The organism is Citrobacter amalonaticus, assembly GCF_001559075.2.
Taxonomy (GTDB): Bacteria; Pseudomonadota; Gammaproteobacteria; order Enterobacterales; family Enterobacteriaceae; genus Citrobacter_A; species Citrobacter_A amalonaticus_F.
The window spans coordinates 1,552,765-1,610,435 of sequence record NZ_CP014015.2 but is presented as its reverse complement, the minus strand read 5'-3'; the positions used below and the strand labels follow the sequence as shown (position 1 = coordinate 1,610,435).

General features: G+C 53.9%; 44 protein-coding genes, 6 tRNA genes, 3 rRNA genes, 1 pseudogene and 1 riboswitch (2 of these 55 only partly in view). Of the genes and pseudogenes, 41 read left to right on the top strand and 13 right to left on the bottom strand.

Annotation, left to right across the window (positions count from 1 at the left end; all coding sequences use genetic code 11):
- Both AL479_RS07705 and AL479_RS07700 read left to right on the top strand, forming a co-directional pair.
- A protein-coding gene (locus AL479_RS07705) for an oligogalacturonate-specific porin KdgM family protein (RefSeq protein ID WP_061075664.1) crosses the window boundary here: on the top strand, window positions 1–337 show its final stretch. 344 nt of this gene lie to the left of the window's left edge; only the last 337 of its 681 coding nucleotides appear in the window; the start codon falls outside the window, past its left edge; its stop codon occupies window positions 335–337.
- A gap of 89 nt (window positions 338–426) precedes the next feature.
- On the top strand, window positions 427–1,959 hold the full coding sequence (locus AL479_RS07700; RefSeq protein WP_061075663.1) for an MFS transporter: 1,533 nt from the start codon (window positions 427–429) through the stop codon (window positions 1,957–1,959).
- A gap of 67 nt (window positions 1,960–2,026) precedes the next feature.
- Here AL479_RS07700 and metJ read toward each other — a convergent pair whose 3' ends face one another.
- Entirely contained in the window at window positions 2,027–2,344 is a 318-nt protein-coding gene (gene metJ, locus AL479_RS07695) for a met regulon transcriptional regulator MetJ (RefSeq protein ID WP_042325599.1), read from the bottom strand.
- Window positions 2,345–2,621: 277 nt separating this feature from the next.
- On the opposite strand from metJ, the gene metB reads away from it, so the two are divergent.
- Both metB and metL read left to right on the top strand, forming a co-directional pair.
- The gene (metB, locus tag AL479_RS07690; protein ID WP_061075662.1) at window positions 2,622–3,782 is read left to right on the top strand and encodes a cystathionine gamma-synthase; all 1,161 of its coding nucleotides are present in this window, start codon (window positions 2,622–2,624) and stop codon (window positions 3,780–3,782) included.
- Between the two features lie 2 nt (window positions 3,783–3,784).
- A complete protein-coding gene (gene metL, locus AL479_RS07685) occupies window positions 3,785–6,217 on the top strand; it encodes a bifunctional aspartate kinase/homoserine dehydrogenase II (protein WP_046493460.1) in 2,433 nt (810 codons plus the stop codon).
- A gap of 89 nt (window positions 6,218–6,306) precedes the next feature.
- Here the strand turns inward: metL and AL479_RS07680 are convergent, their stop codons facing one another.
- Complete coding sequence (locus AL479_RS07680) at window positions 6,307–6,678, bottom strand: carboxymuconolactone decarboxylase family protein (RefSeq protein WP_061075661.1); 372 nt, start codon at window positions 6,676–6,678, stop codon at window positions 6,307–6,309.
- Window positions 6,679–6,766: 88 nt separating this feature from the next.
- Between AL479_RS07680 and AL479_RS07675 the strand changes: the two genes are divergently transcribed.
- The 4 genes from AL479_RS07675 to AL479_RS07660 all read left to right on the top strand — a co-directional run bounded on the left by AL479_RS07675 (window position 6,767) and on the right by AL479_RS07660 (window position 12,081).
- Entirely contained in the window at window positions 6,767–7,672 is a 906-nt protein-coding gene (locus AL479_RS07675) for a LysR family transcriptional regulator (protein ID WP_061075660.1), read from the top strand.
- Between the two features lie 157 nt (window positions 7,673–7,829).
- A complete protein-coding gene (gene metF / locus AL479_RS07670) occupies window positions 7,830–8,720 on the top strand; it encodes a methylenetetrahydrofolate reductase (RefSeq protein ID WP_061075659.1) in 891 nt (296 codons plus the stop codon).
- A 166-nt stretch (window positions 8,721–8,886) separates the two neighbouring features.
- A complete protein-coding gene (gene katG, locus AL479_RS07665; protein WP_061075658.1) occupies window positions 8,887–11,067 on the top strand; it encodes a catalase/peroxidase HPI in 2,181 nt (726 codons plus the stop codon).
- A 108-nt stretch (window positions 11,068–11,175) separates the two neighbouring features.
- A complete protein-coding gene (locus AL479_RS07660; RefSeq protein ID WP_061075657.1) occupies window positions 11,176–12,081 on the top strand; it encodes a DMT family transporter in 906 nt (301 codons plus the stop codon).
- 44 nt (window positions 12,082–12,125) lie between these two features.
- On the opposite strand, the gene gldA is transcribed toward AL479_RS07660, so the two are convergent.
- The 3 genes from gldA to ptsP form a co-directional block, all read right to left on the bottom strand.
- On the bottom strand, window positions 12,126–13,229 hold the full coding sequence (gldA, locus tag AL479_RS07655; RefSeq protein ID WP_061069494.1) for a bifunctional L-1,2-propanediol dehydrogenase/glycerol dehydrogenase: 1,104 nt from the start codon (window positions 13,227–13,229) through the stop codon (window positions 12,126–12,128).
- 213 nt (window positions 13,230–13,442) lie between these two features.
- Window positions 13,443–14,105: a fructose-6-phosphate aldolase gene (gene fsa, locus AL479_RS07645; RefSeq protein ID WP_061075656.1), complete on the bottom strand. Its 663-nt coding sequence runs from the start codon at window positions 14,103–14,105 to the stop codon at window positions 13,443–13,445.
- 11 nt (window positions 14,106–14,116) lie between these two features.
- Entirely contained in the window at window positions 14,117–16,618 is a 2,502-nt protein-coding gene (gene ptsP, locus AL479_RS07640) for a phosphoenolpyruvate--protein phosphotransferase (protein ID WP_061075655.1), read from the bottom strand.
- A gap of 308 nt (window positions 16,619–16,926) precedes the next feature.
- Here ptsP and AL479_RS07635 point away from each other — a divergent pair, with 308 nt between their 5' ends.
- The 5 genes from AL479_RS07635 (at window position 16,927) to AL479_RS07615 (ending at window position 21,944) form a co-directional block, all read left to right on the top strand.
- A complete protein-coding gene (locus AL479_RS07635) occupies window positions 16,927–18,006 on the top strand; it encodes a PTS fructose transporter subunit EIIC (protein ID WP_061075654.1) in 1,080 nt (359 codons plus the stop codon).
- 15 nt (window positions 18,007–18,021) lie between these two features.
- On the top strand, window positions 18,022–18,342 hold the full coding sequence (locus AL479_RS07630) for a PTS fructose-like transporter subunit IIB (protein WP_061075653.1): 321 nt from the start codon (window positions 18,022–18,024) through the stop codon (window positions 18,340–18,342).
- A gap of 102 nt (window positions 18,343–18,444) precedes the next feature.
- Window positions 18,445–20,742: a formate C-acetyltransferase gene (locus tag AL479_RS07625; RefSeq protein WP_061075652.1), complete on the top strand. Its 2,298-nt coding sequence runs from the start codon at window positions 18,445–18,447 to the stop codon at window positions 20,740–20,742.
- Complete coding sequence (locus AL479_RS07620) at window positions 20,708–21,586, top strand: [formate-C-acetyltransferase]-activating enzyme (protein ID WP_061075651.1); 879 nt, start codon at window positions 20,708–20,710, stop codon at window positions 21,584–21,586. Before AL479_RS07625 ends, AL479_RS07620 begins: the two co-directional genes overlap by 35 nt.
- Window position 21,587: 1 nt before the next feature.
- Window positions 21,588–21,944, top strand: a complete 357-nt coding sequence (locus tag AL479_RS07615; RefSeq protein WP_061075650.1) for a PTS fructose-like transporter subunit IIB — start codon at window positions 21,588–21,590, stop codon at window positions 21,942–21,944.
- Here AL479_RS07615 and AL479_RS07610 read toward each other — a convergent pair.
- The 4 genes from AL479_RS07610 to argE form a co-directional block, all read right to left on the bottom strand.
- Complete coding sequence (locus tag AL479_RS07610) at window positions 21,931–22,782, bottom strand: helix-turn-helix transcriptional regulator (RefSeq protein WP_061075649.1); 852 nt, start codon at window positions 22,780–22,782, stop codon at window positions 21,931–21,933. The genes AL479_RS07615 and AL479_RS07610 overlap by 14 nt on opposite strands.
- Before the next feature lie 87 nt (window positions 22,783–22,869).
- Window positions 22,870–24,603 carry a phosphoethanolamine transferase CptA gene (locus AL479_RS07605; protein ID WP_061075648.1) on the bottom strand — a complete coding sequence of 578 codons (1,734 nt, stop codon included), beginning with the start codon at window positions 24,601–24,603 and terminating at the stop codon, window positions 22,870–22,872.
- A gap of 204 nt (window positions 24,604–24,807) precedes the next feature.
- Window positions 24,808–27,459: a phosphoenolpyruvate carboxylase gene (gene ppc / locus AL479_RS07600; RefSeq protein ID WP_061075647.1), complete on the bottom strand. Its 2,652-nt coding sequence runs from the start codon at window positions 27,457–27,459 to the stop codon at window positions 24,808–24,810.
- Between the two features lie 372 nt (window positions 27,460–27,831).
- A complete protein-coding gene (gene argE, locus AL479_RS07595) occupies window positions 27,832–28,983 on the bottom strand; it encodes an acetylornithine deacetylase (RefSeq protein WP_061075646.1) in 1,152 nt (383 codons plus the stop codon).
- Between the two features lie 88 nt (window positions 28,984–29,071).
- Here argE and argC point away from each other — a divergent pair, with 88 nt between their 5' ends.
- From argC to oxyR, 5 genes are all read left to right on the top strand, one after another.
- Window positions 29,072–30,076, top strand: coding sequence for an N-acetyl-gamma-glutamyl-phosphate reductase (gene argC, locus AL479_RS07590; protein WP_061075645.1), 1,005 nt, complete (start codon window positions 29,072–29,074; stop codon window positions 30,074–30,076).
- 7 nt (window positions 30,077–30,083) lie between these two features.
- On the top strand, window positions 30,084–30,860 hold the full coding sequence (argB, locus tag AL479_RS07585) for an acetylglutamate kinase (protein WP_086512777.1): 777 nt from the start codon (window positions 30,084–30,086) through the stop codon (window positions 30,858–30,860).
- A 111-nt stretch (window positions 30,861–30,971) separates the two neighbouring features.
- Window positions 30,972–32,345 (top strand): argininosuccinate lyase, encoded by a 1,374-nt coding sequence (gene argH, locus AL479_RS07580; RefSeq protein WP_061075644.1) that lies wholly within the window; start codon window positions 30,972–30,974, stop codon window positions 32,343–32,345.
- A 406-nt stretch (window positions 32,346–32,751) separates the two neighbouring features.
- Window positions 32,752–34,035, top strand: coding sequence for an MFS transporter (locus AL479_RS07575; RefSeq protein WP_061075643.1), 1,284 nt, complete (start codon window positions 32,752–32,754; stop codon window positions 34,033–34,035).
- Window positions 34,036–34,252: 217 nt separating this feature from the next.
- A complete protein-coding gene (gene oxyR / locus AL479_RS07570; RefSeq protein WP_061075642.1) occupies window positions 34,253–35,170 on the top strand; it encodes a DNA-binding transcriptional regulator OxyR in 918 nt (305 codons plus the stop codon).
- Here the strand turns inward: oxyR and sthA are convergent.
- Window positions 35,153–36,553, bottom strand: a complete 1,401-nt coding sequence (sthA, locus tag AL479_RS07565; protein ID WP_042325654.1) for a Si-specific NAD(P)(+) transhydrogenase — start codon at window positions 36,551–36,553, stop codon at window positions 35,153–35,155. The genes oxyR and sthA overlap by 18 nt on opposite strands.
- A 198-nt stretch (window positions 36,554–36,751) precedes the next feature.
- Here sthA and fabR point away from each other — a divergent pair, with 198 nt between their 5' ends.
- Together fabR and AL479_RS07555 are read left to right on the top strand one after the other, a co-directional pair.
- Complete coding sequence (gene fabR, locus AL479_RS07560; RefSeq protein ID WP_043001797.1) at window positions 36,752–37,402, top strand: HTH-type transcriptional repressor FabR; 651 nt, start codon at window positions 36,752–36,754, stop codon at window positions 37,400–37,402.
- On the top strand, window positions 37,402–37,761 hold the full coding sequence (locus tag AL479_RS07555) for a YijD family membrane protein (RefSeq protein WP_042325658.1): 360 nt from the start codon (window positions 37,402–37,404) through the stop codon (window positions 37,759–37,761). The genes fabR and AL479_RS07555 overlap by 1 nt, the downstream gene beginning before the upstream one ends.
- A gap of 92 nt (window positions 37,762–37,853) precedes the next feature.
- Here the strand turns inward: AL479_RS07555 and trmA are convergent, their stop codons facing one another.
- Complete coding sequence (gene trmA, locus AL479_RS07550) at window positions 37,854–38,954, bottom strand: tRNA (uridine(54)-C5)-methyltransferase TrmA (RefSeq protein WP_061075641.1); 1,101 nt, start codon at window positions 38,952–38,954, stop codon at window positions 37,854–37,856.
- Window positions 38,955–39,068: 114 nt separating this feature from the next.
- Window positions 39,069–39,263, top strand: a riboswitch (cobalamin riboswitch).
- 64 nt (window positions 39,264–39,327) lie between these two features.
- Between trmA and btuB the strand changes: the two genes are divergently transcribed.
- The 9 genes from btuB (at window position 39,328) to birA (ending at window position 49,696) form a co-directional block, all read left to right on the top strand.
- Window positions 39,328–41,166, top strand: coding sequence for a TonB-dependent vitamin B12 receptor BtuB (btuB, locus tag AL479_RS07545; RefSeq protein ID WP_061075640.1), 1,839 nt, complete (start codon window positions 39,328–39,330; stop codon window positions 41,164–41,166).
- Window positions 41,111–41,962, top strand: coding sequence for a glutamate racemase (gene murI, locus AL479_RS07540; RefSeq protein ID WP_061075639.1), 852 nt, complete (start codon window positions 41,111–41,113; stop codon window positions 41,960–41,962). The genes btuB and murI overlap by 56 nt, the downstream gene beginning before the upstream one ends.
- 395 nt (window positions 41,963–42,357) lie before the next feature.
- Window positions 42,358–43,899 (top strand): 16S ribosomal RNA (locus AL479_RS07535).
- A gap of 69 nt (window positions 43,900–43,968) precedes the next feature.
- Window positions 43,969–44,045, top strand: a tRNA-Ile gene (locus tag AL479_RS07530).
- A 108-nt stretch (window positions 44,046–44,153) separates the two neighbouring features.
- A tRNA-Ala gene (locus AL479_RS07525) sits at window positions 44,154–44,229 on the top strand.
- 171 nt (window positions 44,230–44,400) lie between these two features.
- A 23S ribosomal RNA gene (locus AL479_RS07520) occupies window positions 44,401–47,306 on the top strand.
- Between the two features lie 131 nt (window positions 47,307–47,437).
- Window positions 47,438–47,553 (top strand): 5S ribosomal RNA (gene rrf, locus AL479_RS07515).
- The 16S, 23S and 5S rRNA genes sit together here with 2 tRNA genes alongside, the layout of an rRNA operon.
- 155 nt (window positions 47,554–47,708) lie before the next feature.
- A complete protein-coding gene (murB, locus tag AL479_RS07510; protein WP_061075638.1) occupies window positions 47,709–48,737 on the top strand; it encodes a UDP-N-acetylmuramate dehydrogenase in 1,029 nt (342 codons plus the stop codon).
- Complete coding sequence (gene birA, locus AL479_RS07505; protein ID WP_061075637.1) at window positions 48,734–49,696, top strand: bifunctional biotin--[acetyl-CoA-carboxylase] ligase/biotin operon repressor BirA; 963 nt, start codon at window positions 48,734–48,736, stop codon at window positions 49,694–49,696. Before murB ends, birA begins: the two co-directional genes overlap by 4 nt.
- A gap of 30 nt (window positions 49,697–49,726) precedes the next feature.
- Here birA and coaA read toward each other — a convergent pair whose 3' ends face one another.
- Window positions 49,727–50,677 (bottom strand): type I pantothenate kinase, encoded by a 951-nt coding sequence (coaA, locus tag AL479_RS07500; protein ID WP_061069505.1) that lies wholly within the window; start codon window positions 50,675–50,677, stop codon window positions 49,727–49,729.
- A gap of 301 nt (window positions 50,678–50,978) precedes the next feature.
- Window positions 50,979–51,059: pseudogene (locus AL479_RS24015) on the bottom strand (hypothetical protein); the annotation flags it as partial.
- A 19-nt stretch (window positions 51,060–51,078) separates the two neighbouring features.
- Between AL479_RS24015 and AL479_RS07490 the strand changes: the two are divergent.
- From AL479_RS07490 to rpoB, 12 genes are all read left to right on the top strand, one after another.
- Window positions 51,079–51,154, top strand: a tRNA-Thr gene (locus tag AL479_RS07490).
- A gap of 8 nt (window positions 51,155–51,162) precedes the next feature.
- Window positions 51,163–51,247: transfer RNA gene (locus tag AL479_RS07485), tRNA-Tyr, on the top strand.
- A gap of 114 nt (window positions 51,248–51,361) precedes the next feature.
- Window positions 51,362–51,436, top strand: a tRNA-Gly gene (locus AL479_RS07480).
- A 5-nt stretch (window positions 51,437–51,441) separates the two neighbouring features.
- Window positions 51,442–51,517: transfer RNA gene (locus tag AL479_RS07475), tRNA-Thr, on the top strand.
- Between the two features lie 117 nt (window positions 51,518–51,634).
- Entirely contained in the window at window positions 51,635–52,819 is a 1,185-nt protein-coding gene (gene tuf / locus AL479_RS07470; RefSeq protein WP_042998968.1) for an elongation factor Tu, read from the top strand.
- Window positions 52,820–53,058: 239 nt separating this feature from the next.
- Window positions 53,059–53,442 (top strand): preprotein translocase subunit SecE, encoded by a 384-nt coding sequence (gene secE, locus AL479_RS07465; protein WP_012907759.1) that lies wholly within the window; start codon window positions 53,059–53,061, stop codon window positions 53,440–53,442.
- A gap of 1 nt (window position 53,443) precedes the next feature.
- Window positions 53,444–53,989, top strand: a complete 546-nt coding sequence (nusG, locus tag AL479_RS07460; protein ID WP_003862341.1) for a transcription termination/antitermination protein NusG — start codon at window positions 53,444–53,446, stop codon at window positions 53,987–53,989.
- A gap of 157 nt (window positions 53,990–54,146) precedes the next feature.
- On the top strand, window positions 54,147–54,575 hold the full coding sequence (gene rplK / locus AL479_RS07455; protein ID WP_012133815.1) for a 50S ribosomal protein L11: 429 nt from the start codon (window positions 54,147–54,149) through the stop codon (window positions 54,573–54,575).
- 3 nt (window positions 54,576–54,578) lie between these two features.
- Window positions 54,579–55,283: a 50S ribosomal protein L1 gene (gene rplA / locus AL479_RS07450; protein WP_042326238.1), complete on the top strand. Its 705-nt coding sequence runs from the start codon at window positions 54,579–54,581 to the stop codon at window positions 55,281–55,283.
- Window positions 55,284–55,619: 336 nt separating this feature from the next.
- The gene (gene rplJ / locus AL479_RS07440; protein ID WP_004097644.1) at window positions 55,620–56,117 is read left to right on the top strand and encodes a 50S ribosomal protein L10; all 498 of its coding nucleotides are present in this window, start codon (window positions 55,620–55,622) and stop codon (window positions 56,115–56,117) included.
- A 66-nt stretch (window positions 56,118–56,183) separates the two neighbouring features.
- Complete coding sequence (gene rplL, locus AL479_RS07435; RefSeq protein ID WP_012133812.1) at window positions 56,184–56,549, top strand: 50S ribosomal protein L7/L12; 366 nt, start codon at window positions 56,184–56,186, stop codon at window positions 56,547–56,549.
- Between the two features lie 319 nt (window positions 56,550–56,868).
- Window positions 56,869–57,671: the 5' portion of a DNA-directed RNA polymerase subunit beta gene (rpoB, locus tag AL479_RS07430; RefSeq protein ID WP_042998970.1), read on the top strand. 3,226 nt of this gene lie beyond the right edge of the window; the window shows 803 of its 4,029 coding nt (coding positions 1–803); it begins with the start codon at window positions 56,869–56,871; its stop codon lies off the right edge, out of view.

Sequence of the window (57,671 nt, the reverse complement as noted above, 5' to 3'; positions counted from 1 at the left end):
CAATGATAGTTGGTGGACGGCATTCCGTTATCGTTTTGAGTATACTCGTCGCAATTCAGAAGGCAGGGATGATCGAATGGTTTATCGCCCGGAAGCCTGGTTGGGCTATAACCTTCATGACTGGATGTTTGAACTGAACGGTATTTATAAAATCGCAGACAGTGAAGATTTATATAATAATAAAAAAGAAGACTATGAACTTAACTTTCGCGTAGCCTATAAAATAGGTTCCTGGGTTCCTTTTGCTGAAGTGGGTAACGTCTCTTCCGGCTATAATACGGCGACAACCGACGATCGTCAGACACGTTATCGTATTGGTATTGGTTATAATTTCTGATTAATAAATTCTTCTCTATGACATATTCCTGTGCGGTAAGCGTATTTTTTTGCCGCACGTACTTCATGCTTAATAATCAGGGAATCCAGATGAATAAGCGAAAAATAGGTCTTGTGAATTACCTTGCCTATGGCTCAGGTGATTGTCTTGGCGCAGGGACAACCGCGCTGACTGCGGCATGGTTATTATATTTTTACACCACCTTTTGCGGATTAACGCCAATAGAAGCGACGTTTATTTTTGCGATGGCCAGAATTCTGGATGCGGTGGTCAGTCCGTTGATGGGGTATCTGACGGATAGTTTTGGCAATACGTGGTTGGGAAAACGATTTGGTCGGCGGAAGTTCTTTATTTTACTGGGTATTCCCTGCGTTTTCTCCTATAGCCTGATGTGGATGGGGGGAATGAGCTACTGGTATTATCTGGTCACCTATCTGTTGTTCGACGTGGTCTACACCATGATTCTGGTACCTTATGAAACGCTGGTTCCGGAAATGACCGACGACTTCAGGCAGAAAACGAAGTTTTCCGGGGCGCGTATCGCGATGGCGCAATTGTCAGCGATCCTGGCGGCTTTTTTACCCGGCATTTTGCTGAACCATTTTGGTAAGGATAATGCCATCTCCTTCTTTTACGCCAGCCTGGTCTTCGCCATTATGTGTGCCGTAGTGCTGACTCTCGTCTGGTGCTTTACCTGGGAACGTGAACGTAGTGCGGAAGAGCTGGCGGCGCAGGCGAAAAAGCTCACTCTGGGACAGAGTCTGCACCGCCTGGTGATTGAGCTGAGCTCAACGTTTCGCATTCGTATTTTTCGTCTGCATCTCGGGATGTATCTCGGCGGCTATATTGCGCAGGACGTTTTCAACGCCGTGTTTACCTATTACGTGGTGTTCGTGCTGATGCAAAGCCCAACGCTGGCATCCAATCTCATGGGGACGATGGCGATCCTGCAGTTTATCGCCGTGATGGCGATGATCCCGCTGTGTATCCGTTTTGGCCCGGCGCCGTCGTACCGCGTGGTGGTTGTGCTATTTGGCCTGGGCGCGCTGTCATACTCCGCGCTGTACTATAGCGGGATGAGCGACAATTCAGCGCTGTTACTGCTGATTTCCGCAGTGGCCGGTCTGGGGCGTGGCGGCATTAACTATATCCCGTGGAACATTTATACCTACATTGCGGATGTGGATGAGGTCATCACCGGACAGCGTCGCGAGGGAATATTTGCGGGCATCATGACCCTGACTCGCAAAGCGTCTCAGGCTGGCGCCGTTATGTTGGTCGGCATTGTGATGCAGTATTCCGGTTTTGTCTCAGGGCAGGCCACTCAGGTGCCGGGCGTCAGCCATACCATCATGCTGATCCTGAGTTTCGGTACGGTGGCGGTGCTTTGCCTGGGATTCCTGGTTTCGCTGCGTTTTCGATTAAACCTGAAAACGCACAAGATACTGCGCGAAGAGACGCTAAAAATGCGTCAGGCCGGAGGGATTACCCCGGACGCGATCACACCTCAGGCGCGTCAGACCGTGGAGATGCTGGCTGGTATGCCGTACGAACAGCTGTGGGGAAACAATACGATTGGTTATGTAAATCGACAGAAGACGCAGCGCCATCAGCCTGCCTGACCCAAGAGAGCCAAATCGGTCATCACCGTGAAAAAAAAGCAGAAGCGTGGCTTCTGCTTTCTCTGCATCAATATTCCCACGTCTCCGGGTCGATACCCAGTTCACGCATGATCTCTTTTGCCGCTTCCGGGATTTCATCGCTGCGCTCTTTGCGCAGGTCTGCATCGTTTGGCAGGGGTTGTCCGGTAAAAGCATGCAGAAACGCTTCACACAGCAGCTCGCTGTTGGTGGCGTGACGCAGGTTGTTCACCTGACGACGCGTGCGTTCATCGGTGAGGATTTTTAACACCTTCAGAGGAATGGAAACCGTAATTTTCTTTACTTGTTCACTCTTCTTACCGTGCTCAGCGTATGGGCTGATATATTCGCCGCTCCATTCAGCCATGAGATACCTTAATCCTCTTCGTCATTAATATGGGGCAAGACCACACCATTAGTGTGACTACTCGCCGTAATTCCGCATAGTTTACCGTACAGGCGATACCGTGACACGGATTAAGCACCTGTAGTTGTGCGCTAATGCAGATAATTTTAACGGCTATTTCCAGTTTGCTCAATCTATACGCAAAGAAGTTTAGATGTCCAGATGTATTGACGTCTATTGTTAACCTGTTTACTCTGGGACCTGATTTTTCATCGACTCAGCTCAGGAACACCCTAACATGACGCGTAAACAGGCCACCATCGCAGTGCGTAGCGGGTTAAATGACGACGAACAGTACGGTTGCGTCGTTCCGCCGATTCACCTTTCCAGCACCTATAATTTTACCGGTTTTAATGAGCCTCGTGCTCATGACTACTCCCGTCGCGGCAACCCTACGCGCGATGTGGTTCAGCGTGCGCTGGCCGAACTGGAAGGCGGTGCGGGTGCGGTGCTGACCAATACCGGTATGTCGGCGATTCATCTGGTGACGACCGTGTTCCTGAAGCCTGGCGATCTGCTGGTGGCGCCGCATGACTGCTACGGCGGCAGCTACCGCCTGTTTGACAGTCTGGCGAAGCGCGGATGCTATCGCGTGCGCTTTGTCGATCAGGGAGATGAGCAGGCGTTACAGGCCGCGCTGGCCGAAAAACCTAAACTGGTGCTGGTTGAAAGTCCGAGTAATCCGCTGTTACGCGTGGTGGATATTGCGAAAATCTGCCAACTGGCGCGTGAAGCCGGAGCCATCAGCGTCGTTGACAACACTTTTTTAAGCCCGGCGCTGCAAAATCCGCTGGCATTGGGCGCCGATCTGGTGTTGCATTCATGCACGAAATATCTGAATGGTCACTCTGACGTCGTGGCGGGCGTGGTGATAGCCAAAGATCCGGAAATCGTCACCGAACTGGCATGGTGGGCGAATAATATCGGCGTGACCGGCAGCGCATTTGACAGCTACCTGCTGCTGCGCGGGCTGCGTACGCTGTCGCCGCGCATGGAAGTGGCGCAGCGTAATGCACAGGCAATCGTCGATTATCTGCAAACCCAGCCGCTGGTGAAAAAGCTGTATCACCCGTCGCTGCCGGAAAATCAGGGGCATGACATTGCGGCGCGTCAGCAGAAGGGTTTTGGCGCAATGTTGAGTTTTGAACTGGATGGCGATGAGCAGACGCTACGTCGTTTCCTGAGCGGTCTGTCGTTGTTTACGCTGGCGGAATCCTTAGGGGGAGTGGAAAGCTTAATCTCTCACGCCGCAACGATGACGCATGCCGGCATGGCGCCAGAAGCGCGTGCTGCCGCCGGGATCTCCGAGACGCTGCTGCGTATCTCCACCGGTATTGAAGATGGCGAAGATTTAATTGCCGACCTGGAAAATGGCTTCCGGGCTGCAAACAAGGGGTAAACATGAGTGTGATTGCGCAGGCAGGGGCGAAGGGTCGTCAACTGCACAAATTTGGTGGTAGTAGTCTGGCTGACGTGAAGTGTTATCTGCGCGTCGCGGGCATCATGGCGGAATACTCACAGCCTGACGACATGATGGTGGTTTCCGCTGCGGGCAGTACGACCAACCAACTGATCAGTTGGCTGAAATTAAGTCAGACCGATCGCCTCTCTGCGCATCAGGTACAACAGACCCTGCGTCGCTATCAGTGTGAACTGATTAGCGGCCTGCTTCCCGCCGACGTGGCGGAGGCATTAACCAGCCTGTTTATCAGCGATCTGGAACGTCTGGCAAATCTGCTGGACAGCGGTGTGAATGACGCCGTTTATGCGGAGGTTGTGGGTCACGGCGAAGTGTGGTCGGCGCGACTGATGTCCGCGGTGCTCAATCAGCAGGGCATGGAGTCGGCCTGGCTGGATGCGCGTGAGTTCTTACGCGCCGAGCGCGCTGCGCAGCCGCAGGTGGATGAAGGGCTTTCTTACCCGTTATTGCAGCAACTGCTGATCCAGCATCCGCAGAAACGTCTGGTCGTCACCGGCTTTATCAGCCGCAGTAATGCGGGCGATACGGTGCTGCTGGGCCGTAATGGTTCTGACTATTCCGCCACGCAGATTGGCGCGCTGGCGGGCGTTTCCCGCGTCACCATCTGGAGCGACGTGGCCGGGGTGTACAGCGCTGACCCGCGTAAAGTCAAAGATGCCTGCCTGCTGCCGTTGTTGCGCCTGGATGAAGCCAGCGAGCTGGCGCGTCTGGCGGCGCCGGTTCTGCACGCCCGCACGCTGCAGCCGGTTTCCGGTAGCGATATCGATCTCCAGTTGCGTTGTAGCTACACGCCGGATCAAGGCTCCACGCGCATTGAGCGCGTGCTGGCTTCCGGGACCGGCGCGCGTATTGTGACCAGCCATGATGACGTCTGTCTGATTGAATTCCAGGTGCCTGCCAGCCAGGACTTTAAGCAAGCGCATAAAGATATCGATCAGGTCCTCAAGCGTGCGCAGGTGCGTCCGCTGGCCGTTGGCGTCCATACCGATCGTCATCTGCTGCAGTTCTGCTACACCTCGGAAGTGGCCGACAGCGCCCTGCGAATCCTCGATGAAGCCGGCCTGCCGGGTGAACTGCGTTTACGTCAGGGGCTGGCGCTGGTAGCGATGGTAGGTGCGGGTGTCACCCGTAACCCGCTGCACTGTCATCGTTTCTGGCAGCAGTTGAAAGGACAGCCAGTGGAGTTTACCTGGCAGTCGGAAGAGGGTATCAGCCTGGTGGCCGTGCTGCGTACCGGCCCGACGGAGAGTCTGATTCAGGGTCTTCACCAGTCCATTTTCCGCGCTGAAAAACGCATCGGCCTGGTGCTTTTCGGCAAGGGCAACATCGGCTCCCGCTGGCTTGAGCTGTTTGCCCGCGAGCAGAGCACGCTCTCGGCGCGTACGGGTTTTGAATTTGTGCTGGCAGGGGTGGTGGATAGCCGTCGCAGCCTGCTGAACTATGAAGGGCTGGACGCCAGTCGGGCGCTGGCGTTCTTCAATGATGAAGCCATTGAACAGGATGAAGAGTCGCTGTTCCTGTGGATGCGCGCGCACCCGTATGACGATCTGGTGGTGCTGGATGTGACCGCTAGCGAACAGCTGGCGGATCAGTATCTCGACTTTGCCAGCCACGGTTTTCACGTTATCAGCGCCAACAAACTGGCCGGGGCGAGCACCAGCAATAAGTATCGCCAGATCCACGACGCGTTTGATAAGACCGGGCGTCACTGGCTGTACAACGCTACCGTGGGCGCAGGATTGCCGATCAACCACACCGTGCGCGATCTGATTGACAGCGGCGACACTATCCTGTCGATCAGCGGGATCTTCTCCGGCACGCTGTCCTGGCTGTTCCTGCAGTTTGATGGCTCTGTGCCGTTTACCGATCTGGTGGATCAGGCCTGGCAACAGGGGCTGACGGAGCCGGATCCGCGCGTTGACCTGTCGGGTAAAGATGTGATGCGCAAGCTGGTGATTCTGGCACGTGAAGCAGGCTACGACATCGAGCCGGATCAGGTCCGCGTTGAGTCGCTGGTTCCCGCGCATTGTGAAGAAGGCTCAATCGACCACTTCTTTGAGAATGGCGATGAACTGAACGATCAGATGGTGCAGCGTCTGGAAGCAGCCCGCGAAATGGGGCTGGTCCTGCGCTATGTGGCGCGTTTCGACGCCAACGGCAAAGCGCGTGTCGGTGTGGAAGCCGTTCGTCCAGAGCATCCGTTGGCAGCGCTGCTGCCGTGCGATAACGTCTTCGCTATTGAAAGCCGCTGGTATCGCGATAACCCGTTGGTGATCCGCGGACCCGGTGCCGGGCGTGACGTCACCGCCGGGGCGATTCAGTCGGATATTAACCGTCTGGCGCAACTGCTGTAGTTTTTTGCCGGATGGCGCTGCGCTTATCCGGCCTACAGTTCAGGTATAATCCAGGCCGGATAAGATGCTTCAGCATCCTGTCCGGCGCGTTACCGCCCGGCAAACACCTCTTTTGCGGCGAACAGACCGTTCAGCGCCGCCGGGAAACCGGCATACACCGCCATCTGCATCATGACCTCGATAATCTCCTCCTGCGTTAATCCAACATGCAGCGCGGCAGCGATGTGAACCTTCAACTGCGGCGTGGCGTTGCCCAGTGCGGTTAAGGCCGCAACGGTGGCGATTTCCCGACTACGTAAATCCAGCCCAGGCCGGGAATAAATGTCGCCAAAAGGAAACTCAATCAGATAGCGAGCGAAGTCGGGCGCAATGTCCTTCAGGCTCTCGACGACGGCATCGCCGCCTTTGCCATCAACCTGCTGTAGCAGGTTTTGACCGGTGATAAATCGTTCTGAATGCATGGTGTCTTCCTCATCTGTCAGGGGATGGCGTGAGGATAGGATGGGTGGAATGATTTGGATAATACCGTTTCCGTGATACCTTTTCGGTATGACAACACCGCCTCTGCACTCTCTGGATATTCGCCTGCTGCGTTACTTTACCGTGGTGGCGGAAGAGAACAACATGAGCCGGGCAGCCCTGCGACTGTTTATGTCGCAACCGCCGCTCAGCCGCCATATACGCCAGCTTGAAGAACGTCTGGGGGTGACGCTGTTTGTCCGTCATACCAAAGGGTTGACGCTGACAAATGAGGGGCTGCGCGTGCTGGAGATCGTGCGTCCGCTGCTGGAACAGCAGGATAAAACCTATGCGGCCCTGAGTCAGCTTGCGCCAGACGGCGTGCAGTTGTTGCGCCTGGGGCTGACGACGGCATTTGAGCAGGGCGTTTTCGCCGCGCTGGAAACGCAACTGAATACCCGGGTCGACACCCTGCGTCTTGTGCGCCAGGGCTCGCCCGATCTCGTACGTCAGGTGCGACGCGGAAAACTGGATGCTGCCGTGGTGGCGCTGCCGCTGGAGACCACCGGACTGGCTATCACGCCGCTCGACTGGCGCGAGCCGCTCATCGCTGCGTTGCCTGCCATCTGGCCAGAGTCTGGCAGTGACGCCCTCTCCCTGAAGGCACTTAATCTCCGACCGCTGTTCTGGTTCAGCCGGGAACGAAATCCGGCCTTCTTTGACGCTACGCGGGCGCGCTTTCAGCGCGTGGGTTACGCTCCTGCTTGTCTTGAAGAACCGCTGGAGCATGACGTTCTGCTGGCGCGAATTGCCCATGGCGATGGTCTGAGCTTATTTCCTGCTTCCTTTGCTGCTATTCAGCGTCAGGGCGTGGTTTTTCGTCCACTGAGTGACGGCGAGCTCAGTGTTCAGGCGGGGCTGGCGATGCTGCCGGAGAACGCTGCGCGCTTACAATGGCTGAAAAGCGTGATGCTATCCGCCGGCATCGCCGACTAACGTGAATTTTTTTCATCTTCCCTGACTTTTCCTCACCATCAACGATGATTTTTCAGTTGACGTCATCGCGCTTTTCCGTCATTTTTACATCTGGACGTCTAAACGGATAGATGTTCACAACACAACATATAATGACAAGCGATTGATGAGGTAAGGTATGAGCTTTTTTCACGCCAACCAGCGGGAAGCCCTGAATCAGAGCCTGGCGGAAGTCCAGGGTCAGATTAACGTTTCGTTCGAGTTTTTCCCGCCGCGCACCAGTGAAATGGAGCAAACCCTGTGGAATTCCATCGATCGCCTGAGCAGCCTGAAGCCGAAGTTTGTTTCGGTAACCTACGGCGCCAACTCTGGCGAACGCGACCGCACGCACAGCATCATCAAAGGGATTAAAGATCGCACCGGTCTGGAAGCCGCACCGCATCTGACCTGTATTGATGCGACCCGCGATGAACTGCGCACTATTGCACAGGACTACTGGAACAACGGAATCCGCCACATCGTTGCGCTGCGCGGCGATCTGCCGGCAGGCAGCGGCAAGCCGGATATGTATGCTGCCGACCTGGTGAGCCTGCTGAAAGAGGTGGCCGACTTTGATATCTCCGTCGCCGCTTACCCGGAAGTGCATCCGGAAGCGAAAAGCGCGCAGGCGGATCTGCTCAACCTGAAACGCAAAGTGGATGCCGGGGCTAACCGCGCCATCACCCAATTTTTCTTTGACGTCGAAAGCTACCTGCGTTTTCGCGACCGCTGCGTCTCTGCGGGTATTGACGTGGAAATCATTCCTGGCATTCTGCCGGTCTCGAACTTTAAGCAGGCGAAGAAGTTTGCCGATATGACCAATGTGCGCATTCCGGCGTGGATGTCACAAATGTTTAACGGCCTCGATGACGATGCGGAAACTCGCAAGCTGGTGGGGGCAAATATCGCCATGGATATGGTGAAAATTTTAAGTCGGGAAGGGGTAAAAGATTTTCATTTCTATACACTTAACCGCGCTGAAATGAGCTACGCGATTTGCCACACCCTGGGTGTCAGACCCGGCGTCTAAAATGCCTCGGCCCTCCCTGGAGGGCTTTTTTACACCTCATTTTGATCTACATCTCTGTAACTAAAAATATAAAAGGTATCAGCTATCGAATCTGTGGATTATTTCGACTATATCTTATCTCTGTAGGTGTATATCGTAATGTAAACACTGTAAAGGGAGCATATAGATGAGCACGCCAGACGATATCCATAACCCGACGTCCGCCGGAAAATGTCCTTTTCATCAGGGCGGCCATGACCAGAGCGCTGGAGCAGGAACAACCAGTCGTGACTGGTGGCCTAACCAGCTCCGCGTCGACCTTTTAAACCAACATTCCAATCGCTCAAACCCGCTGGGTGAAGATTTCGATTACCGCAAAGAATTCAGCAAATTAGATTATGCCGCGCTGAAAGGCGATCTCAGAGCGCTTCTCACCGAATCTCAACCGTGGTGGCCTGCTGACTGGGGAACCTATGCCGGTCTGTTTATCCGCATGGCCTGGCACGGCGCAGGTACCTATCGTTCTGTTGACGGACGCGGCGGCGCGGGTCGTGGACAGCAGCGTTTCGCTCCCCTGAATTCCTGGCCGGATAACGTGAGCCTGGATAAGGCGCGTCGCCTGCTGTGGCCAATCAAGCAAAAATACGGTCAAAAAATTTCCTGGGCTGACCTGTTTATTCTGGCGGGTAACGTCGCGCTGGAAAACTCCGGCTTCCGTACCTTTGGTTTCGGTGCAGGTCGTGAGGACGTCTGGGAACCGGATCTGGATGTAAACTGGGGCGATGAGAAAACGTGGCTTGCCCACCGTGACCCCGAAGAACTGGCTAAACGTCCTTTAGCCGCCACCGAGATGGGGCTGATTTACGTTAACCCTGAAGGTCCTAATGCCAGCGGTGAACCTCTTTCTGCGGCCTCAGCGATTCGTGCAACCTTTGGCAACATGGGGATGAACGATGAAGAGACCGTTGCGTTAATTGCGGGTGGCCACACATTAGGGAAAACCCACGGCGCAGGCCCGGCGACGCACGTCGGCCCTGACCCGGAAGTGGCACCGCTCGAAAACCAGGGTTTAGGCTGGAAAAGCGATTTTGGCAGCGGTGTGGGCGCGGATGCGATTACATCCGGACTGGAAGTGGTCTGGACGCAAACCCCAACCCAGTGGAGCAACTACTTCTTCGAGAACCTGTTCAAATATGAGTGGGTACAGACGCGTAGCCCGGCCGGCGCCATCCAGTTTGAAGCGGTCGATGCGCCAGAAATTATTCCTGATCCGTTCGACCCGTCGAAAAAACGTAAGCCGACGATGCTGGTCACCGACCTGACGCTGCGTTTTGATCCGGAATTCGAAAAAATTTCCCGTCGCTTCCTGAACGATCCGCAGGCGTTTAACGAAGCCTTCGCCCGTGCGTGGTTCAAACTGACCCACCGTGATATGGGGCCGAAAGCGCGTTACATCGGACCGGAAGTGCCAAAAGAAGATCTGATTTGGCAGGATCCGCTGCCGCAACCCACCTTCAATCCAACGGAAGAAGATATCCTGAGCCTGAAGTCTGCCATTGCGGATTCCGGTCTCTCAGTGGGCGAGCTGGTGTCCGTTGCGTGGGCGTCTGCGTCGACCTTCCGCGGCGGTGATAAACGTGGCGGGGCGAACGGTGCGCGTCTGGCATTAGCGCCGCAGCGCGGCTGGGATGTCAATGCGATTGCTACGCGTGCGCTGCCGGTTCTGGAGAAAATCCAGCGTGATTCCGCTAAAGCGTCGCTGGCCGATATCATCGTTCTTGCTGGTGTCGTGGGGGTTGAAAAAGCCGCCAGCGCTGCAGGTGTCAGCATTCATGTGCCGTTTACTCCAGGTCGTGTGGACGCGCGTCAGGATCAGACGGATATTGAGATGTTTGAACTGCTCAAGCCGCTCGCCGATGGGTTCCGTAACTATCGCGGCGAACCAGGCGCGGCAGCGACAGAATCTCTGCTGATCGATAAAGCGCAGCAGTTGACCTTGACCGCACCGGAAATGACCGTGCTGGTGGGTGGTCTGCGCGTGCTTGGCGCGAACTACGATGGCAGTAAACACGGTGTCTTTACCGATCGTCCGGGCGTACTCAGCAATGACTTCTTCGTTAATTTGCTGGATATGCGTCACGAATGGAAACCGGTTGATGAGTCAAACGAACAGTTTGAAGGTCGCGATCGTCAGACAGGTGAAGTGAAATACACTGCTTCCCGTGCCGATCTGGTCTTTGGCTCTCATGCGGTGCTGCGTGCTCTGGCGGAAGTGTATGCCGGTAGTGATGCGCACGTGAAGTTCGTGAAGGACTTTGTCGCGGCATGGGTGAAAGTGATGAACCTGGACCGTTTCGACCTGCAGTAAGCCCAACGCTGACGTAATCTGACCCCACTTCAGCGACTGCTTGCAGTCGCTGAAGTGTATTTGTAGGGGTATAGTGTCCGCAGGAAACGTCAATCTACTGGATCTATCATGTCTGTCTCAGGAAAGGGCAATCCACTGGCAATCGGTGGTCTTATCTTGCTTACCCTTATCTGGAGCTATAGCTGGATTTTTATGAAGCAGGTCACGAGCTATATCGGCGCGTTCGACTTCACTGCATTACGCTGTATCTTCGGAGCCTTAATATTATTCATCGTCCTCCTTTTGCGCGGCCGTGGTCTGCGCCCGACGCCATTTCGGTTTACGCTGGCGATTGCGCTGTTGCAGACCTGCGGGATGATTGGCTTCGGCCAGTGGGCGCTGGTCAGCGGCGGGGCGGGAAAGGTCGCGATTCTGACCTATACCATGCCATTCTGGGTCGTCATTCTGGCGGCGCTGTTTCTGGGTGAGCGACTGCGACGCCTGCAATACGCCGCGATAGCCCTTGCCGCAACAGGGCTACTGCTGGTGCTGCAACCGTGGCAACTGGATTTATCAACGTTGAAGAGCGCCCTGCTGGCGATTCTCTCCGGCGTCAGCTGGGGCGCGAGCGCCATTGTCGCTAAACGTCTGTATGCCCGCCATCCACGCGTCGATTTGCTGTCGTTAACGGCCTGGCAGATGTTGTATGCCGCGCTGGTGATGAGTGCGGTGGCCTGGCTGGTGCCGCAGCGGGAAGTTGACTGGCAGCCGGTGGTCCTCTGGGCGCTGGGATACAGCGCGATTCTTGCGACGGCGCTGGCCTGGAGTTTGTGGCTGTTTGTCCTGAAGAATTTGCCTGCCAGTATCGCCAGTTTAAGCACTCTGGCGGTACCGGTCTGCAGCGTACTGTTTTCCTGGTGGCTGCTTGGCGAAAATCCCGGTCCCGTTGAGGGTGGGGGAATTGTGCTGATCGTTATGGCGCTGGCAATTGTCAGCCGGAAAAAGCGTGAGCTACAGGCGGTAGAACAGGCTTGATGAAATGAGAAACACTCCCGGCGATGCCGGGAGTGTAGAGCGCGTTATTCCCACTCTTGCAGATAGCGCTGACCGTACTGGTCGGCAACCAACAGCGCTGCATAAACCTGATCCGGCGTTGCGCCGCCAGGCATGTTGTGAATGGTTTCGCCTTCCGCGCAGGAGGCTTCCGCCACGATACGCATTTTCGCCGGGATATCCTGTTTGATATCCAGTTGCGCCAGCGTAATCGGCAGACCGACGGAATGGCACAGTGCGGCAACGGTCTCAATCTCTTCAACCGGCGCGTTTTCCAGAATCAGCTGAGTCAGCGTACCAAAGGCCACTTTTTCACCGTGATAGTAGTGGTGCGCATCCGGGATCGCCGTCAGGCCGTTGTGAACCGCGTGCGCGGCAGCCAGACCGCCGCTTTCAAAGCCGACGCCGCTCAGATAGGTGTTGGCTTCAATCACGCGTTCAAGCGCCGGGGTCACGACGTGCTGTTCGGCGGCGAGCATCGCTTTTTCACCCTCTTCGAGCAGCGTGTTGTAGCACAGTTCAGCCAGCGCCAGCGCCGCCTGAGTGCATTTGCCGCCCGCCATGGTGATCGCGCCGCTGCGTGAACACGCGCGCGCTTCAAACCAGGTGGCCAGCGCATCACCAATCCCTGCGGCTAACAGACGCGCCGGGGCGCCGGCAACGATTTTGGTGTCAACGATAACCATATGCGGGTTATGCGGTAGCAGCAGATAACGATCAAATTCACCGGCATCGGTGTAGATAACCGAAAGGGCGCTGCATGGCGCATCGGTTGAGGCGATGGTCGGGGCGATCGCCACAGGCAGGTTCATAAAGTGGGCAAGGGCTTTGGCGGTATCCAGCGTTTTACCGCCGCCGATGCCGAGCACGGCGCCACACTGCGCGTTTTCCGCCACGCTGCGCAAACGGTCGATCTCGTTTTGCGAGCATTCACCGCCAAACGGCGCAACTTCCAGCGCCAGTCCTGCATTTTTAAAGCTTTTTTCCAGCTCGCCCTGAGCGAAACCGAGAACAAATTTGTCGCCGACAACCAGCCAACGTTCAGCCAGCGGCTTGAGGTATTCGCCAAGACGTGTGATGACATCTGCACCCTGGATGTACTTACCGGGGGATTGAATAATGCGATCCATACTTTATTTCCTCTTTTATCCGTCATAATTCAGGCTGCAGATGCGTTGGCTTCTGAGTTACTCGTCTCATCTATGAGACTTGCCCTTACGGGCCGCCGCTCCGCGACGTTCAAATCTGTTCCTGACAGATTTGTCGCTCACCCCAGTCACTTACTGGTGTAAGCTCCTGGGATTCGCTGCGTCGCCGTCTTCCTGCCGCGTGAATTATTTAGCCTAAAAATGAATGCTTCCGAATGCGTTTTTCCAGTCTTGTTCAAACTTCTCAACAGCTGACTGTACCGCAGGGGTATCGAGCATTTGTTGCGCTACATCTAAAGGAAGGGTGATTGCTTCACAGCCCGCCAGCAGACAATCCAGCGCCTGGCGTGGCGTTTTAAAACTGGCGGCCAGTACTTTGCTTTTCGGTGCATGACGTTCCAGTAGCGTCTGTAATTCCTGAACTGTGCGGATACCGTCTCCGCCCTGGGCATCTACGCGGTTGACGTAAGGCGCGACATATTTCGCCCCCGCCAGCGCGGCAAGCAGTCCCTGAGAGGCGCTGTACACGGCGGTACCCAGGGTGACTATGCCCTCTTTTTTCAACTGATTGATGGCGACCAGTCCTTCAGAAGTTACTGGGATTTTCACCACAATTCCCGGAACGGCATTGTTCAGACGTTTAGCTTCGTTCACCATTCCCTGCGCATCGCGGCTCATGGTCTGGGCAAACAGAACGCCGTTTTCGCCAATCACCTTTTGCAGACGCGGCAGAACATCCCAGATGGATTCTTTGCTTGCCGCGACAATACTCGGGTTGGTCGTCACCCCGGCGATAGGGAAGATGCGGGCCAGACGTTCGACTTCCGCCACATTGGCGCTATCCAGATACAGTTCCATTTTGCTTCCTCTTAAAGTTCAAGCTCATGTTGCAGCAGGCTGGCAATCGCGTCGGCAGACGCGGCATTCACCAGCGCATTGCGAAATTCTTCGTGCATAATGCGACGGGCCAGGCGCGAGAAGATACGCATGTGCTGGTCCCCCGCAGCGTGTTTGTTGAGTGTGAGCATGATAATGAACTGCGCCTCATCATCTCCCCAGCGGACAGGCGCTTTCAGGCGTGCCACGCTGATAGTGGACTGCTCAATATGTTCAGATTTGCTGTGCGGGATGGCGAAGCTGAAGCCCAGCCCGGTAGAGAATACGGCCTCACGCGCCCACAGATCGGCTTCCAGTTTGCGGGGGTAACGGCAGCGGCTGGCGAGCAGCAGATTGTCGGTCATCCCTTTGATCACCTCTTCTTTGCTGCGCCAGTCACTGTCGAGGGTGATGCATTGAGCGGTGACCAGCGGGGCATCCTGCTGCGTCATGCGGAACTGCGCCAGCAGATGTTCCACTTCCAGCGACGTGCGACAGGCCATCGCCTGATTCAGCAATTGTCGGCAGGCTCGACTGTCGAGTTGCGCCATTCGCGCTTTAGCGGCCGGAATGGAGGGGGCGCTCATGCTGATTTCATCCAGCCCCAACCCGACCAGCAATGGCAGAACGGAACCTTTTGCCCCGAGCTCGCCACACAGGCCGATCCATTTCCCCTGACGATGCACCGCCTGCACCGCAAAATCCAGTGCGCGCAGGAAGGCCGGGTTCAGGCTGTTGTAGTGGCGGGTGACTTTGGCGTTATCGCGGTCAACGGCCAACAGGTATTGCGTCAGATCATTGCTACCAATACTAAAGAAATCAATCTCTTCACAGCACTGATCGATGATGAACATCACTGACGGGACTTCCAGCATAATGCCGAGCGGGATCTTCTCATCAAACGGGATCTGCTCATTACGAAGCTGCTGTTTGGCTTCCGCCAGTTTCTCTTTCACCCACAGGATCTCTTCCATCGAGGAGATCATCGGGATCATAATTTTCAGGCTTCCGTGCGCCGATGCGCGCAGGATAGACCGGAGTTGAGTGGTAAATAGCGCGGCGTACTCTTCATAGATACGTACGGCACGATAGCCAAGGAACGGGTTGGTTTCAGCAGGAATATTCAGGTAATCAACGGGTTTATCGCCGCCGATATCCATCGTACGCACAATAATGCTGCGCCCCTGTGCGGATTCCAGCGCCTGGCAGAAAATGTTGTACAGCTCGTTCTCGCCCGGGGCGCTGGCCCGGTCCATATACAGCATTTCGGTGCGGAACAGACCCACCGCCTCCGCGCCGTTGCCAAATGCCGCCTGCGCTTCCACGGAGTGAGCGATGTTGGCGGCAACTTCCATACGGATGCCATCTGCCGTGCGCGCTTCCTGGGTCAGCCAGACGCGCTGTTGCTCGCGCAGCGCCTCGTGCACGCGGGCTTCCTGTTGATAGTAGCGGCTGACCGGTTCGTCAGGTGCGACCACCACCGCCCCTGCATTGCCGTCGATATAAACCTCTTGCTGTAGCCACGGGGTTAAGGCGTCAATCGTGACGCCGACCAGCGTGGGGATGTTGAATGAACGAGCAAGAATCACGGTGTGCGAAGTCGTACCGCCGCTTTTCAGCAACAACCCTTTGAGGAACGTTTTGTCCAGTTCCAGGAACTGGCTGGGCGTCAACTCATCCGCCATACAAATGGTGGGCTGGGTCAGTTTTCCCGGTGCCGGAAAGCGTTTTTCACCGTAGATGTGTTGCAGCAACTGGAAACAGACGTCGCGCACGTCCAGCGCGCGTTCCTGCAAATAGCGACTGCTGGAACGGGCAAACTCATCGCAGAAATGGTTGGCGCTGTCGACAATCGCCTGCGCGCAGCTTAAGCCGCGAGAAACGCCAGCCAGCAAATGCTGACGCAAGGAGGTATCGCCTGCCAGCGAGCGGTGGGCTTCCAGAATCGCACTGGTGGCGCCGTCGCTGTCGAGCAAACGAAACGCAATGTTTTTCACCAGCAGCGCTAAGCCGCGATCCAGCGCCGACTGCTCGCTTTCCACATCGGCTGCCACAGGGAGTTCGCCGAGCGCGTTGAGATCCAGCGAAGAGAGAAGCGTCAGGATGCCGCCCGCGCTGCCAGTGCAAACGCTACGGGCGCGGAAAAGCTGCGGATTCAGGTGAGTCAGTGAAGCCGGTAGCGGTTCTAATTCGCTGTTGCTGACTTCTGCCAGCGGGGCATCGCAGTGGGGGAACTCGTCGCGCAGCCACTGGCTCAGGCGCTGATGGGCATCAGCTTCATCCGCTCCCGTAATCAGCAACTGGCAGTGGTCGCCAGCCAGCGTATCCGTGCCAATCAACGCCAGCGAGCTCTTGGCGTTGCCCTTACGATCGGTTCGCAGGTTGTGCCACTCAATGTGTGAAGTAAAGGTGTTACACAGGGTTTCAACATGGCTTGCCGGACGCGCATGGACGCCATTGGGCAGCTCACAGGTAAATTCCACAATCAGGGCCATTGCCTCTCTCCCATAACGGTTTTCTGCCTACAGCATAAAAGGCCTTGCTTGTTCGCTGCCATGTGACAATTCTGCCAAAAACTGGACAAATGTAATGTAAGGCGAAAAGTGGGAGACAGTTCACAAGTCCTCTCGGTGTCCGTGAATTCTCTTATCTCTCAACTTATGAAGCGGATCGCATTTTTGTACTGACATTACAAAAATCCAGTAAATGGCCTTTTTATCCACTGTCTGCGACCTTGTGGATTGCCTATTGTTTGCCACAACAACGTTATGGATATGGGCAAACACCTGCCCGGGAGCGACTTATGAATGAGTTGGTACAAATCCTGAAAAATACCCGTCAGCATCTGATGACGGGGGTGTCGCATATGATCCCCTTTGTGGTCGCAGGCGGCATATTACTGGCGGTCTCCGTCATGCTGTATGGCAAAGGCGCGGTGCCCGATGCCGCGACCGATCCGAATCTCAAAAAGCTGTTTGATATCGGCGTGGCCGGGCTGACGCTGATGGTGCCTTTCCTCGCGGCGTACATTGGTTATTCCATTGCGGAACGCTCTGCGCTGGCGCCGTGTGCGATTGGCGCCTGGGTAGGCAACAGCTTCGGCGCCGGATTCTTCGGGGCGCTGATTGCCGGGATTATCGGCGGTATTGTCGTGCACTATCTGAAAAAGATTCCGGTCCATAAGGTGTTGCGTTCTGTGATGCCCATCTTCGTGATTCCTATCGTTGGGACCTTTATTACGGCGGGCATCATGATGTGGGGGCTGGGCGAACCCGTTGGCGCGCTGACCGCCAGTCTGACTCAGTGGCTGCAAGGCATGCAGCAGGGCAGTATCGTGATGTTGGCAGTGATTATGGGGCTGATGCTGGCCTTTGATATGGGCGGACCGATCAACAAAGTGGCCTACGCCTTCATGCTGATTTGCGTGGCGCAGGGGGTTTACACCGTGGTGGCTATTGCGGCTGTCGGGATCTGCGTGCCGCCGCTGGGCTTAGGCCTGGCGACGCTGGTGGGGCGTAAAAACTTCTCTTCTGAAGAGCGCGAAGCCGGTAAAGCGGCGCTGGTGATGGGGTGTGTGGGCGTTACTGAAGGGGCGATTCCTTTCGCTGCTGCTGATCCTCTGCGCGTCATTCCTTCCATCATGCTGGGTTCAGCCTGTGGTGCGGTCACGGCGGCATTGTTCGGCGCTCAGTGTTACGCCGGCTGGGGTGGACTGATTGTTCTGCCGGTGGTTGAAGGCAAACTGGGCTATGTCGTCGCGGTGGCGGTGGGTGCGGTGGTTACGGCTGTCTGTGTGAACGTGCTGAAAAGTCTGGCGCGGAAGAATGTCTCTCAGACCGACGAGAAAGAAGACGATCTGGATTTAGATTTTGAAATTAATTAAGTGAGGAGTGGCGTCATGACGAAAATTATTGCAGTAACCGCATGTCCTTCAGGTGTTGCACATACTTATATGGCCGCTGAAGCGCTGGAAAATGCAGCCAAAGCGAAAGGCTGGGAAGTGAAAGTGGAGACGCAGGGCTCGATTGGTCTGGAAAATGAACTGACGCCTGCTGACGTGGCGCAGGCCGATATCGTCATTCTGACCAAGGATATCGGGATCAAATTTGAAGAGCGTTTTGCCGGTAAAACCATCGTACGCGTCAACATCAGCGATGCGGTAAAACGCGCCGACGCGATTATGAACAAGATTGGCACGCATCTGGCGCAGACAGCGTAACCTTTTTGTTTGCCGGATGGCGGCGTTGCCTTATCCGGCCTACGAATCTGTAGGCCTGATAAGCGTAGCGCCATCAGGCATTCATGCCCACAGGAGTTCCTCATGATTAACCGCATCCACCGCTTAAAAGCGGCACTCTTTCAGAACAGCCGGGAAATTTCGCTCGAGCGTGCAGTGCTGTACACCGCCAGTCATCAGCAGACGGAAGGGGAGCCGGTCATTTTACGTCGGGCTAAAGCGACCGCGTATATCCTCGAGCATGTCGCGATTTCGATTCGTGATGAGGAACTGATTGCCGGCAACCGTACCGTTAAACCGCGTGCGGGCATTATGTCGCCGGAGATGGACCCGTACTGGCTGCTCAACGAGTTGGATCAGTTCCCGACCCGTCCCCAGGACCGTTTCGACATCAGCGAAGACGATAAACGTCTCTATCGTGATGTGCTGTTCCCTTACTGGGAAAAACGCTCGATGAAGGATTTCATCAACGGTCAGATGACGGATGAGGTCAAGGCCGCCGTCAGTACCCAGATTTTTAGCATCAACCAGACGGATAAGGGACAGGGGCATATCATCATTGATTATCCGCGCCTGCTGAATCACGGGCTGGGTGAACTGGTGGCGCAGATGCGCACGCACTGCCAGCAGGAGCCGGATAACGCCTTTTATCAGGCGGCGCTGTTGCTGCTGGAAGCGTCGCAGCGCCACATTCTGCGTTATGCCGTACTGGCGGAAGAGATGGCTGAACGTTGTCCGGACGCCGCTCGTCGCCAGGAGTTGCTGACCATCGCCGCCAACTCGCGACATAACGTGCAGCATAAACCGCACACCTTCTGGCAGGCGTGCCAGTTGTTCTGGTACATGAACATCATTCTGCAGTACGAATCCAACGCCAGCTCGCTGTCGCTGGGCCGTTTCGATCAGTACATGCTGCCGTTTTATCAGGCGTCGCTGACGCAGGGAGACGATCCCGCATTCCTGAAAGAATTGCTCGAATCGCTGTGGGTGAAATGCAACGACATCGTGCTTCTGCGTTCAACCAGCAGCGCGCGTTATTTCGCTGGCTTCCCGACCGGCTATACCGCGCTACTTGGTGGCCTGACGGAGAATGGCCGCAGTGCGGTCAACGTGCTTTCATTCCTCTGTCTGGATGCCTATCAGAGCGTGCAGTTACCCCAGCCGAACCTGGGTGTCCGCACCAACGCGCTGATTGATACACCGTTTCTGATGAAGACCGCCGAGACCATTCGTCTGGGTACTGGCATTCCGCAGATCTTTAATGACGAAGTGGTGATCCCGGCATTCCTCAATCGGGGCGTCTCACTGGAAGATGCGCGTGATTACGCGGTGGTAGGGTGCGTGGAGTTGTCGATTCCGGGCAGAACCTACGGCCTGCATGATATCGCCATGTTTAACCTGTTGAAGGTCATGGAGATCAGCCTGTATGAGAACGAAGGCAATCACGAGCTAACCTGGGACGGTCTGCTGGCGCATATTCGCGCCAAAATCAGCCACTACATCACGCTGATGGTCGAAGGCAGCAATATTTGCGATATCGGCCATCGCGACTGGGCGCCGGTGCCGTTGCTCTCCTCGTTTATCAGTGATTGTCTGGAGAAGGGATGTGACATCACCGACGGCGGCGCGCGCTATAATTTCTCTGGGGTGCAGGGCATTGGCATCGCCAACCTCAGTGATTCTCTGCATGCGCTGAATGGACTGGTGTTTGATCAGCAGCGCCTTCGTTTTGACGAACTTCTTGCGGTGTTAAAGGCTAACTTTGCCACGCCGGAAGGGGAAAAGATCCGCGCCAGGCTGATCAACCGTTTCCAGAAATACGGTAATGACATTGATGAGGTGGATAACATCAGCGCTGAACTGCTGCGTTATTACTGTAAAGAGGTGGAGAAATATCAGAATCCGCGTGGCGGTCAGTTTACACCGGGCTCGTATACCGTTTCCGCGCACGTGCCGTTGGGAGCAGTGGTTGGGGCGACGCCGGATGGCCGTTTTTCCGGAGAACAACTGGCGGATGGCGGTCTGTCGCCGATGCTTGGGCAGGATATGCAGGGACCGACGGCGGTGTTGAAATCGGTCAGTAAACTGGATAACACGCTGTTGTCTAACGGGACGTTGCTGAACGTGAAGTTCACACCCGCCACGCTGGAAGGAGAGGCAGGATTACGCAAACTGTGTGATTTCTTGCGTGCCTTTACCCAGCTCAAACTGCAGCATATTCAGTTTAACGTGGTAAATGCCGAAACGCTGCGGGAAGCGCAGTTGCGACCCCAGGATTTCGCCGGGCTGGTGGTACGCGTGGCAGGGTATAGCGCCTTCTTTGTCGAGCTGTCGAAGGAGATTCAGGATGACATCATTCGCCGCACCGCGCATCAGTTGTGAGGTTGTGGAGTCGTGCGACGAGGAGGTCGCGCGCATCTTCAATATTCAACGGTATTCGCTGAATGACGGTCAGGGGATCCGCACGGTGGTCTTTTTTAAAGGCTGCCCGCACACCTGCCCGTGGTGCGCCAATCCGGAATCGATCTCGCCACGAATTGAAACGGTGCGACGGGAAAGCAAATGCCTGCACTGTACGCCGTGTCTGCGTGATGCCGACGAGTGTCCTTCCGGAGCGTTTGAGCGGATTGGCCGCGATGTTACCCTGGATGAACTGGAACGCGAGGTGATGAAAGATGACGTTTTCTTTCGCACCTCTGGCGGCGGGGTGACGCTATCGGGTGGCGAAGTGCTGATGCAGGCAGGTTTTGCCACCCGGTTCTTACAACGGCTGCGGCGCTGGGGTGTGCATTGTGCAATTGAAACGGCAGGCGATGCCCCCGCCCGTCGGCTGCTTCCGCTGGCGAAAGCGTGTGATGAAGTGCTGTTCGATTTAAAGATCATGGAGCCTGAACGGGCCCGTGAGATTGTGGCGATAAATATGCCGCGCGTGGTGGCGAATTTGCGAATGCTGGTGGCGGAGGGCGTTAACGTGATCCCCCGTTTGCCGCTGATCCCCGGCTACACGCTCACGCATGAGAATATGCAGCGCGCGCTGACGTTGCTGTTATCGCTTGGTATAAAGCAACTGCACCTGCTACCGTTTCATCTGTATGGTGAACCGAAATATCGGTTGCTTGGGCAGCAATGGGTGATGAAGGATGTTCCTGCGCCAACGGAGCAGGTTATCGCCCAGATGCGTGAGATGGCAGAGAACGCGGGCTTTCAGGTTACAACAGGAGGTTAATATGTCCGTTTCAACAGGGCGATTTCTGGTCGCGGTGACGGCCTGCGTAAGCGGTGTGGCCCATACCTACATGGCGGCTGAACGGCTGGAGAAGTTGTGCCAGCAGGAAAAGTGGACCATCAAGATTGAAACGCAGGGGGCGCTCGGTACGGAAAATCACTTAACCGAAGAGGATATCCGTCGGGCGGATGCCGTGTTGCTGATTACCGATATCGAACTGGCGGGCGCGGAGCGTTTTACCCAATGCCGTTATGTTCAGTCCGGGATTAACGCCTTTCTACGCGAACCGCAGCGTGTCATGAGCGCGGTGCGTAAGTTGCTTTCCGCTCCGCAATATACCCATCTTATTCTGGAGTAACCTGCTTTTCCGTTAGCTGGCTGTGATACTGACGACGATATTCTGACGGCGAGCGTTCGGTATTTTTACGAAACAGGCGGCAAAAGTAGTTACTGTCCACAAATCCGCAGGTGTGCGCGACTTCTTTCACTTTTAAGTCGTAGCCTTTCAACAAGGTTTTTGCGTGTTCCAGTCGCGTATGGTTCAGGTATTCGTTAAAGCCGACAGACCCTGTTTTTTGAAACAGATGCGAGAGATAGTTCGGCGAGATATAGAACGCCTGCGCCACCGATTCCCGGGTGAGCGGTGAGGCGTAGCGCTCGTCAATGTAGTCACGGATAGCTTCAAACAATGCCTGGCTGCGTGAGGCGGTCTGAATCTGGCTGCCAAGCAGGTCGCGACAGTGGCTGAGCAGACTGGCGACAATCAACCGTGCGGTCTGTTGTTCCTGTGGTTGCATCTGCATTTCATTGAGCGTCTGCAACAGAAAGGAGCCAATACGCGGGCCGCGACGCGCCACGTGTTGTTTGACCAGATTCTGGTACGTCTTTCCATCCCATTGCACCACGCTGAATCCCAGCTGTTGTTTGCCGAACAGAATACTGAGCGTGATGACCGGCACCCGCCACTGCGGAAGATTCCAGCCGCCAGCGGGCACATAAAGGACATCGCACGGGGTGAGCGTGTCGGTAAGGCTGGCGTCGGACAGTTCACCTTCCAGCACGATTTCCAGACGGGGAAAATCGACCTGATACGCCAGCTCCGGGATGGGGGTGAGCGTACTGGCAAAGAAAATCTGGCGCAGCGGCGCGGGGCCATGAATCAGGCGGGATAGAAGATGGCTGACGTCTTGATACATGATGATCCCTTGCGTTGCGCAGACAGGGAAACAGTAACCGCCAGGGGGAAAAAAGGCCACCCTAAAAAGCATGGCCTGTTGAATGACTTACTGGTTTCCGACCTGATCGCCATACGGCAAGGAGTCGTAATCAATCAGCGCATTTTTCTTGTACGGGTTGCCAATCCAGCGCGTGGTTTCTTTGAACTGCGGGCTGGTGATGGAACGCGTCGGATCGAAACCGTCGTAGGTCAGACCGGCTAAGTCGGACCAGGTGTGGATCAGTTCCGAGCTGCTGTACTTACGATTCACATTCTGTGATAAATCACGCGGATGCGCGGCCTGCCATTTCTCGGACGTCCACAACAGGAACGGCACGGTATACATGTGGCGCGTCGGGTTGTCCTCGTTACGACCCTGCGTTTTATGCGGCGGGGTGTCATACACCTCTTCACCGTGGTCGGAGAAATAGAGCAGGAAGCCGTTCGGATCGGTCGCTTTATAATCCTTAATCAGGCTCGCGACGACTTTGTCGTTATACAGGTTGGCGTTGTCGTAATCGTTATACGATTCCAGCTCTTCTGCGCTCAGGCCTGGCGGGACATGGTCGGTACTGCCGTCAAACTTGCCCTGGTCTTCCGGGTAACGGAATTTGTACTTAATGTGCGTGCCCAGCAAATGCACGATGATGAACTTTTTCGGTGCCGGGTCAGCCATGATTTTCTTAAATGGCGTCAGCACGTTAGTGTCATATTCGCGCGCGCTTTGCGTCCGCTGCTGGTTCATATAGAACTGCTCGTCGGTCTGCTTAGAGAAAACCGTCAGCATGGTGTTACGGGCGGTCATCGTCTGCTGGTTTGTGATCCAGTAGGTCTTATACCCTGCCTGTTTCATCATGTTCATCAGCGACGGTTTCGTCAGATACAGGTCCGGGTTCTTCTCGTTCGCGAAGGTCAGCGCCTGTTGCAAGATTTCGATCGTGTAAGGGCGTGAGGTCACGACGTTATTAAACACGGTCAGATTCGGATCTGACTGATGCAAGGCGTCCAGCTCCGGCGTGGTTTCACGCGGATAACCATACAGACTCATGCGGCCACGTTGGGTGGATTCGCCAATCACCAGCACCAGCGTGCGCGGCGCGTCGCCGGACGTATCTTTGAAATTGCTCAGTGGAGGCAGAGCATGGTTCTGACTTAGCAAGTTGTTGAGTGAGGTCAACTGGCGCTGATACTGGTAGTAACCAATGACAAACTGCCACGGCGCCGCCGGCTCCATACGCGAAGAGAGACCGCTTAGCGTCTTCTCATACGGTGAGTCGCCAAACGCAGAACGAACCACAAACGGGTTCAGGATCAGCCCATACAGCAACGCAAAAGAGACGAGCCAACGCCAGCGTCCGGGGATATAGACGGGGCGCAGTCGTGTCCAGAGAAACACGGCGACAACGGTATAAGCCAGCGCAATGGCAATAATCTTCAGGCTGAAGTATTGGCTCAGATATTCGCTGGCTTCGTTGGCGTTGGTCTCAAACATCACAAACAGGACGCTTTGCGAAAACTCTTGTCCGTAGATGACAAAATAGCAGAGCGTGGCCAGCGACGTAGCCCACAACACGATCCCCACCACCGCAGCAATAATGCGGGTCCGACTTGGGAACAGGAAAATCGGGATCAGCCAAAGGGAACTGTAAAGCAACGAGTCACGCAGTCCGTTGGTACCGCTGAAACCCGTAATTAAAATAATGGCCTGTAATAAGGTGGAGAAAAACCAAAAATAGAGAAGCGCCCAGCCAAGGGCTTTCCAGCTAAATGATGGCGTAGACTGGAGGGTTGTGGATTGCATATTGTCAGCCTGTCTTTAAACGTGGTGCCAAACGTAGCGACTAAACCTTAAGAGAATCTGAAGCACAGGCGCAAAGGCGCACGTTGCTCTGAAAAATCTCATGGTGGAAAAAACAGACAGAAATATAGTGAATGTGCGGGGGTTATGACAGAAATATTTCAGCCCCCTCGCGCGCAATAGCACGCGAGGGGGGAGGGGGTAAAATTAGCCGGTATTACGCATACCTGCTGCCACGCCGGCGATGGTGACCATCAGCGCTTGTTCAACGCGAGGATCGGGCTCTTTGCCCTGTTGTTCCGTCAGTCGTGAGCGGTGTAACAGCTCAGCCTGCAGGACGTTCAGCGGGTCGGTGTAGATATTACGTAACTGGATAGACTCGGCAATCCACGGGAGATCGGCCATCAGATGCGAATCGTTGGCAATCGCCAGCACCACTTTGATGTCCTCTTCCAGCAGTTCGCGCAGCTCTTTGCCCAGCGGCCACAGCTCTTTCGCGACCAGGCGCTGATCGTAGTATTCCGCCAGCCACAGGTCCGCTTTCGAGAACACCATTTCCAGCATGCCGAGTCGCGTGGAGAAGAACGGCCAGTCGCGGCACATCGCTTCCAGTTCGCTCTGCTTACCATCTTCAACCACTTTCTGCAGTGCGGTACCGGCTCCCAGCCAGGCGGGTAGCATCAGGCGGTTTTGCGTCCAGGCGAAGATCCACGGAATGGCGCGCAGAGATTCCACACCACCGGTCGGGCGACGTTTCGCCGGACGCGAGCCGAGCGGCAGTTTGCCCAGTTCCTGTTCCGGCGTTGCGGAGCGGAAGTACGGGACAAAGTCTTTATTTTCACGCACGTAGCCACGGTACAAGTCACAGGAGATGACCGAAAGTTCGTCCATGATATGGCGCCAGTCGTCTTTCGGCTCCGGCGGCGGCAGCAGGTTCGCTTCCAGAATGGCGCTGGTGTATAGCGACAGGCTGCTGACGGTGACTTCCGGTAGACCGTATTTGAAACGGATCATCTCGCCCTGTTCGGTCACGCGCAGACCGCCTTTCAGGCTGCCCGGTGGTTGTGAAAGCAGGGCGGCATGGGCCGGTGCGCCCCCGCGACCGATGGAACCGCCGCGACCATGGAACAGCGTCAGTTCGATACCGGCTTTCTCGCAGGTTTTGATTAATGCATCCTGCGCCTGATACTGCGCCCAGGAGGCCGCCATTACCCCGGCATCTTTTGCCGAGTCGGAATAGCCAATCATCACCATCTGTTTGCCCTGAATCAGACCGCGATACCAGTCGATGTTCAGCAGTTGGGTCATGACATCGTCGGCGTTGTTCAGGTCGTCTAGGGTTTCAAACAGCGGGGCCACCGGCATGGCAAAGCCAATTCCGGCTTCTTTCAACAGCAGATGCACGGCCAGCACGTCAGACGGCGTTTTTGCCATTGAGATGACGTAGGCGGCAATGGAACCTTTCGGCGCTTCGGCGATGACTTTACAGGTGTCGAGCACTTCACGAGTATCATTACTCGGCTCCCAGTTGCGCGGTAGCAGCGGGCGTTTGGAGTTCAGCTCACGGATCAGGAAGGCCTGTTTGTCCGCTTCTGACCAGCTTTCGTAATCCCCAATGCCGAGGTAGCGGGTCAGTTCACCCAGCGCTTCGGTGTGGCGGGTACTTTCCTGGCGGATATCAATACGCACCAGCGGGACGCCAAAACATTTCACGCGACGGAGGGTGTCGAGCAGTTCACCGTTGGCGATAATACCCATACCGCAGGCTTGCAGCGACCGGTAGCAGGCGTACAGCGGTTCCCACAGCTGTTCGTTTTGCGTCAGCAGACCTGCCGGTTTCGGCAGCTTCTCGCCTTTCAGACGCGCTTCCAGCCAGGCCTGAGTTGCCATCAGGCGCGCGCGCAGGTTTTTCATCAGATAGCGGTAAGGCTCCGATGCGCCTTCTTCGCCGACCATCGCTAACAGCTCCGGCGTGGCATCGACCATCGACAGCTCGGAAACCAGAACATGAATATCTTTCAGGAACAGGTCGGTCGCTTTCCAGCGGCTCAGCAGCAGAACGTGGCGAGTGATATCCGCGGTCACATTCGGGTTGCCGTCACGGTCGCCGCCCATCCACGAGGTGAAACGTACGGGAACGAAATCAACGGGTAACTGGTAGCCCAGATTATCTTCCAGCTGTTCGTTCAGTTCGCGTAAATAGTTCGGTACGCCCTGCCACAGGCTGTTCTCGACCACCGCGAAGCCCCATTTGGCTTCATCAACCGGGCTCGGGCGCAGCTTACGAATTTCGTCGGTGTGCCAGGACTGTGCAATCAGCTGGCGCAGACGGCGCATCAGCTGGTGGCGTTCGTATTCAACGATATCTTTGTTATCGAGCTGCTTCAGACAGGCGTTGATTTCGCCCATTTTGTGGATCAGCGTGCGACGGGTAATTTCCGTCGGATGTGCGGTCAGCACCAGTTCCAGAGACAACGACTCCACCGCTTTTTTGATGATGGCGTCGTTCAGGTCCGGCTGGCTTTTCAGTTTACGCAGGGTGCGGGCAATCACTTCCGGGTTGCTGGCGCCTTCGCCTTTTGGCGAACTGCTGTGATATTGCTCGGCGGTGTTGGCCAGGTTCAGGAACTGGCTAAACGCGCGTGCGACCGGCAGCAGCTCGTCATTCGACAGATTTTGTAACGTGGTGAGCAACTCCTGGCGATGAGCTTCATTGCCAGCGCGTGAGGATTTAGACAGCTTACGGATTGTTTCTACGCGATCAAGAATGTTCTCTCCCAGCGCATCCTTGATGGTTTCTCCCAGCACTTTGCCGAGCATACTGACATTACTACGCAACGCGGAATATTGTTCGTTCATATTAACCCAGACACCCCATCTTTAATCTATGAGTCCTGTATCTTTCGCGCCACAGCGGCGTTGGCTGCGCTCGCCTACCCAGGTCACTTACTTAGGTAAGCTCTCAGGGATGGGCTCGTTTGCCGCCTTGCTGTGACACGGAATCTTTCGGACTTTGTTTATTAGTCGTCTTTTATAAAGCCACGTAAAATCCGTGACGTCAATTGCGGCGAAATCGGTTCAGCAAACGAATAAATGGCGGCTAATTTACGAAAGTTAATTCATATCCTGCCAGATAAGAAATGCTTATAGGAATGTGAAAATGCATTGCCGGATGACGCTGCGCGTATCCGGCCTACAATCGGAGGTAGGCCGGGAAAGCGGGCAGTTCGATCAGTGCCAGCAGAAGTGGTGCACAACCTGAGTAATTAATTCCCGGGTTGGCTTAATAAAACGCGTTTCGAGATACTCGTCGGGCTGGTGCGCCTGATTGATTGAACCCGGTCCCAACACCAGCGTCGGACACAGGGTCTGAATAAACGGCGCTTCGGTGCAGTAGTTCACCACATCGGTTTTTTCGCCCAGCAGTTTCTCCACCACCTCGACAAGCTGATGGTCCGGCGGACATTCGTAGCCAGGGATAGGCGGATGGAGTTCGGAAACGGTCAGCCGACCCGGCCAGCGCTCGCTTACCGGCGCCAGAGCCTCCGTCAGCAGGCCATCCAGATCGCCCAGCGTCATTCCCGGCAGCGGGCGGATATCCATATGCAGTTCACAGCAGGCGCAAATTCGGTTCGATGCATCGCCACCGTGCAGACTGCCCAGATTCAGGGTGGGGTACGGCACGGTGAAAGCATCGTAGTGATAACGCTCTTTCAGGGTGTCGCGCAGTTGCATAATGCGGCCAATCGCGTCATGCATCAGTTCGATGGCGTTCACGCCGCGCGCCGGATCGCTGGAGTGACCGGACTGGCCCATCACCCGTACCGCCGTCGAGATATGACCTTTGTGAGCGCGAATCGGCTGTAGCGACGTGGGCTCACCGATGATCGCGCAATCAGGACGAATTGACGCATTTTCCGAGAAGTAACGCGCCCCCGCCATACTGGTCTCTTCATCTGCCGTCGCCAGGATATAGAGCGGTTTTTTCAGTTGTGTCACATCGACGTCGCGAAGCGCGTCGAGAATAAAAGCGAAGAAGCCCTTCATATCCGCGGTACCCAGACCGTAGAGCTTATTATCATGCTCGGTGAGGGTGAAGGGATCGCGCGTCCAGCGCCCATCGTCAAACGGTACGGTGTCGGTATGACCCGTGAGCAGTAAGCCGCCCGCTCCTTGTCCGGTGCTGGCCAGCAGATTGAATTTATTGCGGGTTCCCGGGACCGGTTGAATCTCAACGTTGAAACCGAGATCGCTGAACCAACCCGCCAGCAGATTGATTAAAGACTCATTGCTCTGATCCAGCGCTTCTTCGGTAGCGCTGATGGACGGCGTGGCAATCAGCGCGCGGTAGATCTCGATAAATGGCGGTAAGTTCATTTTCATTGTTGACACACCTTAGGTCGTGATAGTATCAATATTCATGCAATAAATGTGCATAAAAATACATTAACGTTGAGCATAAAGGAACCTGATGTTGAATACGCTGATTGTAGGCGCTAGCGGTTATGCGGGCGCAGAGCTTGTAAGCTACGTGAATCGCCACCCTCATATGACCATAACCGCTTTGACCGTCTCAGCGCAAAGCAATGATGCGGGAAAGTTAATTTCTGATTTGCATCCACAGCTTAAAGGCATTGTCGATCTGCCGTTGCAGCCGATGTCCGATATCAGCGAGTTTACCGATGGCGTGGATGTGGTGTTTCTAGCCACCGCCCACGAAGTCAGCCATGACCTGGCGCCGCAATTTTTGGCTGCGGGTTGCGTGGTCTTCGACCTTTCCGGTGCCTTCCGTGTGAACGATGCCGGGTTCTATGAAAAATACTATGGCTTCACCCATCAGTATCCCGATCTGCTTGAACAAGCGGTTTACGGTCTGGCGGAGTGGAGCGCCGACAAACTGAAAGAGGCGAATCTGATTGCGGTGCCGGGGTGTTATCCCACGGCGGCGCAACTTTCTTTGAAACCCCTGATTGATGCCGGACTGCTGGATTTGGCGCAATGGCCGGTGATTAATGCGACCAGCGGAGTGAGCGGAGCGGGACGTAAAGCGGCGTTGTCTAACAGCTTCTGCGAAGTGAGCCTGCAACCGTATGGTGTGTTTACCCATCGTCATCAGCCGGAGATCGCCACCCATCTGGGGACGGACGTGATTTTCACCCCGCATCTGGGCAATTTCCCGCGCGGGATCCTGGAAACGATCGCTTGTCGGCTGCAGCCGGGCGTGACCGCTGCGCAGGTCGCGCAGGTGTTACAGCAGGCGTATGCGGATAAACCGCTGGTGCGTCTGTATGACAAAGGCGTTCCGGCGCTGAAGAATGTTGTTGGGTTGCCGTTCTGCGATATTGGTTTTGCCGTGCAGGGTGAACATTTGATTGTAGTGGCAACCGAAGATAATTTGTTGAAAGGCGCCGCCGCACAGGCAGTGCAGTGCGCCAATATCCGTTTCGGCTTTGCTGAAACGCAGTCTCTTATTTAAGGGTGCAATGATGAGTCCATTAATTATCAAGCTGGGTGGCGTATTACTGGATAGCGAAGAGGCGCTGGAGCGTCTTTTTACCGCGCTGGTGAACTATCGTGAGTCGCATCAGCGTCCGCTGGTCATTGTCCATGGCGGCGGTTGTGTCGTCGATGAGCTGATGAAAGGGCTCAACCTGCCGGTGAAAAAGAAAAACGGCCTGCGTGTGACGCCTGCTGACCAGATCGACATCATCACTGGCGCGCTGGCGGGAACGGCGAACAAAACGCTGCTGGCCTGGGCGAAAAAACACCACATCGCCTCCGTAGGTCTGTATCTTGGTGATGGCGATAGCGTAAAAGTGACCCAGCTCGACGAAGAGCTTGGCCATGTTGGACTGGCGCAGCCGGGTTCGCCTACGCTGATTAACACGCTGCTGGAAAATGGTTTTCTGCCGGTCGTCAGCTCGATTGGGGTGACGGAAGAAGGGCAGTTGATGAACGTGAACGCGGACCAGGCGGCGACGGCGCTGGCGGCGACGCTGGGCGCGGATCTGATCCTGCTTTCCGACGTGAGTGGTATTCTCGACGGTAAAGGTCAGCGCATTGCTGAAATGACCGCCGCGAAAGCGGAACAGCTGATCGACCAGGGCATTATTACCGATGGCATGATTGTGAAGGTGAATGCCGCGCTGGATGCCGCACGCACGCTGGGTCGCCCGGTGGATATCGCCTCCTGGCGTCATGCCGAGCAGCTCCCGGCGCTGTTCAACGGTACGCCGATTGGTACGCGTATTCTGGCTTAACTATTAATGTGCCCGATGGCGGCTACGCCTTATCGGGCCTACGTGAACACAACCTGTAGGCCGGATTAGCGCAGCGCCATCCGGCAATTCAAGAAATTAAGGAAGTATGTTATGGCACTTTGGGGTGGGCGTTTTACTCAGGCAGCAGATCAGCGGTTCAAACAGTTCAACGATTCGTTACGTTTTGACTACCGTCTGGCCGAACAGGATATTGTCGGCTCTGTGGCCTGGTCCAAAGCGTTGGTAACGGTCGGTGTACTGACTGCCGATGAACAACTGCAATTGGAAGAGGCGCTGAATAACCTGCTGGAAGAAGTGCGTCTGGATCCGCAGCAAATCCTTCAGAGCGATGCCGAAGATATTCATAGCTGGGTGGAAGGCAAACTGATCGACAAAGTCGGTCAGTTAGGTAAAAAGCTGCATACCGGGCGTAGCCGTAATGATCAGGTCGCTACCGATTTGAAACTGTGGTGCAAAGAGACGGTGACCGAACTGCTTACCGCGAATCGCCAGTTGCAGAGCGCACTGGTCGAGACGGCGGAAAATAACCAGGATGCGGTGATGCCGGGGTATACCCACCTGCAGCGCGCGCAGCCGGTGACGTTTGCGCACTGGTGTCTGGCGTATGTCGAAATGCTGGCGCGCGATGAAAGCCGTCTGCAGGATGCGTTAAAGCGTCTGGACGTTAGCCCATTAGGCTGCGGCGCCCTGGCCGGGACCGCGTATGAAATCGATCGTGAACAGCTGGCGGGTTGGCTGGGCTTTGCCTCGGCCACACGTAACAGTCTGGACAGTGTCTCCGATCGTGACCACGTGCTGGAACTGCTGTCTGACGCCTCTATCGGTATGGTGCACCTGTCGCGTTTTGCCGAAGACCTGATTTTCTTTAACACTGGTGAAGCGGGCTTTGTTGAGCTTTCCGATCGCGTGACCTCCGGTTCTTCATTGATGCCGCAGAAGAAAAACCCGGATGCGCTGGAGTTGATTCGCGGTAAATGTGGCCGTGTTCAGGGCGCGTTGACCGGCATGATGATGACGCTGAAGGGGCTACCGCTGGCGTATAACAAAGATATGCAGGAAGACAAAGAAGGTTTGTTCGACGCGCTCGACACCTGGCTGGACTGTCTGCATATGGCTGCGCTGGTGCTGGACGGCATTCAGGTGAAACGTCCGCGTTGCCAGGAAGCGGCACAGCAGGGTTACGCTAACGCCACCGAACTGGCGGATTATCTGGTCGCGAAAGGCGTCCCGTTCCGTGAAGCGCACCATATCGTGGGTGAAACGGTCGTTGAGGCGATTCGTCAGGGGAAACCGCTGGAAGACCTGCCGCTCGCCGATCTGCAGAAATTCAGTAGCGTCATCGGCGATGACGTGTACCCGATCCTCTCCCTGCAGTCGTGTCTGGATAAACGTGCGGCGAAGGGCGGGGTGTCTCCTCAGCAGGTCGCACAAGCGATCAGCTACGCGAAGGCGCGTCTGAGTTAACACTTATGCAATCACTCCCCCTGCAAAATGGGGGAGTGTTGATTGTTAGCCTGGATATTCACACTTCTTCGGTACAGAAAAACTACCCAGTCATTAAACAAACAAGTATTTTTTATTTTCTTGTCCCGCCATTCTCAACGTTATTATATTTATTTTATCGCAGCCATTACCTTAATAATTAAATTCTCCCGCATGACATTTTATATTTTCTTGGTGAATGATTTATCGAGAATGTTATCTGTTATAAGAATGTTTGTTTTTTAATGTGATCATTCTTGAATATTTAAATTTTTTATCTTGTATGGTAGTAGGCTTGAAGGTAGATTTCGTAGGAAAACTTATCGTTAATTTCGTCGTCATCCTTTAAATGGTCATCGAATTTACTGTTTTTTTCAAGGAGAAACAGATGGATATTGATTTGTCAGGGAATGCTTTAAGTAAAAAATTGCAACGTATTCGTCATATTCAGATTGTGACATTGCTTTTATTATTCATGGCAGGGATAGTCAATTTTTTAGATCGCTCATCGCTTAGTATTGCAGGTGAAGCGATTCGCGGAGAGTTAGGTTTGTCAGCGACAGAGTTTGGTGTCCTGCTTTCCGCATTTTCATTGTCTTATGGCTTTTCACAGCTACCATCGGGTATTTTACTTGACCGCTTTGGCCCCAGAATTGTATTAGGAGCAGGATTAATTTTCTGGTCGCTAATGCAAGTATTAACCGGCATGGTTAATTCTTTCAGCCACTTTATTCTTATGCGCATTGGTCTGGGTATTGGCGAGGCTCCGTTTATGCCTGCGGGTGTGAAATCCATAACTGATTGGTATGCGCAAAAGGAGCGAGGAACGGCTCTGGGTATTTTTAACTCCTCTACCGTCATCGGTCAGGCCATTGCTCCTCCAGCGTTAGTGCTTATGCAAATTGCCTGGGGATGGCGAACGATGTTTGTCATTATTGGGGTTGCAGGTATTTTGGTTGGCCTGTGCTGGTATGTCTGGTATCGCAACCGCGCGCAATTCATCTTGCGGGATGATGAGCGCAGCTACCTTTCTGCGTCTGTTACGACACGTCCCCAGTTACATTTTAATGAATGGCTGGCGTTGTTTAAACGGCGTACAACCTGGGGAATGATTTTGGGTTTTTCAGGGGTTAACTATACTGGATGGCTCTATATTGCCTGGTTGCCCGGTTATCTGCAGGCGGAGCAGGGATTTAGCCTGGCAAAGACGGGGTGGGTTGCCGCGATTCCATTCCTTGCTGCTGCGGTAGGGATGTGGGTAAACGGCATTATTGTTGACCGCTTAGCAAGACGGGGTTACGACCTGACAAAAACGCGCAAAACGGCTATTGTGTGTGGTCTTACTCTGTCGGCACTGGGTACGCTGCTGGTTGTGCAATCTTCTTCGCCTGCTCAGGCCGTTGCTTTTATCTCTATGGCATTATTCTGCGTCCATTTCGCGGGGACATCGGCTTGGGGATTAGTGCAGGTGATGGTATCAGAAACCAAAGTGGCTTCTGTCGCCGCCATTCAAAACTTTGGCAGCTTTGTGTTTGCTTCATTTGCCCCCATCGTGACGGGCTGGGTGGTGGATACCACTCACTCCTTTAATCTGGCATTAGTCATTGCTGCCTGTGTGACGTTCACCGGCGCACTGTGTTACTTCTTTATTGTCAAAGATCGTATTGAGTAGAAAGCAAAAAAAATGCGGACCTCAGGTCCGCAAAAGTTCACGTTGGCTTTAGTTATTTGGGTATGAGAGAGACTCTCAGAACGGGCAGTGGCTTCAAGGGTTAAACGAGACCGCTCCGTTTCTGTGATGGATTATCAGACAGAAAGCTTGATAGGGATAATCGTTCGTTGCTATGCTACCTATCGCCATGAACTATCGTGGCGATGGAGGATGAATAATGAATATTCGTGATCTTGAATACCTGGTGGCATTAGCCGAACATCGCCACTTCCGGCGCGCGGCGGACTCCTGTCACGTCAGCCAGCCAACGCTGAGCGGGCAAATCCGCAAGCTGGAAGATGAGCTTGGCGTGATGCTGCTGGAGCGTACGAGTCGTAAAGTGCTGTTCACCCAGGCGGGTTTACTGCTGGTGGATCAGGCACGTACCGTGCTGCGTGAGGTCAAAGTGCTCAAGGAGATGGCAAGCCAACAGGGCGAAACCATGTCAGGTCCGCTGCACATTGGTTTGATTCCCACTGTGGGTCCTTACCTGCTGCCGCATATTATCCCGATGCTGCACCAGACTTTCCCGAAGCTGGAAATGTATCTGCATGAGGCGCAGACCCATCAGTTGCTGGCGCAACTGGATAGCGGCAAGCTTGACTGCGTGATCCTGGCGCTGGTGAAAGAGAGTGAGGCCTTTATTGAAGTGCCGTTGTTCGACGAGCCGATGCTGCTGGCGATCTACGAGGATCACCCGTGGGCGAATCGCGACTGCGTGCCGATGTCCGATCTGGCAGGCGAAAAACTGCTGATGCTGGAGGACGGTCACTGTCTGCGCGATCAGGCGATGGGATTCTGCTTTGAAGCCGGCGCTGACGAAGACACCCACTTCCGTGCGACCAGTCTGGAAACGCTGCGTAACATGGTCGCGGCAGGAAGCGGTATTACCCTGCTGCCTGCGCTGGCGGTTCCGCAAGAACGCAAACGTGATGGCGTGGTGTATCTGCCCTGCATTAAGCCTGAGCCGCGTCGTACGGTGGGACTGGTTTATCGTCCGGGCTCACCGCTGCGTAGTCGCTATGAGCAACTGGCAGAGGCCATCCGTGGTGCGATGGATGGCCATTTCGATAAGGCGTTAAAAAAGGCGGTTTAAGCCATTTAGCGCCGCTACCCGATAGGCTTCCGCCATGGTCGGGTAGTTAAAGGTGGTGTTAACGAAGTACTCAATCGTGTTACCACCACCTTTCTGCTCCATAATCGCCTGACCGATGTGAATAATCTCGGCTGCGCGTTCACCAAAGCAGTGAATTCCCAAAATCTCTTTGGTTTCCCGATGGAATAAAATCTTCAGCGTGCCCACGTTCATGCCGACGATTTGCGCGCGCGCCAGGTGTTTAAACTGAGCACGTCCCACTTCGTAAGGCACTTTCATCGCTGTCAGTTGCTGTTCGGTTTTGCCAACGGAACTGATCTCCGGGATGGTGTAAATCCCGGTGGGGATATCTTCAATCAGGTGCGCGTTCGCTTCCCCTTTCACCAGCGCCTGGGCGGCAATGCGTCCCTGGTCGTATGCTGCGGACGCCAGACTCGGGTAACCGATCACATCACCCACTGCGTAGACGTGCGGCAGCGCGGTCTGGTACATGCTGTTGACCTTGAGCTGACCACGGCTGTCGGTTTCCAGACCGATATTCTGCAACGCCAGGGAATCGGTATTCCCGGTACGGCCATTGGCGTACAGCAGGCAGTCGGCCTTCAGTTTCTTACCGGACTTCAGGTGCATGATCACGCCATCGTCGCAACCTTCAATCTTCTCATACTCTTCATTGTGGCGAATGACGACGCCGCTGTTCCAGAAGTGGTAAGAGAGGGAGTCGGACATCTCCTGATCGAGGAACGCCAGCAGACGGTCACGGGTATTGATGAGATCAACTTTGACCTCCATACCGCGGAAGATCGACGCATATTCGCAGCCAATCACCCCGGCACCATAAATAATCACATGGCGCGGTTCGTGGTGCAGGCTGAGGATCGAATCACTGTCATAAATGCGCGGGTGCGAGAAATCCACGTCTGCCGGATGATAAGGGCGCGATCCGCAGGCAATGACAAATTTCTCTGCCGTCAGGGTTTCAACCGTACCGTCATGACATTCCAGCGCCAGCGTGTGTTCGTCAACAAAATGGGCGTTGCCCTGCAAGATCTCGCAGTGGTTACGCTCATAAAAACCCTGCCGCATCCGTGTTTGCTGATTAATCACGTTGTCGGCATGGTTGAGAATATCGGCGAATGAGGAACGAAGCAGGCGGGAATGATCGCTGTAAAGGGGGTTCTGATTGAATTCGATAATACGACTGACTGCGTGGCGGAGCGCTTTCGACGGGATGGTGCCCCAGTGGGTGCAACCGCCGCCAACGTTATGATAACGCTCGATAACGGCAACGCGAGCTCCTTGCTTAACCAGACCCATTGCAGCGCCTTCGCCGCCGGGGCCGGAACCTATTACTATGGCATCGTAATCGTAGGAATGTGGCATGGTAAGGCTTACCTGTTCTTATACATAAAAGCAACAGAATAGTAACATCATTGCCGGGATAACCCAATTATCGTTGTGCTTTTTTGCGAAGCTGAAGCACAAACTGCGCGTAAACAATCATTCACAAAGCGGAACAAGCAGATTAACTTTGAACTCTGGTATAGTGCCAGACAAGACATTTGGAAGGATTCAGACATCGTGATGGGCGTTAGAGCGCAGCAAAAAGAAAAAACCCGGCGTTCGCTGGTAGAAGCCGCATTTAGTCAACTGAGCGCGGAGCGTAGCTTCGCCAGTCTCAGTTTGCGTGAAGTCGCACGTGAAGCGGGCATTGCGCCAACCTCCTTTTATCGTCATTTCCGTGATGTTGATGAGCTCGGCCTGACCATGGTCGATGAAAGCGGTCTGATGTTGCGTCAGTTGATGCGCCAGGCGCGTCAGCGTATCGCCAAGGGCGGGAGTGTGATCCGCACCTCGGTCTCCACATTTATGGAGTTCATCGGTAACAACCCTAACGCCTTCCGTTTATTATTGCGTGAACGTTCTGGCACCTCAGCGGCGTTCCGTGCCGCCGTTGCGCGAGAAATTCAGCACTTCATCGCGGAACTTGCGGACTATCTGGAAATCGAAAACCATATGCCGCGTGCGTTTACTGAAGCGCAAGCCGAAGCGATGGTGACGATTGTCTTCAGCGCAGGCGCCGAGGCGCTGGACGTGGGCGCGGAACAGCGTCGTCAGTTAGAAGAGCGACTGGTACTGCAACTGCGCATGATTTCGAAAGGTGCGTATTACTGGTATCGCCGTGAACAAGAGAAGATGCCCCTTATTCCGGGTAACGTGAAGGAAGAGTAATGAAACAGTCAGTTCAGGATAAAGGTACGCTGTTGCTGGCGCTGGTCGCTGGCTTGTCAATCAATGGCACATTCGCGGCGCTGTTTAGCTCCATCGTGCCGTTCTCTGTATTCCCGATTATCTCGCTGGTGCTGACGGTGTATTGTCTGCATCAACGTTATCAGAATCGCACCATGCCTGTGGGGTTGCCGGGCCTGTCTGCCGCCTGCTTTATTCTCGGCGTTCTGCTTTACAGCACCGTGGTGCGCGCGGAGTATCCGGATATCGGCTCCAACTTCTTCCCGGCCGTGTTGTCGGTCATTCTGGTCTTCTGGATCGGCGTGAAAATGCGTAATCGCAAGCAGGAAGTGTCGGAATAAAAACGGTCGATGTCCAGGCCGGATAAGGCATTTATGCCGCTATCCGGCGCTGCTTTGCCTGATGGCGCTGCGCTTATCAGGCCTGCAACGTATCACTTCGCCGTCAACAACACCCCGCACTCCATGTGGTGCGTATACGGGAACTGATCAAACAGCGCCAGACGTGACACGTTATGCGTCTGGCTTAATGTTTCCAGGTTCTTGCACAGCGTCTCCGGATTACAGGAGATATACAGAATGCGCGGATACGCCTGCACCATTTTCTCCGTCTCGCTGTCCAGACCGCTGCGGGGCGGATCGACAAAAATCGTTTCGCACTGATAGCTTTTCAGATCGATACCCTGCAAGCGGTTAAACTCGCGCACGCCGTTCATTGCCTGAGTAAACTCTTCCGCCGCCATGCGGATAATCTGCACGTTATCAATCTGATTCGCCGCAATGTTGTATTGCGCGGCGGCAACGGACGGCTTGGCGATTTCGGTCGCCAGTACGCGATCAAAGTTGCGCGCCAGCGCGAGCGAAAAGTTGCCATTCCCGCAGTACAGTTCGAGCAGATCGCCTTTCGATGCGCGGGTGGCATCCAGCGCCCACTCCAGCATCTGAATGTTCATTGCCGCATTCGGCTGTGTAAAGCTGTTCTCTACCTGGCGATAGATCATCTCTTTGCCCGCGACCGGCAAGCGTTCATCGATGTAATCCTGGTCCAGCGCGATTTTGGTTTTCGTTGCGCGGCCAATCAGATGTACGTTCAGGTTTTGCGCACGCAGAGCATCGCGCAACGCTTCGGCGGCTTCACGCCACTCGTCGTCCAGTTTTTTATGATACAGCAGCGAAACCACCGCCTGATTGCTCATGGTGGTGAGGTAATCAATCTGGAACAGCTTATGGCGCAGCACGCGGTTGTCGCGCACGCCTGCGATCATCGCGGTCATCAACTGGTTGATCAGTTCACTCGCCGCCGGGAAGCTGTCGACGCGGATTCGGCTTTTGCTCTGCTGATCAAAAATGATGTGATACAGGTCGTCACCATCGTGCCAGATGCGGAACTCCGCACGCATACGGTAGTGACTGACCGGTGAGCGAAACACTTCCGGAACCAGGTCAGAAAAGGGAGCCATCATACTCTGCAAGCGCACCACTTTCTCGGCGAGCTGCGCATCATACTGTTCTGTCGGAAGGTGTTCGGGGGTCATGATGTATCCTGAAAAATATAAGTACGCTGGGATTGTAGGGATTGCTCAACAGATGTCCAGACATTGATGACTTCCAATTTTTAACAAACGCGCTGGACAGTAAGATGTTACAAACTGTAGCATCCGTGTGCCGGTCCTGTGAGTTAATAGGGAATCCAGTGTAAATCTGGAGCTGACGCGCAGCGGTAAGGAAAGGTGAAATGAGAGCGTAAGCAGACACTGCCTTCGGGTGGGAAGTCTTCATTTCTATTATCCCTGACGGGGATAACCCTCCAAGCCCGAAGACCTGCCGGCTTACGTCGCAACTGGTTTTCATCATCGCGTACTATCGGTGGGACCTGCGGCATCCTTCTTATATTGTGGATGCTTTACAATGATTAAAAAAACATCGCTGCTGACGGCGCTCTCCGTCACGGCTTTTTCGGGTTGGGCACAGGATGCCACCCCTGACACGCTTGTCGTGACGGCAAATCGTTTTCAACAACCTGTTAATACCGTTCTGGCCCCTACTGATATCGTCACCCGCGAGGATATCGAACGCTGGCAGTCCCGAACCGTTCTGGATGTCATGCGCCGCCTGCCAGGCGTGGATGTCGCTCAGAATGGCGGCATGGGGCAAAGCTCTTCTCTGTTTGTGCGGGGTACCGAAGCGAAACACGTTCTGGTGTTAGTCGACGGTATTCCGGTCGCCCGTCCGGGCATTTCGAATAACTCCGATATTGACCAGATTCCGGTTTCGCTGGTACAGCGCATCGAGTATATCCGCGGTCCGCGTTCAGCGATTTATGGCTCTGGCGCGATTGGCGGCGTGGTGAACATCATCACCATGACGGGTGAGGAGCGTTCGCAGATTAATGCTGGCGTGGGGTCAAAAGGTTATCAGCAATATGACGGTACGTACCGCCAGCGTTTTGGCGATACCGTGGTAACCGCGGCCGGGGCTTATCAGACCACCAAAGGTTTCGATGTTCAGCCGCGTTCCAGCTACAGCGGCGATGGCGATCGCGATGGCTATCGCAATAAACTGTTCTGGGGAGGCGTTGAGCACAAATTTAACGACCAATTCGATGGTTACTTCCGTGGCTACGGCTATGCCAGTAATGCTGATTATGATCAGGGAAGCTGGGGTTATGACGGCGGAAACGACGAGCACCAGAATTACACCCAGTCGTGGGATACGGGGTTGCGCTTCAATTCTGGTATCTACTCGTCGCAGCTGGTCGCCAATTACCAGCGTATAAAGGACTATAACTACAGCAGCCTGAACGGGCGCTATGCGACAGGTTATAGCCTTGATGATATGGAACAGCGCTACGTCCAGTGGGGCAACAACGTTATTGTCGGACACGGCGCTGTCAGTGCTGGCGTCGACTGGAAACAAGAAAAGCTGATGTCCTTTGGCGAGTATGGGACAGACAACTATAAGCGTGATAACACGGGCCTCTATCTGACCGGGCAACAGCAGATTGATAGCGTGACGCTGGAAGCGTCGGGCCGTGAAGACCATGACGACCAGTTCGGCTGGCACGGTACCTGGCAAACGGCGGCGGGATGGCAGTTTGTTGATGACTATAAGGTGACGCTTTCCTATGGTACGGGCTTCCTTGCGCCTTCACTGGGGCAACAGTTTGGTGCGGAGCGTTTTGGTATCGCCTCTAACCCAAACCTGAAGCCGGAAGAGTCGAAGCAGTGGGAAGCCGGGTTAGAAGGGCTGACCGGTCCGCTTGACTGGCGTCTGTCGACCTATCGCTACAAAATTCAGAACCTGATCGACTACAACAACAATACCTACTTCAACGTTAAATCCGCGACCATCAAAGGTCTGGAATGGACGGGGAACCTGACGACCGGGCCGGTCGATCATCGCTTAACGTTGCAGTATGTTGATCCGCGTGATGATGAAACCGATCAGCAGCTTTATCGTCGTGCGAAACAGCAGGTGAAGTACGAGCTGAGCGGACAGGTTTACGATCTGGGCTGGGATGTGACCTATCAGTATATTGGCGAGCGTTACGATTACGACTACGACAATTCCCGTAAGGTGAAAATGGGCGGGCTGAGCGTGTGGGACATCGGACTTTCATATCCAGTCACCTCACATCTCACAGTTCGTGGTAAAATAGCCAACCTGTTCGATAAAGATTACGAGACAGTTTATGGCTACCAAACTGCAGGACGGGAATACACCTTGTCTGGCAGCTACACCTTCTGATCCACGTCCCACCGTGCTGGTATTTGATTCCGGCGTCGGTGGGTTGTCGGTCTATGATGAGATTCGGCACCTCCTGCCGGATCTCCACTATATCTACGCTTTCGATAACGTGGCTTTTCCTTACGGGGAGAAGAGTGAGGCGTTTATCGTTGAGCGCGTTGTTGAGATCGTGACGGCGGTACAACAGCATTATCCTCTCTCCCTGGCGGTTATCGCCTGTAACACGGCCAGTACGGTCTCTCTTCCTGCCTTGCGTGAGAAGTTTGCTTTCCCGGTCGTGGGCGTGGTGCCAGCGATAAAACCGGCGGCGCGTCTGACGGCGAATGGCATTGTCGGGTTACTGGCAACGCGCGGGACGGTGAAACGTCCTTATACGCATGAGCTAATTGCGCGCTTTGCGAATGAGTGCCAGATAGCCATGCTGGGGTCTGCAGAGCTGGTGGAACTGGCGGAAGCGAAGTTGCACGGCGAGCCCGTGCCGCTGGAAGAGCTGCAACGGATCCTGCGCCCGTGGCTGCGGATGCCGGAACCGCCTGATACCGTGGTGCTTGGCTGTACCCACTTTCCCCTGTTGCAGGAAGAACTCTTACAGGTTCTGCCTGAAGGAACGCGACTGGTCGATTCCGGGGCGGCCATTGCGCGACGTACCGCCTGGCTATTAGAACATGAAGCGCCGGATGCGAAATCAGCAGATGCCAACATTGCCTATTGCATGGCGATGACGCCAGAAACTGAGCAATTGTTGCCCGTTTTGCAGCGCTATGGCTTTGAATCGCTCGAAAAACTGGCGGTTTAACGCTGTTTTGGGCAAATATTACGCACTCGGAAAATTATTTTAAATTTCCCCTTGTCAGCCCGAAATAACTCCCTATAATGCGCCTCCACTGACACGGAACAACGGCACGCAAGCCGCCGGGTCAGCGGGGTTCTCCGGTGAAAACCAGTGATGAACACCGACAGAGAAAAGCAAAAATAAATGCTTGACTCTGAATGAGGAAAACGTAATATACGGGACCTCGCGACAGAGCGCTAAAGCGCGTCGCAACTGCTCTTTAACAATTTATCAGACAATCTGTGTGGGCACTCAGAGTGATATGGATTCTTAACGTCCTCGGACGAAAAATGAATACCAAGTCTCAAAGAGTGAACACGTAATTCATTACGACATTTAATTCTAAGAGCATCAAACTTAAATTGAAGAGTTTGATCATGGCTCAGATTGAACGCTGGCGGCAGGCCTAACACATGCAAGTCGAACGGTAACAGGAAGCAGCTTGCTGCTTCGCTGACGAGTGGCGGACGGGTGAGTAATGTCTGGGAAACTGCCCGATGGAGGGGGATAACTACTGGAAACGGTAGCTAATACCGCATAATGTCGCAAGACCAAAGAGGGGGACCTTCGGGCCTCTTGCCATCGGATGTGCCCAGATGGGATTAGCTTGTTGGTGAGGTAACGGCTCACCAAGGCGACGATCCCTAGCTGGTCTGAGAGGATGACCAGCCACACTGGAACTGAGACACGGTCCAGACTCCTACGGGAGGCAGCAGTGGGGAATATTGCACAATGGGCGCAAGCCTGATGCAGCCATGCCGCGTGTATGAAGAAGGCCTTCGGGTTGTAAAGTACTTTCAGCGGGGAGGAAGGGGTTAAGGTTAATAACCTTAGCCATTGACGTTACCCGCAGAAGAAGCACCGGCTAACTCCGTGCCAGCAGCCGCGGTAATACGGAGGGTGCAAGCGTTAATCGGAATTACTGGGCGTAAAGCGCACGCAGGCGGTCTGTCAAGTCGGATGTGAAATCCCCGGGCTCAACCTGGGAACTGCATTCGAAACTGGCAGGCTTGAGTCTCGTAGAGGGGGGTAGAATTCCAGGTGTAGCGGTGAAATGCGTAGAGATCTGGAGGAATACCGGTGGCGAAGGCGGCCCCCTGGACGAAGACTGACGCTCAGGTGCGAAAGCGTGGGGAGCAAACAGGATTAGATACCCTGGTAGTCCACGCCGTAAACGATGTCTATTTGGAGGTTGTTCCCTTGAGGAGTGGCTTCCGGAGCTAACGCGTTAAATAGACCGCCTGGGGAGTACGGCCGCAAGGTTAAAACTCAAATGAATTGACGGGGGCCCGCACAAGCGGTGGAGCATGTGGTTTAATTCGATGCAACGCGAAGAACCTTACCTGGTCTTGACATCCACAGAAGTTTTCAGAGATGAGAATGTGCCTTCGGGAACTGTGAGACAGGTGCTGCATGGCTGTCGTCAGCTCGTGTTGTGAAATGTTGGGTTAAGTCCCGCAACGAGCGCAACCCTTATCCTTTGTTGCCAGCGGTTAGGCCGGGAACTCAAAGGAGACTGCCAGTGATAAACTGGAGGAAGGTGGGGATGACGTCAAGTCATCATGGCCCTTACGACCAGGGCTACACACGTGCTACAATGGCATATACAAAGAGAAGCGACCTCGCGAGAGCAAGCGGACCTCATAAAGTATGTCGTAGTCCGGATTGGAGTCTGCAACTCGACTCCATGAAGTCGGAATCGCTAGTAATCGTGGATCAGAATGCCACGGTGAATACGTTCCCGGGCCTTGTACACACCGCCCGTCACACCATGGGAGTGGGTTGCAAAAGAAGTAGGTAGCTTAACCTTCGGGAGGGCGCTTACCACTTTGTGATTCATGACTGGGGTGAAGTCGTAACAAGGTAACCGTAGGGGAACCTGCGGTTGGATCACCTCCTTACCTTAAAGAACCTGCCTTTGTAGTGCCCACACAGATTGTCTGATGAAAAACGAGCAGTAAAACCTCTACAGGCTTGTAGCTCAGGTGGTTAGAGCGCACCCCTGATAAGGGTGAGGTCGGTGGTTCAAGTCCACTCAGGCCTACCAAATTCGCTCCCGTGCTTTGTTGTGGCAAAGCTCGCATACTTCAGTATGCTTCGCTTCACCACGCCGCGCCCGGCAACGAATTGGGGATGAGGTTTAACTACACTGTATGGGGCTATAGCTCAGCTGGGAGAGCGCCTGCTTTGCACGCAGGAGGTCTGCGGTTCGATCCCGCATAGCTCCACCATACTGTAGAACGTTATCAAGAAAACTTCAGAGTGAACCTGAAAAGGTGCACTGCGAAGTTTTGCTCTTTAAAAATCTGGATCAAGCTGAAAATTGAAACGACACACCGTTAATGGTGTGTTCGAGTCTCTCAAATTTTCGCAATCAGAAGTGAAACATCTTCGGGTTGTGAGGTTAAGCGACTAAGCGTACACGGTGGATGCCCTGGCAGTCAGAGGCGATGAAGGACGTGCTAATCTGCGAAAAGCGCCGGTAAGGTGATATGAACCGTTATAGTCGGCGATGTCCGAATGGGGAAACCCAGTGCAATTCGTTGCACTATCGTTAACTGAATACATAGGTTAACGAGGCGAACCGGGGGAACTGAAACATCTAAGTACCCCGAGGAAAAGAAATCAACCGAGATTCCCCCAGTAGCGGCGAGCGAACGGGGAGCAGCCCAGAGCCTGAATCAGCATGTGTGGTAGTGGAACGGTCTGGAAAGACCGGCGATACAGGGTGACAGCCCCGTACACAAAACCGCATGTGTTGTGAGCTCGATGAGTAGGGCGGGACACGTGGTATCCTGTCTGAATATGGGGGGACCATCCTCCAAGGCTAAATACTCCTGACTGACCGATAGTGAACCAGTACCGTGAGGGAAAGGCGAAAAGAACCCCGGCGAGGGGAGTGAAAAAGAACCTGAAACCGTGTACGTACAAGCAGTGGGAGCCTCTTTATGGGGTGACTGCGTACCTTTTGTATAATGGGTCAGCGACTTATATTCTGTAGCAAGGTTAACCGAATAGGGGAGCCGAAGGGAAACCGAGTCTTAACTGGGCGTTAAGTTGCAGGGTATAGACCCGAAACCCGGTGATCTAGCCATGGGCAGGTTGAAGGTTGGGTAACACTAACTGGAGGACCGAACCGACTAATGTTGAAAAATTAGCGGATGACTTGTGGCTGGGGGTGAAAGGCCAATCAAACCGGGAGATAGCTGGTTCTCCCCGAAAGCTATTTAGGTAGCGCCTCGTGAATTCATCTCCGGGGGTAGAGCACTGTTTCGGCTAGGGGGTCATCCCGACTTACCAACCCGATGCAAACTGCGAATACCGGAGAATGTTATCACGGGAGACACACGGCGGGTGCTAACGTCCGTCGTGAAGAGGGAAACAACCCAGACCGCCAGCTAAGGTCCCAAAGTCATGGTTAAGTGGGAAACGATGTGGGAAGGCTCAGACAGCCAGGATGTTGGCTTAGAAGCAGCCATCATTTAAAGAAAGCGTAATAGCTCACTGGTCGAGTCGGCCTGCGCGGAAGATGTAACGGGGCTAAACCATGCACCGAAGCTGCGGCAGCGACACTATGTGTTGTTGGGTAGGGGAGCGTTCTGTAAGCCTGTGAAGGTGTGCTGTGAGGCATGCTGGAGGTATCAGAAGTGCGAATGCTGACATAAGTAACGATAAAGCGGGTGAAAAGCCCGCTCGCCGGAAGACCAAGGGTTCCTGTCCAACGTTAATCGGGGCAGGGTGAGTCGACCCCTAAGGCGAGGCCGAAAGGCGTAGTCGATGGGAAACAGGTTAATATTCCTGTACCAGGTGTTACTGCGAAGGGGGGACGGAGAAGGCTATGTTGGCCGGGCGACGGTTGTCCCGGTTTAAGCGTGTAGGTGTGTGTTCCAGGTAAATCCGGTTCACTTTAACACTGAGGCGTGATGACGAGGCACTACGGTGCTGAAGCAACAAATGCCCTGCTTCCAGGAAAAGCCTCTAAGCATCAGGTAACATCAGATCGTACCCCAAACCGACACAGGTGGTCAGGTAGAGAATACCAAGGCGCTTGAGAGAACTCGGGTGAAGGAACTAGGCAAAATGGTGCCGTAACTTCGGGAGAAGGCACGCTGATAGGTAGGTGAAGCGACTTGCTCGTGGAGCTGAAATCAGTCGAAGATACCAGCTGGCTGCAACTGTTTATTAAAAACACAGCACTGTGCAAACACGAAAGTGGACGTATACGGTGTGACGCCTGCCCGGTGCCGGAAGGTTAATTGATGGGGTTATCCTCGCGGAGAAGCTCTTGATCGAAGCCCCGGTAAACGGCGGCCGTAACTATAACGGTCCTAAGGTAGCGAAATTCCTTGTCGGGTAAGTTCCGACCTGCACGAATGGCGTAATGATGGCCAGGCTGTCTCCACCCGAGACTCAGTGAAATTGAACTCGCTGTGAAGATGCAGTGTACCCGCGGCAAGACGGAAAGACCCCGTGAACCTTTACTATAGCTTGACACTGAACACTGGTCCTTGATGTGTAGGATAGGTGGGAGGCTTTGAAGCGCGGACGCCAGTTCGTGTGGAGCCAACCTTGAAATACCACCCTTTAATGGCTGGTGTTCTAACGTGGACCCGTAATCCGGGTTGCGGACAGTGTCTGGTGGGTAGTTTGACTGGGGCGGTCTCCTCCTAAAGAGTAACGGAGGAGCACGAAGGTTAGCTAATCCTGGTCGGACATCAGGAGGTTAGTGCAAAGGCATAAGCTAGCTTGACTGCGAGCGTGACGGCGCGAGCAGGTGCGAAAGCAGGTCTTAGTGATCCGGTGGTTCTGAATGGAAGGGCCATCGCTCAACGGATAAAAGGTACTCCGGGGATAACAGGCTGATACCGCCCAAGAGTTCATATCGACGGCGGTGTTTGGCACCTCGATGTCGGCTCATCACATCCTGGGGCTGAAGTAGGTCCCAAGGGTATGGCTGTTCGCCATTTAAAGTGGTACGCGAGCTGGGTTTAGAACGTCGTGAGACAGTTCGGTCCCTATCTGCCGTGGGCGCTGGAGAATTGAGGGGGGCTGCTCCTAGTACGAGAGGACCGGAGTGGACGCATCACTGGTGTTCGGGTTGTCATGCCAATGGCACTGCCCGGTAGCTAAATGCGGAAGAGATAAGTGCTGAAAGCATCTAAGCACGAAACTTGCCCCGAGATGAGTTCTCCCTGACTCTTTAAGGGTCCTGAAGGAACGTTGAAGACGACGACGTTGATAGGCCGGGTGTGTAAGCGCAGCGATGCGTTGAGCTAACCGGTACTAATGAACCGTGAGGCTTAACCTTACAACGCCGAAGATGTTTTGGCGGAATAGAGAGAATTTCAGCCTGATAACAGATTTGCGAAAACGAAAGATTTTGCGCTGAGGCAAGGCAGCATCAGAGTAAAATATTCGTTTTGAGCACAAAAGAATTTGCCTGGCGGCTGTAGCGCGGTGGTCCCACCTGACCCCATGCCGAACTCAGAAGTGAAACGCCGTAGCGCCGATGGTAGTGTGGGGTCTCCCCATGCGAGAGTAGGGAACTGCCAGGCATCAAATAAGTGAAGAAGCCCATCCTGTCGGATGGGCTTTTTTGCGTCCGTCATTTGCTGGATCATTTTATCGAATAACGCCATCCCGCCATAATACAAGCCATACTGCGGCATATGCGGTAAACTAACCGCGATTTTGCATCAGGAAAGCGTCTATGAATCACTCCCTTAAATCCTGGAATACCTTTGGCATCGATCAAAATGCCAATGAGATTGTTTGCGCCGAAAATGAACAACAACTACTTAGCGCCTGGCAATCTGCCAATGCGTTGCATCAGCCGGTACTGATACTGGGTGAAGGGAGTAACGTCCTGTTTCTTGACGCCTTCCGCGGGACGGTGATCGTCAATCGTATCAAAGGCATTGACGTGACAGAGCAACCAGATGCATGGCTGCTGCATGTCGGTGCGGGTGAAAACTGGCATCATCTGGTTCAGCATACGCTACAGCTTGGCATGCCGGGTCTGGAAAACCTGGCGCTGATCCCCGGCTGCGTTGGGTCTTCACCGATCCAGAATATTGGTGCTTACGGCGTGGAGCTCCAGCGAGTTTGTGATTATGTTGACTGTGTTGAGCTGGCGACAGGACAATCGCGGCGCGTGAGTGCGGCTGAATGTCGCTTTGGCTATCGTGACAGTATCTTCAAACATGAATACCAGGATCGCTTCGCGATTGTTGCGGTGGGGTTACGTCTGACTAAGCAATGGCAGCCAGTGTTGACCTATGGCGACCTGACTCGCCTGGATCCGGCCACGGTAACGCCACAGCAGGTGTTTGATTCGGTTTGCCATATGCGCATGACGAAACTACCCGATCCAAAAGTGAACGGCAATGCGGGCAGCTTTTTTAAGAACCCCGTGGTGGCGGCCGATGTGGCACAAACATTACTGTCCCAATTCCCGAATGCGCCCCATTATCCTCAACTTGACGGTTCAGTAAAGCTGGCGGCAGGTTGGCTCATTGACCAGTGTCAGCTAAAAGGCATCGGGATCGGTGGGGCTGCAGTGCATCGTCAACAGGCCCTGGTGCTGATCAATGCGGATAATGCGACAAGCGACGATGTGGTCCAGCTTGCACACCTTGTTCGTATGAAAGTGGGTGAAAAATTTAACGTCTGGCTGGAGCCTGAAGTACGCTTTATCGGGCAGACTGGCGAAGTCAATGCTGTGGAGATCATTGCATGAAGGATAATACCGTTCCTCTGACGCTTATCTCCTTACTGGCCGATGGCGAGTTTCATTCCGGTGAGCAGCTAGGTGAGAAGTTGGGGATGAGTCGGGCGGCCATCAATAAACATATCCAGACCCTACGTGACTGGGGAGTCGATGTTTTTACCGTGCCAGGCAAAGGATACAGTTTACCGGAGCCGATTCAGTTGCTGGATTCCGACCGTATCTACAGCCAGTTGGATCGCGGTACGGTGGCTGTGCTTCCGGTTATCGATTCTACCAATCAGTACCTGCTGGACCGCATCGATCTATTGCAGTCTGGCGATGCCTGTGTGGCGGAATATCAACAGGCAGGCCGTGGACGTCGTGGACGTAAGTGGTTTTCCCCCTTTGGCGCAAACCTTTATCTTTCGATGTTCTGGCGTCTGGAGCAGGGGCCGGCCGCCGCGATCGGCTTAAGCCTGGTGATCGGTATCGTGATGGCTGAGGTGCTGCGCGAGCTGGGGGCGGATAAGGTACGGGTGAAGTGGCCTAACGATCTCTACCTGTTGGATCGCAAACTGGCGGGGATCCTGGTCGAGTTAACGGGTAAGACGGGCGATGCTGCGCAGATTGTCATTGGTGCCGGCATTAACATGGCGATGCGCCGCGTGGAAGAAGGCGTGGTGAATCAGGGATGGATTACGTTGCAGGAAGCAGGGATTACGCTCGATCGCAACACGCTGGCAGCAAGGCTCATTCGTGAATTACGTACCGCGCTGGAGTTATTTGAGCAGGAAGGGCTGGCTCCTTATCTTTCCCGTTGGGAAAAACTGGATAACTTTATCAATCGCCAGGTCAAACTGATTATCGGCGAAAAAGAAATATACGGTATTTCACGAGGTATTGATGCGCAGGGCGCATTACTTCTGGAACAGGATGGCATTATAAAACCGTGGGTTGGGGGAGAAATCTCCCTGAGAAGCGCAGAATAATAAAAAGGGAGCTTTCGCTCCCTTTTTTAATTATTTTCGCAGGCGAACCTGCTCGACGGCATGATTCGCGCTTTTGGTCATAATCAGACTCGCACGCTCACGCGTGGGTAGAATATTTTGCTTTAAATTCAACCAGTTAATTTCTTTCCATAATGAGGTAGCCGTGTTGATCGCCTCCTCTTTCGTCAGTTTCGCGTAGTTATGGAAATAAGAGTCAGGGTCGGTAAACGCCCCCTCGCGGAATTTAAGAAAACGATTGATATACCATGTCTGCAGTAACTCTTCCGGCGCATCAACATAAATAGAGAAGTCGACGAAGTCCGAAACAAATACATGATGAGGGTCATGTGGATAGTCCATCCCGCTCTGCAGAACATTGAGTCCTTCGAGAATTAATATATCGGGTTGGGCCACGGTTTTATCCCCATCAGGGATCACATCATAAATCAGATGCGAATAAACCGGAGCGGTTACGTTTGGCACGCCGGATTTGAGATCGGAAACAAATTTGACCAGACGGTGCATGTCATACGATTCCGGAAAGCCTTTCTTCTTCATTAATCCACGGTCTTTTAATACCTGGTTTGGATGAAGAAAACCATCAGTGGTGATCAGTTCAACACGACGGTGTTCTGGCCAACGACTCAGTAACGCCTGTAATACACGCGCGGTGGTACTTTTCCCTACCGCCACGCTGCCAGCAATACTGATGATATAAGGAATACGCTCGCCGTTCGTGCCCAGAAACTGTTCAAGAACGGCCTGACGACGCAGGTTCGAGCTGATATAGAAGTTAAGCAAACGCGACAGGGGTAAATAGATCTCTGCAACTTCTTCCAGCGATAAATCTTCATTAATCCCTTTTAACCGCGCGATCTCTTCTTCAGTGAGGGTCATCGGCACGGAATCACGAAGCGCAGCCCACTGGTTGCGGTCAAACTGTAGGTAAGGCGTCATTAACGTTTGCTCTTTTATACTCATAAGCATGTTTCTGGCTGTCATTACACCATCAGGGCAGTGATAAAAAGCACGTCATCCCCGGCATGCAATGGCACGTCACATTTCAGTTAATTTGGACAATGGGCAGGAGGGTAACACCAGATGGGGGGGAATAATAAGAAAAAATCTCTTCTGGACATCATTCCCTGAAAAGCAATGTGACGGATATTCCAGATGTACAGGCGATGGTTTGGCGCGTTGAAGCACTACCTGACGCAGATGAGAGGAAATGGACTGCCAGATAATGTCGAAATTTTATGCTAAGCTGACTGAAAATACGTCATTTATTGGTCGTATAGCGCAAAATGTGAGCGATAGAACATTTTATGCAATTTTTTAGTTGCATGAGCTCGCAGGTCTCCATAGAATGCGCGCTACTTGATGCCGACTTAGCTCAGTAGGTAGAGCAACTGACTTGTAATCAGTAGGTCACCAGTTCGATTCCGGTAGTCGGCACCATCAAGTCCGGTGGGGTTCCCGAGCGGCCAAAGGGAGCAGACTGTAAATCTGCCGTCACAGACTTCGAAGGTTCGAATCCTTCCCCCACCACCACTTTCTGGCAGCAATTGCTGTCTGAGCTGGTTAAGAAAATAATCGGCTCGAATGAGAAAAGAGACTTGTCTCTTTTTTTGTTACAGAAAGAACTGGGTAGCCGAGTTTCAGGATGCGGGCATCGTATAATGGCTATTACCTCAGCCTTCCAAGCTGATGATGCGGGTTCGATTCCCGCTGCCCGCTCCAGACGTGCTGATATGGCTCAGTTGGTAGAGCGCACCCTTGGTAAGGGTGAGGTCCCCAGTTCGACTCTGGGTATCAGCACCACTTCACTTCTCCTCCCCGTGTTTTCTCTGTAACGACTCAATGATTCAACAGTTCAGGCATATCGCCTGGTTGATGTGGTGATATCACCGATTTATCCGTGTCTTAGAGGGACAATCGATGTCTAAAGAAAAGTTTGAACGTACAAAACCGCACGTTAACGTCGGTACTATCGGCCACGTTGACCATGGTAAAACAACGCTGACCGCTGCCATCACTACCGTACTGGCTAAAACCTACGGCGGTGCTGCTCGCGCATTCGATCAGATCGATAACGCGCCGGAAGAAAAAGCTCGTGGTATCACCATCAACACCTCTCACGTTGAATATGACACCCCGACTCGCCACTACGCACACGTAGACTGCCCGGGCCACGCCGACTATGTTAAAAACATGATCACCGGTGCTGCGCAGATGGACGGCGCGATCCTGGTTGTTGCTGCGACTGACGGCCCGATGCCGCAGACTCGTGAGCACATCCTGCTGGGTCGTCAGGTAGGCGTTCCGTACATCATCGTGTTCCTGAACAAATGCGACATGGTTGATGACGAAGAGCTGCTGGAACTGGTAGAAATGGAAGTTCGTGAACTTCTGTCTCAGTACGATTTCCCGGGCGACGACACGCCGATCGTTCGTGGTTCTGCTCTGAAAGCGCTGGAAGGCGATGCAGAGTGGGAAGCGAAAATCATCGAACTGGCTGGCTTCCTGGATTCTTACATCCCGGAACCAGAGCGTGCGATTGACAAGCCGTTCCTGCTGCCGATCGAAGACGTATTCTCCATCTCCGGTCGTGGTACCGTTGTTACCGGTCGTGTAGAACGCGGTATCATCAAAGTTGGCGAAGAAGTTGAAATCGTTGGTATCAAAGAGACTGCTAAGTCTACCTGTACTGGCGTTGAAATGTTCCGCAAACTGCTGGACGAAGGCCGTGCGGGTGAGAACGTTGGTGTTCTGCTGCGTGGTATCAAACGTGAAGAAATCGAACGTGGTCAGGTACTGGCTAAGCCGGGCACCATCAAGCCGCACACGATGTTCGAATCTGAAGTGTACATCCTGTCCAAAGACGAAGGCGGCCGTCATACTCCGTTCTTCAAAGGCTACCGTCCGCAGTTCTACTTCCGTACTACTGACGTGACTGGCACCATCGAACTGCCGGAAGGCGTTGAGATGGTAATGCCGGGCGACAACATCAAAATGGTTGTTACCCTGATCCACCCGATCGCGATGGACGACGGTCTGCGTTTCGCAATCCGTGAAGGCGGCCGTACGGTAGGCGCAGGCGTTGTTGCTAAAGTTCTCAGCTAATCGCTGATAACATTTGACGCAATGCGCATTAAAAGGGCATCATTTGATGCCCTTTTTGCACGCTTTCGAACCAGAACCTGGCTCATCAGTGATTTTATTTGTCATAATCATTGCTGAGACAGGCTCTGAAGAGGGCGTTGAGCCCGGAATGCCCAAATACATTTCGGCACAAGGTTGACTGGTTAGCCTCGCATTCGCGGGGTGAAATTATTTGTAGAATACTTCTGACAGGTTGGTTTATGAGTGCGAATACCGAAGCTCAAGGGAGCGGGCGTGGCCTGGAAGCGATAAAGTGGATCGTGGTTGTGGCATTGCTGCTCGTGGCAATTGTTGGCAACTATCTTTATCGTGACATGATGCTGCCGCTGCGTGCGCTGGCCGTAGTAATTCTGATTGCTGCAGCGGGTGGTGTCGCGCTGTTGACGACAAAAGGTAAAGCTACCGTTGCTTTTGCCCGCGAAGCGCGTACTGAAGTACGTAAGGTCATTTGGCCGACTCGCCAGGAAACATTGCACACCACGCTGATTGTGGCTGCGGTTACCGCAGTAATGTCACTGATCCTGTGGGGACTGGATGGTATTCTGGTTCGCCTGGTTTCCTTTATCACTGGCCTGAGGTTCTGAGATGTCTGAAGCTCCTAAAAAGCGCTGGTACGTCGTTCAGGCGTTTTCCGGTTTTGAAGGCCGCGTAGCCACGTCGCTGCGCGAGCATATCAAATTACACAATATGGAAGAGTTGTTTGGCGAAGTCATGGTGCCGACCGAAGAAGTGGTCGAAATCCGTGGTGGTCAGCGCCGTAAGAGCGAGCGTAAATTCTTCCCGGGTTATGTGCTGGTCCAGATGGTCATGAATGACGCGAGCTGGCACCTGGTGCGTAGCGTGCCGCGCGTGATGGGCTTTATCGGCGGTACATCTGACCGTCCGGCGCCGATCAGCGACAAAGAAGTTGATGCGATTATGAACCGCCTGCAGCAGGTGGGTGATAAGCCGCGTCCGAAAACGCTGTTTGAACCGGGTGAGATGGTGCGTGTCAACGATGGTCCGTTTGCGGACTTTAATGGCGTCGTTGAAGAAGTGGACTATGAGAAGTCCCGCCTGAAAGTGTCCGTCTCTATCTTCGGTCGTGCGACCCCGGTAGAACTGGACTTTGCTCAGGTTGAAAAAGCCTAAGTAGCGATCAAAAAAGCGGCGATTTAATCGTTGCACAAGGCGTGAGATTGGAATACAATTTCGCGCCTTTTGTTTTTATGGGCCTGGCCCGTAGAACGAATTTTTATATCACGGGGAGCCTCTCTGAGGCGCTATCACCCAACAGAGGAAATTGAGAATGGCTAAGAAAGTCCAAGCCTACGTCAAGCTGCAGGTTGCAGCTGGTATGGCAAACCCGAGTCCGCCGGTTGGTCCTGCTCTGGGTCAACAGGGTGTTAACATCATGGAATTCTGCAAAGCGTTCAACGCTAAGACTGATTCCATCGAAAAAGGTCTGCCGATTCCGGTTGTTATCACCGTTTACGCTGACCGTTCTTTCACCTTCATTACCAAAACGCCTCCGGCAGCCGTTCTGCTGAAGAAAGCGGCTGGTATTAAGTCTGGTTCCGGTAAGCCGAACAAAGACAAAGTAGGTAAAATTTCCCGCGCTCAGCTGCAGGAAATCGCGCAGACCAAAGCTGCCGACATGACTGGTGCCGACATTGAAGCGATGACTCGCTCCATTGAAGGTACTGCACGTTCCATGGGCCTGGTAGTGGAGGACTAAGAAATGGCTAAACTGACCAAGCGCATGCGTGTGATCCGTGAGAAAGTTGATGCGACCAAACAGTACGACATCAACGAAGCTATCTCTCTGCTGAAAGAACTGGCTACCGCTAAGTTCGTTGAAAGTGTAGACGTTGCCGTTAACCTCGGTATCGATGCGCGTAAATCTGACCAGAACGTACGTGGTGCAACTGTACTGCCGCACGGTACTGGCCGTTCCGTTCGCGTAGCCGTATTTACCCAGGGTGCAAACGCTGAAGCTGCTAAAGCTGCTGGCGCTGAACTGGTAGGTATGGAAGATCTGGCTGACCAGATCAAGAAAGGCGAAATGAACTTTGACGTTGTTATTGCTTCCCCGGATGCAATGCGCGTTGTTGGCCAGCTGGGCCAGGTTCTGGGTCCGCGTGGCCTGATGCCTAACCCGAAAGTTGGTACCGTAACGCCGAACGTTGCTGAAGCAGTTAAGAATGCTAAAGCGGGCCAGGTTCGTTACCGTAACGACAAAAACGGCATCATCCACACTACCATCGGTAAAGTGGATTTTGACGCTGACAAACTGAAAGAAAACCTGGAAGCTCTGCTGGTTGCGCTGAAGAAAGCAAAACCGACTCAGGCGAAAGGCGTGTACATCAAGAAAATCAGCATCTCCACCACCATGGGTGCTGGCGTTGCCGTTGATCAGGCTGGTCTGAGCGCTTCCGCGAACTAAGATTAGCTTTACGTGGGCGGTGGATTTGTCTACAATTCTACCCCCACGTTTCTGTTGAAAGAGACAGACACTATGCAAGTCATTTGAATTGCGGTTCGAAAGACGAAGACATAGAACAGATTTGTTCGTTGGAGCCTGGCCTATCCAGGCCTCCGTCGAAGACCGCAGGTGTTTCGTAAGAAACTTAATCCCCTGCGTAGACGGTGACAGAACGCTAAGATTATTTTTGGATACTCTGGCTTGTTTCTGCTCACCGTATTAAGACGCTCTTTTCGTTGGAAAGAGTGAAGTGAGTTCCGGAACATGAGTTCCGGCAAACATCCAGGAGCAAAGCTAATGGCTTTAAATCTTCAAGACAAACAAGCGATTGTTGCTGAAGTCAGCGAAGTAGCCAAAGGCGCGCTGTCTGCAGTAGTTGCGGATTCCCGTGGCGTAACTGTAGATAAAATGACTGAACTGCGTAAAGCAGGTCGTGAAGCTGGCGTTTACATGCGTGTTGTTCGTAACACCCTGCTGCGCCGCGTCGTTGAAGGTACTCCGTTCGAGTGCCTGAAAGACACGTTTGTTGGTCCGACCCTGATTGCATACTCTATGGAACACCCGGGCGCTGCTGCTCGTCTGTTCAAAGAGTTCGCGAAAGCGAATGCAAAATTTGAGGTCAAAGCCGCTGCCTTTGAAGGTGAGCTGATCCCGGCGTCTCAGATCGACCGCCTGGCAACTCTGCCGACCTACGAAGAAGCAATTGCACGCCTGATGGCAACCATGAAAGAAGCTTCGGCTGGCAAACTGGTTCGTACTCTGGCTGCTGTACGCGATGCGAAAGAAGCTGCTTAATCGCAGTTATCCTTTTAAAGCATCCGCTTACGTATAAACTTATTCTGATATTCAGGAACAATTTAAATGTCTATCACTAAAGATCAAATCATTGAAGCAGTATCCGCTATGTCCGTAATGGACGTTGTAGAACTGATCTCTGCAATGGAAGAAAAATTCGGTGTTTCCGCTGCTGCTGCTGTCGCTGTAGCTGCTGGCCCGGTTGAAGCTGCTGAAGAAAAAACTGAATTCGACGTAATTCTGAAAGCTGCTGGCGCTAACAAAGTTGCTGTAATCAAAGCAGTACGTGGCGCAACTGGCCTGGGTCTGAAAGAAGCTAAAGACCTGGTAGAATCTGCTCCGGCTGCGCTGAAAGAAGGCGTGAGCAAAGATGACGCAGAAGCACTGAAAAAATCTCTGGAAGAAGCTGGCGCTGAAGTTGAAGTTAAATAAGCCAACTTTTCTGGTTGCAGCTTGAGTAATCAGGCTGATGGCTGGTGACTTTTTAGTCACCAGCCTTTTTGCGCTGTAAGGCGCCAGTAGCGTTTCACACTGTTTGACTACTGCTGTGCCTTTCAATGCTTGTTTCTATCGACGACTTAATATACTGCGACAGGGCGTCCGTTCTGTGTAAATCGCAATGAAATGGTTTAAGCGTGATAGCAACAGGCATTGCGGAAAGTATTCGATTTTCCGGTCAACAAAATAGTGTTGCACAAACTGTCCGCTCAATGGACAGATGGGTCGACTTGTCAGCGAGCTGAGGAACCCTATGGTTTACTCCTATACCGAGAAAAAACGTATTCGTAAGGATTTTGGTAAACGTCCACAAGTTCTGGATGTGCCTTATCTCCTTTCTATCCAGCTTGACTCGTTTCAGAAGTTTATCGAGCAAGATCCTGAGGGGCAGTATGGTCTGGAAGCCGCCTTCCGTTCCGTATTCCCGATTCAGAGCTACAGCGGTAATTCCGAGCTGCAATACGTCAGCTACCGCCTTGGCGAACCGGTGTTTGACGTTCAGGAATGTCAGATCCGTGGCGTGACCTATTCCGCACCGCTGCGCGTAAAACTGCGTCTGGTGATCTACGAGCGCGAAGCGCCGGAAGGCACCGTTAAAGACATTAAAGAACAAGAAGTCTACATGGGCGAAATTCCGCTCATGACCGACAACGGTACCTTTGTTATCAATGGTACTGAGCGTGTTATCGTTTCTCAGTTGCACCGTAGCCCAGGCGTCTTCTTTGACTCCGACAAAGGCAAAACCCACTCTTCGGGTAAAGTGCTGTATAACGCGCGCATCATTCCTTACCGTGGTTCCTGGCTGGACTTCGAATTCGATCCGAAGGACAACCTGTTCGTACGTATCGACCGTCGCCGTAAACTGCCTGCGACCATTATTCTGCGTGCGCTGAACTACACTACTGAGCAGATCCTGGATCTGTTCTTCGAAAAAGTTATTTTCGAGATTCGCGACAACAAACTGCAGATGGAGCTGGTGCCTGAACGTCTGCGTGGTGAAACCGCCTCCTTCGATATCGAAGCGAACGGTAAAATCTACGTTGAAAAAGGCCGCCG

Bases quoted from the DNA above. Each gene is read 5' to 3' on its own strand.
- AL479_RS07555 (WP_042325658.1), top strand. From the start codon at position 37,402: ATGAAACAGTCAGTTCAGGATAAAGGTACGCTGTTGCTGGCGCTGGTC.
- coaA (WP_061069505.1), bottom strand. From the start codon at position 50,677: ATGAGTATAAAAGAGCAAACGTTAATGACGCCTTACCTACAGTTTGAC.
- rplJ (WP_004097644.1), top strand. From the start codon at position 55,620: ATGGCTTTAAATCTTCAAGACAAACAAGCGATTGTTGCTGAAGTCAGC.
- metJ (WP_042325599.1), bottom strand. From the start codon at position 2,344: ATGGCTGAATGGAGCGGCGAATATATCAGCCCATACGCTGAGCACGGT.
- AL479_RS07700 (WP_061075663.1), top strand. From the start codon at position 427: ATGAATAAGCGAAAAATAGGTCTTGTGAATTACCTTGCCTATGGCTCA.
- argB (WP_086512777.1), top strand. From the start codon at position 30,084: ATGATGAGTCCATTAATTATCAAGCTGGGTGGCGTATTACTGGATAGC.
- AL479_RS07605 (WP_061075648.1), bottom strand. From the start codon at position 24,603: ATGCAATCCACAACCCTCCAGTCTACGCCATCATTTAGCTGGAAAGCC.
- tuf (WP_042998968.1), top strand. From the start codon at position 51,635: ATGTCTAAAGAAAAGTTTGAACGTACAAAACCGCACGTTAACGTCGGT.
- rplK (WP_012133815.1), top strand. From the start codon at position 54,147: ATGGCTAAGAAAGTCCAAGCCTACGTCAAGCTGCAGGTTGCAGCTGGT.
- AL479_RS07675 (WP_061075660.1), top strand. From the start codon at position 6,767: ATGACAACACCGCCTCTGCACTCTCTGGATATTCGCCTGCTGCGTTAC.
- katG (WP_061075658.1), top strand. From the start codon at position 8,887: ATGAGCACGCCAGACGATATCCATAACCCGACGTCCGCCGGAAAATGT.
- trmA (WP_061075641.1), bottom strand. From the start codon at position 38,954: ATGACCCCCGAACACCTTCCGACAGAACAGTATGATGCGCAGCTCGCC.
- oxyR (WP_061075642.1), top strand. From the start codon at position 34,253: ATGAATATTCGTGATCTTGAATACCTGGTGGCATTAGCCGAACATCGC.
- btuB (WP_061075640.1), top strand. From the start codon at position 39,328: ATGATTAAAAAAACATCGCTGCTGACGGCGCTCTCCGTCACGGCTTTT.
- metL (WP_046493460.1), top strand. From the start codon at position 3,785: ATGAGTGTGATTGCGCAGGCAGGGGCGAAGGGTCGTCAACTGCACAAA.
- AL479_RS07680 (WP_061075661.1), bottom strand. From the start codon at position 6,678: ATGCATTCAGAACGATTTATCACCGGTCAAAACCTGCTACAGCAGGTT.
- AL479_RS07635 (WP_061075654.1), top strand. From the start codon at position 16,927: ATGAATGAGTTGGTACAAATCCTGAAAAATACCCGTCAGCATCTGATG.
- sthA (WP_042325654.1), bottom strand. From the start codon at position 36,553: ATGCCACATTCCTACGATTACGATGCCATAGTAATAGGTTCCGGCCCC.
- metF (WP_061075659.1), top strand. From the start codon at position 7,830: ATGAGCTTTTTTCACGCCAACCAGCGGGAAGCCCTGAATCAGAGCCTG.
- ptsP (WP_061075655.1), bottom strand. From the start codon at position 16,618: ATGGCCCTGATTGTGGAATTTACCTGTGAGCTGCCCAATGGCGTCCAT.
- AL479_RS07575 (WP_061075643.1), top strand. From the start codon at position 32,752: ATGGATATTGATTTGTCAGGGAATGCTTTAAGTAAAAAATTGCAACGT.
- argE (WP_061075646.1), bottom strand. From the start codon at position 28,983: ATGAAAATGAACTTACCGCCATTTATCGAGATCTACCGCGCGCTGATT.
- ppc (WP_061075647.1), bottom strand. From the start codon at position 27,459: ATGAACGAACAATATTCCGCGTTGCGTAGTAATGTCAGTATGCTCGGC.
- secE (WP_012907759.1), top strand. From the start codon at position 53,059: ATGAGTGCGAATACCGAAGCTCAAGGGAGCGGGCGTGGCCTGGAAGCG.
- nusG (WP_003862341.1), top strand. From the start codon at position 53,444: ATGTCTGAAGCTCCTAAAAAGCGCTGGTACGTCGTTCAGGCGTTTTCC.
- AL479_RS07620 (WP_061075651.1), top strand. From the start codon at position 20,708: ATGACATCATTCGCCGCACCGCGCATCAGTTGTGAGGTTGTGGAGTCG.
- fsa (WP_061075656.1), bottom strand. From the start codon at position 14,105: ATGGAACTGTATCTGGATAGCGCCAATGTGGCGGAAGTCGAACGTCTG.
- murB (WP_061075638.1), top strand. From the start codon at position 47,709: ATGAATCACTCCCTTAAATCCTGGAATACCTTTGGCATCGATCAAAAT.
- argH (WP_061075644.1), top strand. From the start codon at position 30,972: ATGGCACTTTGGGGTGGGCGTTTTACTCAGGCAGCAGATCAGCGGTTC.
- AL479_RS07610 (WP_061075649.1), bottom strand. From the start codon at position 22,782: ATGTATCAAGACGTCAGCCATCTTCTATCCCGCCTGATTCATGGCCCC.
- rplA (WP_042326238.1), top strand. From the start codon at position 54,579: ATGGCTAAACTGACCAAGCGCATGCGTGTGATCCGTGAGAAAGTTGAT.
- metB (WP_061075662.1), top strand. From the start codon at position 2,622: ATGACGCGTAAACAGGCCACCATCGCAGTGCGTAGCGGGTTAAATGAC.
- AL479_RS07625 (WP_061075652.1), top strand. From the start codon at position 18,445: ATGATTAACCGCATCCACCGCTTAAAAGCGGCACTCTTTCAGAACAGC.
- murI (WP_061075639.1), top strand. From the start codon at position 41,111: ATGGCTACCAAACTGCAGGACGGGAATACACCTTGTCTGGCAGCTACA.
- gldA (WP_061069494.1), bottom strand. From the start codon at position 13,229: ATGGATCGCATTATTCAATCCCCCGGTAAGTACATCCAGGGTGCAGAT.
- birA (WP_061075637.1), top strand. From the start codon at position 48,734: ATGAAGGATAATACCGTTCCTCTGACGCTTATCTCCTTACTGGCCGAT.
- AL479_RS07615 (WP_061075650.1), top strand. From the start codon at position 21,588: ATGTCCGTTTCAACAGGGCGATTTCTGGTCGCGGTGACGGCCTGCGTA.
- AL479_RS07660 (WP_061075657.1), top strand. From the start codon at position 11,176: ATGTCTGTCTCAGGAAAGGGCAATCCACTGGCAATCGGTGGTCTTATC.
- rplL (WP_012133812.1), top strand. From the start codon at position 56,184: ATGTCTATCACTAAAGATCAAATCATTGAAGCAGTATCCGCTATGTCC.
- argC (WP_061075645.1), top strand. From the start codon at position 29,072: ATGTTGAATACGCTGATTGTAGGCGCTAGCGGTTATGCGGGCGCAGAG.
- AL479_RS07630 (WP_061075653.1), top strand. From the start codon at position 18,022: ATGACGAAAATTATTGCAGTAACCGCATGTCCTTCAGGTGTTGCACAT.